Source organism: Streptomyces sp. NBC_01428 (assembly GCF_036231965.1).
Lineage (GTDB): Bacteria > Actinomycetota > Actinomycetes > Streptomycetales > Streptomycetaceae > Streptomyces.
Map to the genome: position 1 here is coordinate 4,574,300 of NZ_CP109499.1, position 56,524 is coordinate 4,630,823.

Consider the following 56,524-nt stretch of genomic DNA (forward strand, 5'->3'; position numbering starts at 1 on the left):
ATCTCGAAGCCGTTCTCCTCGTACAGCGCGATCGCCTCGTCCATCCGCGGACTGCCCTCGTAGAGCCGCAGCGCCGCGACCTCCGACTGCATCCCGACGAACTCCGCGACACGCTCCCCCGCACCCGCGAACACCTCCAGGTCGTACCCCTGGGTGTCCATCTTCAGGTAGGGGCGGGGGTCGGTGATCCCGTCGAGTGCCTTGTCCATCATCCCGTCGAGACGGCGTACCTCGATCTCCTCCGTGCGCGACCTGGCGAAGCGCTTGTAGCGGTCCTTGCCGTAGTCGCTGGGCGGGAGAAGGGAGTTCATGGACTTCCAGCCGACGTGGATGGACAGGCTCGTGTCCTCCCGCCCCAGGCCCATCTGGAAGACGAGCCAGTCGGGGTCGCCCTCGGCCGCCTTCCGGAGCCTGCCGAAGGTCTCGGTGGTCGGCTCGAAGGACACGATCCGCCCGGTGTAGCCGAGGCGGCGCAACTGGCGCGCGTACTGGCCGGAGTTGGCGCCCACGTCGAAGACGCAGTTCACGGCGTACCGGTCGAGCAGGGCGGTGACGTGCTGGCCGCACAGATAGGAGGCGGCCGCCAGCTGGAACCCGCGTTCGTCCGCCGCGGCCCTCTTCTCGTCGAGCAGGAGCCGTGCTCCGCTGTCCCCGAGGGGCACGTGCCGGTAGGCGGCGGTCCGCCCGCTCAGCACCAGATCGGCGCCCCGGCCGAGCGCGACGCGTCTGCGCACTCCGCGCCGGTAGACCAGCGCGGTACCCGATCCGAGGTCCAGCACCCGCACCCCGAGGCGGGGCAGCAGACCGAGCAGCTTTCGGTGAAGGGTCGCCATGTCCCCCACCCTGGCAGACTCCAACCCCTTTCCACCGGGCGTTCGTTGAACCCCGGCGGCCTCCGTGATAGAGGCAGGGGGTGACCTCTCCTGACACCGCGATCCCCGACCTCGCCGCCGCTCTCGGCATGCGGCCGCACCCGGAGGGCGGCTGGTTCGTCGAGACCTGGACGGCGCCGCAGGCCTTCCGGCCCGACGGCTACCCCGGCCCCCGCGCCGCCGCCACCGCCATCTACTTCCTCCTCACCCCGGGCGACACCTCCGCCTGGCACACCGTCCGCTCGGACGAACTCTGGCTCTGGCACCGCGGTGGCCCCCTGGACCTGCTGCTCGGCGGGGCGGGCTCCACCCCCGGCTCGCCGCCGAAGGTGGTCCGTCTCGGTCCCCGCGTCGAGGCGGGCGAACATCCCCAACTCCTGGTGCCGGGCGGCGTCTGGCAGTCGGCGCGTCCGGCCGGCGACGAGGAGGTGCTGGTCAGCTGCGTGGTCGCGCCGGGCTTCGACTACGAGGACTTCCGCCTGCTGGACTGACGACTTCGACGGCGGATCAGGTCGCCGACCCGGCACGTGAGGGTGCGGCGGCGGCCTCGGGACGCCTTTGTGACGTACGTCGTTGGTTGCGGATCATCCGGGTGGGGCATCACCCGTGGGCAGGACCGGCCGCGCACCGTTCGGCGCGGGGTCCCGGCCGACGGGGACGGAGCCGTCGGGCGGGTGCCGGATGTCCTGGGAGGGGGAAGAGAGGTGTCAGTCATGCGTGCGCACCAGCGCACCGTCAGGCCGACCGCCCGCGTGGAGTACACCCTGCCGCGTACGGCCGTCTCGGCGGGCAGGGCCCGCAAGCTGACGACGGCGTTCCTGACCCGGCCACGGCCACTTCTCGCGTCACCGACCGCCGACCAGGTGGACGACGCGACACTGATCGCCTCCGAGCTGGTCGCCAACGCCGTGCGGTACGGGCGTACGGGCTGCCGGCTGCGGCTCCAGCTGGGGCACGGTGTGGTGACGGTCGAGGTCCACGACGACAGTCCCGGGCGGCCGAAGGTCGGCGTCCTGGACACCGAATCGGAGAGCGGCCGGGGGCTGGCGATGGTCCAGCAGCTCGCTCACAGCCTGGAGGTCGTCAGCACGGGTCTCGGCGGGAAGACCGTCCGGGCCGTCCTCGCGATGTGACGACCGAACGCCACCGCCGGTGGCGTGCTCACGACGCGCTTCGATCGAACCGATCATCGGCGTTTGGCTTCACGGAAAACGGGAAGACGCCGCTGAAAATTTCGTCGGAATTTCATTCAGCGCTTGAGCGCAAATACAGAAGGCCGGGGCCCACACCTTGCGGTGCGGACCCCGGCCGACTGGTGTCCCAGACTAGGCGGGGACGATGTTCTCCGCCTGCGGGCCCTTCTGGCCCTGCGTGACGTCGAAGGTCACCTTCTGGCCTTCCTGGAGCTCACGGAAGCCAGAGGTGGCGATGTTCGAGTAGTGAGCGAAGACGTCGGCGCCGCCGCCATCCTGCTCGATGAAGCCGAAGCCCTTTTCCGCGTTGAACCACTTCACGGTGCCAGTAGCCATGTCAAATCTCCTTCGGGGCAAAGCTCGAAGGCCCACACTGTGTGGACCTGCGTCGCCGCAATGATTGCCCCAACCGGAATGCACCGGAAAAACTTTGGGAACCACAACTGCAACTGAAATCGACAGTAGCACGCCACGAGCCTCGAAGGGCGCGCACTATCTCACCCCGGCGTGGGGAATATCAAAACCTCGCGGGATCGCTGCCCAAATTCTGTAACGGCCGAAGCAGATATACCCGCCCGGTGAAGAAACGCTCACCGAGCGCGCCCAGTGGCCGCACGGCCTGTCCCGTCCCGCCGCCCTCACGCGTCCTGCCGGCTGGTGCCCCGCAGATCCGCGTTGATCCGCAGCGCCTCGTCGAGACTGTCCTCCAGCGAGACGATCCGGCAGGCGGCCTCGACCGGCGTGCCCTGGTCGACGAGGTCCCGGGCGCGGGCCGCGACACGGAGCTGGCTGCGGGAGTAGCGCCGGTGGCCGCCGTCGGACCGCAGCGGGGTGATCAGTCCGGCCTCCCCGACGGCCCGCAGGAAGGCAGGAGTGGCGCCGATCAGCTCGGCGGCACGGCCCATCGTGTAGGCGGGGTACTCGTCGTCGTCGAACCGGTCGTTGGCGTTCATGGTGCTTCCCTGGAGCGCGTGCATCACCTTCCACTCTGGCAGATCCGGGCCCGCCGCGGCCGGAATCCGCCAGGGAGGACGGAACGGGACGGCAGAGGCACCCGCTCACCCGGACGGCCCGGTGCGCTGGTGGGGGACGGTGGCCGGTGGTGGCGTGGGAGGACACACGCCCGACCTCGGGACCGTCCTCGGGAGGCCTCCGCATGAACCGTCCGTCCTGTCTCCTCGCGTCCGCCCTCACCGCGGGGATGCTGCTGTCGACGGCAGCCTGCTCCGGGGACGGCGGCGACGCCTCCGGCCGTACGGACCGCTCGGCGTCCCCCACCGCCGCCTCGGCCTCCCCCGTCTCCGCGTCGCCCGTGGCGGACGCGCCGCGCGCCGCGGCCTCCTCCAGCTCCGCCTCCGCCTCGCCGGCCGTCCGCGAGCTGACCAAGGACGAGGCGCGCACGGCACTGATCACCAACACGGACCTGGGCTCGCAGTGGACGACCTCGGAGGGGGCGGCGACCTGGCGCGACGCGCTGCTGAAGAGCAAGGTCGACGCGTCGCAGTTCGTCACGGACAAGGGGAACGCGGCCGACTGCCAGAAGCTGCTGGACGGCCTGTACGCCGAGGACCTGCTGGGCAAGCCGAAGGGCGAGAGCGCCGACACGGGCTTCGACGACAGCGACGACGAGGCGCAGATGCGCTACGAGGTCGCCGCCTACGGCAAACAGGCGCTGGACGACCGGTTCACGTGGCTCGACTCGCTGCCGGACAAGTGCGACCAGTTCACGGCTGTCAGCCCGAAGGGCGGGAAGCAGACGGTCCAGGTCATCCACACGGACCTGGACGACGCGGGGGACGCCCGCAAGGGGCTCCAGATCAAGATGACCGGCGACCTGGACGACAACCCCGACACCCTGACCCTCGACTTCGCCGCGGTCCGCGTCGGCGACAGCGCCCTCTCGCTCACGAATGGCGGCCTCTCCGGAGCCGAACACGACTCCACGACCCAGGCCACCGCGGCGGGCGCCGACCGCCTGAAGGACGTGCTGAACGGAAAGTCCCCGCAGCCCACCCAGGGCTGAGCGGCGGGCCTCCCCCTCCATCGCGCCGCCGTGCGGGGCCCACGGGAGGGCCCGCACGGCGGCGGGAGCAATCGGGACGATCCGATGCCGGTGGTCGAAGGCGGGGGATAGGGTGCCACCGATGCGCAGGGTGTGGGGCGCGTCACACATGGCAATGGGAAACAGGCCGCTGCGGCACGCTCGCGCGGCTGTGCATCTGGGGGGCCTCATGCACGAGATGATCAAGGGTGCCAACGTCGGTCTCACGTCGTTGAGCACGGACGTCGGCTCGGTGATGGTGAGTCTGGGCTGGAGCAGTCCGACGGGGGAGGGCGACGCGGACGTCTCCGTGCTGCTGCTCACCGCCGACGGCAGGGTCCGCAGCGACGCGGACTTCTACTTCTACAACAACCCCGTGGCACCGGACGGCAGCGTGCAGCTGCTGGGTAAGGCTCCGACGGCCGGCGGGAGCGAGGACCGGATCACCTTCGACCTGTCGGCGATCCCGTCGCAGGTCGAGCGGATCGTCGTCGCCGCGAGCCGTCACGAGGGCGCCGGGTTCGGGGAACTCGACGACCTGCGGGTGAGCGTCGCGGACGCCTCGGGAGAGGGGCTGCTGCGGTACTCCGTCGAGGAGGCGGGAGCGGTCGGCGCGCTGCTCTTCGGCGAGTTCTACCGGCGGTCCGGTGACTGGAAGTTCCGCGCGATCGGCCAGGGCTACGGGTCCGGGCTCGCCGGTCTGGCCACCGACTTCGGTGTGGACATCGACGACGCGGCGGAGGCCGAGCCGGAGGTGACCGTCGAGCAGGCGGTCGTCGAGGCGGCCGCGGCGGTGGTGGAGCGGGCGGCGGTGCCCGAACCGGCGGCGGTCGTGCCGCCCCGGGCCGAACCCCGTCCCCGTACGGCGAAGAAGAAGGTCACGCTGCCCAAGGTGGCGAAGAAGTCGCTCGCCGAGAACGACGCGTGGCGCACCGCCCGGCTCTTCCCCGCCTCGGCGCTGAAGAGCGACCGCGAACGGGAGACCCGGGCGACCTCGGTCCTGCTGTCCGTGATGACACAGGTGCCGGAGTTCGGCCGCCGCCTCACCGCCGGTTTCGGCGCACCGGCCGGCCGGATGGAGACGTTCACCGAGGTCACGCTGCCCAACGGGGACTCCCCGCGGCGTCCGGACGGGGTCGTGCGTGTCGAGCGGGCGGGGAAGCTGTGGACCGCCCTCGTCGAGACGAAGACGAACGGCAACGCGCTCCGGCAGGAGCAGGTGCAGGCGTACGTCGACATCGCGGCCCGGCGCGGGTACGAGGCCGTGATCACGCTGTCGAACGACGTCGAGCTGGACGGCAGTCCCCTGGTCGAGGTCAAGACGGACGGGCGGCGCAAGAACAAGGTGGCGCTGTGGCATCTGTCCTGGGCCGAGGTGACCCATCAGGCGCAGATGCTGATCCGCCACGAGGGCGTCGCCAACGGGGCGCACGCCTGGCTGCTCCAGGAGCTGCTGCACTACCTCCAGCACGAGAACTCGGGCTGTCACGGCTTCCAGAACATGGGACCGGCGTGGGTGCCCGTGCGCAAGGGGATCGACGACGAGACCCTGTGCCAGGGCGACACGCGCGCCGTGGACGTCGTGGAGAGCTGGGAGCGGCTCGTGCGGCAGGTGTGTCTGCGGCTCGGCGGCGAACTCGGGCAGAAGGTGCTGCCCGTCCAGCGGGCCAGGCGGGGAGCGGAGCCGCAGGCCCGGCGTGCCGAGCTGGCGGACCGGCTCTGCACCGACGGGAAGCTGGACGCGGAGCTGCGGATCGAGGGCACGCCGGGCGTCCTCGCGCTCTGCGCGGACCTGCGGACCGGCAAGCTGCGGACGTCCATCGAGATCCCGGCACCGGAGCAGGGGTATCCGCTCACGTGGGCCAAGCGGCTCGTGCGGCAGCTGGACGAGGCGCCGGCCGATCTGCACGTGGAGACGCTGGTCGACGGGGACCTGGGCGGGCCGCGGGGGACGCTGGAGCGGCTGCGGCCGGAACCGGCGGACATGCTGCCCAGGAACGGCGCTCAGATCACCGGGTTCCGGCTGTCGCTCTTCCGGGGCATGGGAAACACCCGGGGCAACGCCGAGTCGGGCTTCATCCGAAGCGTCGACGACTCCGTCGACCGCTTCCACACGTCTGTCGTGGAGAGCCTCGACAGGCGCGCACCGCGGCCCCGGCAGCCGGTGGTGGGGGCTGCCGCGGGCTGAGGTGGCGGGCGGGGCGTGGTGTCAGGGGATGTGCGTCAGAGCCGGTCCATCCGGGTGTAGGGACTCAGGACGCGGACCTGGCGAGCGCCGAAGTCGACGAGCATCGCAATGCCCTCTTCGACGCCGACGATCGTGCCCAGGCCGTACTGGTCGTGGGAGACACGGTCTCCGAGGCTGAACTCCTTGGCCACGGGGACGACCGGGGCGGCGAAGGGGCTGGTGGGCAGGTGGCGCCGGGGCGCGGAGGGTTTCGTCATCGTGTTGCCAGTATGGGCCCTATTCCGGCGCGCGGTAGGGCTTGATGGTCTCGATCCCGCTCCGACTCGGTGTCCCGGGGCGCCCCGGAACGCGGGTGGGCCGGGCGCGCGGACCGGCGTCCCGGCCGGTCCCGTCCCGCGTTCGCTGAGGTCAGCCGCGGGGGTCGGCCCCGGTGATCATCCTGGTGCGTGGACCGGTCCGCCGGGCGAGCACGCCGCGCACGAGAGGGAGATCTCCGTGGCGGGTCCGGGGCCGGGCGGACCCGGGATCGCGGGTGCGCGGCGGGGCGGGGCTCAGGGGGCGCACGCCCGCGCGTCGACCGGCGCGCCGGGTGCCGGCCGCGGCGGCCGCGGTGGTCCCGCAGGCCCGTGGCGCGGCCCGCTCCGGCCCCGCAGGGAACCGTCCGGTGGATCTCCGGCGACCGCCCGCCGGAGGCCGTCCTCGTCCCCGTCCGCGGCCGGGCGGGACGCCGGAACTGTCGCACTTGGATTCGAGGAAGCGGGCGGTCCCCCGCCGCGCGGACACCCGGAGATCCCGAGGACCGCCGGGGGCGGGCCGGGCGGCTCGCCGCGCCCGGTCCGGCGGGATCAGCCGCCGAGCAGCTCGCGGCGCAGGTCGCGCAGCTCCCCGGAGTCGATGTGCAGGCCCTTCCTCAGGTAGGAACCGAAGTCGCCGTACGTGGAGCTGACCTCGTCGAAGCCGGAGTTGAGGTACTCGGCGCGGACGTCCAGCAGCGGCTTGTAGACGGCCGCCTGCGCCGGGGGCATGGAGGCGAGCGTGGCGGCGTTGGCCGCGGCGCGGTAGGTGTTGCTGGCGAGGTAGTCGTTCATCACGGTGGCGCGCGGGACGCCGAGGGCGGTGAGCAGCGCGGCGCTGGACCAGCCGGTGCGGTCCTTGCCCGCGGTGCAGTGGTAGAGCACCCCGTCGCCGTGGGCGGCACCGGCGTACACGGTGCCGAACGCGGCCCGTGCGGAGTCGCCGTCGACCATGAACTTCTCGCCGTCCACCATTATCCTGACGGCCTCGGCCTCGGTGGTCGGCATCGCCGAGTAGGCCGGGGACCCGGCGAGGACGTCGGCGACCGTGTAGGTGGCGCCCGACGGCACGCGGTCCGGGGCGGACGAGCGCTCCGACTCCATCCGCAGGTCGTACACGGCGTGGATGCCGAGCCGCTTCAGCTTCGCGAGGTCGGCGGCGGTGAGCTTGTCCAGGGCGTCGGAGCGGTAGATCTCGCCCATCTTCACCCAGTGGCCGTCGCCGGTGCGGTAGCCGCCCGCGTCCCGGAAGTTGACCGCGCCGTCGAGCCTGATCAGGCGGTCGGCGAGGCGCAGGGAGCCGCCGCGCTCGGGGACCAGGTCGAACCACTGCCGGTCGGCCGCGGGCAGCCCGCGTACCGTGACGTCCCCCGTGGCGCCGCCGCGTGCGACGACCCGCCCGGCGGCCCGCACGACGACCTGGCGCACCCCGGGGGCCGTCCAGACGACGCGGTACGAACCGTCGTCTCCTGCGGTGACGGTCGCGCCGGTGAAGGGAATGCGCTGGGAGGCCGTGTGCTGGGCCGAGCCGTGCCGGACCGGCGCGTGGGCAGGAGCGGCGGAGGCGGCCGGGGCGGTCACGGCGACGGCCGTCAGGGCGAGCACGACACCGGTGAGGGAAGCGATCTTCATGTCCCGGATGGTTGGCCGTTGAAACAAACTCCGGGTGTACAGGGCAGGGAGTCACGAGGACCCGCAGATGTCGGACCGGCGAGCCGATCCGGCCAGGGGCCCCGGTGGCCGGATCCGGCCACCGGGGCTGTCGGCCGACGGCGCGCTGCCCCGGTGCGACGATCCGGGCCGTGGGCGCCTTCGCCGCCGGGACCGTGCTCGGCGCCGTGCCGGGGGTTGCCCGCTCCACGGCCGCCCGGGCGGTGTCGTGCGCCGTCCTCCCCTGTGGGACGGCGTACGACACCGTGGGCAGCCCGAGCAGTGCGGCGGTGGCGGCGGTGTACCGGGGGAAGAGGCGCCCTCCCCCGTCCGAACGTCGCGTACAACTCCGGTCACCCCGGGATCGGATGACACCGTCCGCGATCCCTTCCCCCGGGCGCCCTGTCAGTCGAGCGCGCTCGTCTCCCGCCACTGGTTCCAGGTCAGGTTCCAGTCGCCGTAGCCGTTGCCGACCGCGACCGTGTCGCGGGAGCCGACGACCTTGATGACGTCGCCGGGGACGACCTCGTCGTAGAAGCGCTTCGCGGTGCCGTCGGTGGCGAGTCCGACGCAGCCGTGGGTGACGTTCTGCCGGCCGCCGTGGAGGTTCGCCTTCGGGTTCTGGTGGAGGTAGGTGCCCGAGGCGGTGAGGTGGACGGCGTAGGCGTAGTAGCCCGCGTAGGCGTCGCCGTAGCCGACGCTGCGCGAGTCCATGAAGACGCGGGTCGCCTTGTCGGAGACGACCATCGTGCCGTTCCAGGTGTCCATGCCCGGCGCGCCCGCGGTGATCGGGACACGGCGCGACGCGCCGTCCTTCTCCACCGTCATGACATGGGTACGGACGTCCACCGTGGCGACGAGGGAGCGGCCGACGGTGAAGTGCCGGGTGATGTCCGCGCCGGCCCGGACGGTGACCGCCGTGCCGGGCTTCCAGTAGGCGCGGGGCCGGAAGTCGACGCGTTGTCCGTCGCGGAGGTTGCGGTCCCTCACCCAGCCCCAGGACCCCTCGACATCCGCCTTCACCTTCAACTGCCGTTCCACCCGCCCACGTTCGTCGACGGGGACCGGCCGGTCGAAGGTCACCGATATCGGCATGCCGACCCCCACGGTCTGCCCGTCGGTGATATTGATGTGCGCGCCGGGCAGTGAACCGAGCGGTGTGGCCGACGGTTTCGGGCGGCCGCCGCCCGTCGGGTCGACGGTCCCGGTGGCCGTCGCCGTCGGCCGCCCCTGCGCGCCGCTCCCGCCCCCGTCGGCCACCGCCCGCGCCGAGCATCCGGTGAGCGCGAGCGCGCACACGGCCGCCGCGCTCCAGGCGCGGGCGAACCGGCCCCGGCCGGGCCTGAGTTCCGTGATCATGGTGATCCCCCTGTGATGTGTTTCGATGAGCGACGTACGGGACCTGTACGCACGGCACCGACGGCCGGGTTGCACGCGGCCGGGAGGAATTCCGCACCATCCGGCGGGGGACATGACCGAGGAAGAGTTCGACGCGTTCTACGCGGCCGCGTTCCCCCGGCTGACCGGCCAGCTCTACGCGTTCACCGGGGACCACGGCGAGGCGCAGGACGTCGTCCAGGAGGCGTTCGTCCGCGCCTGGGACCGGCGGCGGGAGTTCCTCGCCGAGGGCGCGCCCGAGGCATGGATCCGGACGGTCGCGATACGGCTCGCGGTGAGCCGCTGGCGCCGTGCGCGCCGCTGGCTGGAGCTCGTACGGCGCACGCCGCCGCCCGAGCACACCCCGGGCCCGGGACCCGAACGGGCCGCGCTGGTCGCCGCGTTGCGCTCCCTGCCCGAGGCGCAGCGGATGGCGGTCGTTCTGCACCATCTGTGCGACCTCAGTGTCGAGCAGGTAGCCTCCGAGACCGGCGCCCCCGTCGGCACGGTCAAGGCCCGGTTGTCCCGGGGCCGGGCGGCGCTGGCACGGGCGCTCTCGGAGGATGTTGCCGACCCTGCCGGTTCCACGCTCCCGCCGCACGGCGCGGGGCCGTCGGACGAGGGCGAGAGGGAGGACGATCGTGTCCGATGAACTCACCTCCGGACTGCGGGAGTTGGCCGCCGAGGGCGAGACGTCCCCGTCACTGACCGGCGCGGAGATCCGCGGCCGGGCGGGACGCCGCCGACGCCGACGCCGTACCGCGCTGGCCGGTGCCGGCGCCTCCGCGGTGGGCGCGCTCGCCCTGGTCGTCGCGCTGGGCCTGGGCGGCGGGACGGACCACGGCACGCCCCCGGCGGCGAGCCCCACCGGCACACCGAGCGGGCCGGTGACGCCGAACGCCACGGTCGACCTGTCCCGGCGGGTGCTCGCGGCGTCCGGCCGCACCATGCCTCTCACCGCGGGGACCGCCAAGGCCCCGACGCCGACGGGCCGGATGACGGTCACCGGCAAGCAGACGGTCAGACGGATGATCTCCGAGGAGGTCGGCCTCGGGGAGAAGTACGACGTCAAGATCCCGTGGGTGATCGAGCTCACCGGATCCGACGGCGCGAAGAACTTCGTCGCGGCGCTGACGTACGACCCGAAGGCGCCGGGGAACTACGACCGGACCAACGGCTGGATCGGGCTGCGCCCGCACGACGCGCAGTGGCTCTACGGGCACCTCGACGTGGGCGCGGTGGTCGACGTCGAGGCGTCGGCCGGGTCGGCGGCGTCCACCCCCACGTCCACGAACCGGGCCGAGGGCGGGGCCACGCGCGGGCTCGGGGGAGCGGAAACGGCGGCTGCGGGAACCGGCAGGGGCAGCGGCTCGGGGGCCTCGGGCCACTGACGCCGGGCGCCGGGTCCCGTGCGGGCGGCACGATACGCCGCCCGCGCCCGACGGGGTCACGCGACGGACGCGCTCTTGTCGTCGGCGAGCGCGGCTAGATGGGCGTCGAGCGCGGCGAACGTCTCGGCGGGCCGCTCGATCTGCGGCAGGTGTCCTGCCTCGGCGACCGTCTCGAAACGGGCCCGCGCGAAGGCCGCCGCGAAGGCCCGCCCGTACGCCGGTGTGACGACGCGGTCGCTCTCGCCCCACAGCACGAGGGTGGGGATCCGCACCCGGCCCAGCCGGTTGAGCAGCTTCGGGTCGTGCATGTACGGGTCGCCGGCGAGGATCCGCATGGTGGCCATGTTGGCCCGCTGGGCGGCGATCCGCTCCTCGCCGAGGGCGGCGGGGTCCACGGCGAAGCGGGACGGGTCGTGGAACGAGTACGCGGCGAGTTCGTCCGGCCGGAGCCCGAAGACGTCACGGACCGGCTCCCCCGGGACGGCCACGCCCGCGGCGTTCACCAGCACGAGTGAGCCGATGACCGCGCCGTCGTCACGGAAGGCCATCTCGGCGCCGGTCCAGCCGCCGAGCGAGGAGCCGACGACGAGGACGTCACGGTGGCCCTCGTCCTTCAGCCAGTGCAGATACGCGATCGCCAGGTCGTCCACACCGGTGAACCAGTCGGGGCGATCCGTCCCGTTCCAGCCGGGGTGCGTGGGGACGACCGCGCGCAGGCCGTGCCGGCCGGCCAGGTGCGTGGCGATGCCCTGGACGGTGGCGGGGCCGCCACCGCCGTGCAGGACGAGCGCGAGCGGGCCGTCGGCGGGGCCGCTCTCGGTGAGGTTCAGGGGCAGGTCGGGGCGCGGGAAGACGGTTCGGGTGCGGGTCTGGATCTCTGTCTCGGTCATGCGCCCCACGGTATCTACGCATACGTATATACGCAAGCTTAGATACTGGATTAGGATGGGGTCATGACCGCGAACCATGAGGGAGCAGGGGCCGTGGACGCCGGGTCCCGTCACCGCCCCGTCGATCTCGAAGAGCTGGGCCGCGCCGTGAAGGAGGCGCAGTACCGGCACCACCGCGCGCTCGACACGCGACTCGCCGGGGTCGGCACGACGCTGGCCCAGTGGGACGCGCTCCGGGCGATCGCCCGGACGCCCGGCGCCTCCGCGCACGAGCTGGCGGTCGCCACCTTCCAGGGCGACCAGGCCTTCGGCACCCTGGCCTCACGGCTCGCGGCGCAGCAGCTCGTCGAGCGCCGTCCGGGCCACGGCCGACGGATCGAGCACCGTCTGACGGAGGCCGGCGAACGCGTGCTCGCCGCGGGCCGCACCGTCGCCCGCGACATCCTCGCCACGTCCTTCGGCCCGCTCACCGAGCCCGAACGGGCCACACTGCTCGCTCTGTTGCGCCGCGTGGGCACTGCGGTCGAGGCCCCCTAAGATCCATGACCATGGAGATATGGGGTCTTTTTCTCGCCGCCCTGATGATCGCGAGCTTCGCCGGTCTCGAAGCCCGACTCGGCCGCACCCACCGGAAGATCGAGCGTGTCGAGCGGCAACTCGACCTGATCCTCGGCCATCTCGGCATCCACGAGGAGCAGCCGTCGCTGCCGCGGGTCACCGAGCTGCTGCGGGACGGCAAGAAGATCGAGGCGATCAAGGCGTACCGGGAGGCCACGGGAGCGGGACTCCTGGAGGCGAAGCAGGCCGTGGAGCGCATGGACTGACGGCGGTCACCCGGTCGCCGGTCGCGGCCTTGTGCCCGGGCCGGCGTCCCGGCCGGCGGGACAGACCCGGTACCGGCCCGACGCGACGTCCGCTCGCACGCGCGGACGCCGCAGGCTCCGCGAACGCGGTCACCCCGCCGCCCGCCAGGCCGCTGGGGGCGGACACGTCACCGGGACGCCCGCCGCTCCCGGGTCTCGGCCCGTCGCCCGACATCCGTCGTCGTGTCCAGGACACCGGACACGACCCCGCCGGTCGTCGCCGTCAGAGCGGGGGCTGCGCCGGGGCCGGGCCCAGGGTCGTGGTGCCGGGGGCCGTGCGGTGGCCGAGGCCGGTGCGGTAGGCGTCCAGGGCCGCCTCCACGCGGCCGGTACGGCGCAGCAGGTCGCCCAGCAGCCGGCACAGGTCGGCCAGGTCGCCGGCCGCGCCCGCCCGTTCCAGGAGGCTCATCGCCCGGACGTAGTGCTCCTCCGCGGCCTCCGTGTCCCGGGCGTCCTCCGCGATGATGCCGAGCAGCCGGTGCGCGGCGGCGGAGTGGATGGCACCCCGCTCGGAACTCAGGTCCCCGAGCACCTGGCGCAGCAGCGTGCCCGCCTCGTCGGACTTGCCCCGGCGGTGCAGCACGTCGGCCAGCTCCACCGCGACCTGGCTGGTGTAGAGCGCGGCCCGCTTGGCCGAGAGCATGGCCTGCGCCTCGCGCAACTCCGTCTCCGCGCGCTCCAGTTCACCGTTCTGCGCGTACAGGTACCCGCGCATCCAGTGACAGTTGGCGAGTTCGGTGCGGATCTGGAGCTGCCGGTAGAGCTCGGCGGCCTTGCCGAGGGACACGTCGGCCTCGGCGATCCGCCCCTCGGCGATCATCGTCCGCGCCACCGACCGGTGCATGCGCGCCACCAGGGCCGGATCGCCGACCTGCGGCGCGAGGGCGAGGGCGAACTCGGCGGCCTGCGCGGCCCGGGCGTGCGCGCCCATGTCCATGTAGGGCGCTATGACGCCCGTGTAGAGGAGGAGGAGGGCGTCGGGGTCGTGCAGGCCGGTCCGGTTCAGCTCGTCGAGCGTGGACTCGAACAGGTAGCAGGCGTACCGGAGTTCACCGGCGAGATAGTGGGAGGTCGCCCGGCCGCGCACCGCCGGCACCCGCTGCGGCAGCGGGGCGTCGCCGAGCCGCTGCTCCGACTCCTCGAAGCGCCGGCGCGCCGTCTCCAGGTCCCCGGTGTCCAGGGCGCATTCGCCGAGCCCGAGCAGCGCCGCCGCCTCCTCGGCCGCCAGCCCGTGCGTGACCGCCTCCGCGAGCAGCGCGGTGTACGCCTCGGCGGCGACCTCGGCCTCTCCGGTGGCGAGCGTGCGCTGCGCGTCGGTCAGCCGCAGCCGCAGGTCGGTGGCGAGGTGGGCGGGGCGCCCGGTCGCCAGCTCCTCGTAGGCGATCCCGAGCCGCTCCGCGATGTGCCGCAGTGCCGGCTCGGAGGCGCGCACGCGTCCCGCCTCCAGGGTGGAGATGTACGCCGGGGTATAGGCGGGTTCCGCCAGCTGTTTCTGCGTCAGGCCGCGCTTCGTCCGCAACTGCTGCACCCTGCGCCCGATGATCTCCGGGCCGTCCCGCTCCGCCATGGGTTAAGCATGCCATTAAGCCGAGTTAAGTCGGCCCAGCTTTTGACTATTGTCCAACTCCCTTGGCCCCCTTGCGAGGTGAGCCCGGAAGCCTCTAGGTTAAGCGGCGGATTAAGCAAGCTTAATACGCCGCTGTTGTTGTGAGGTCACCATGCTCCGACGTATTTCCGCGCGCTACTCCAGAGGGTTTATCGCCGCGCTCCTCGCGGTCGCCGCGCTGGTGACGGTGGCGAACGTCGGCCCGGCGAGGGCGACCGTACCGACCGGTGCCGCGCACCCGTCCGAGCAGGGAGCCCTGCCCGCCGGACGGTGACCGGGCCCGCGCCGGACCCGTCGGCCCCCGCCGACCGGCTGCCGGACGGCGCCGTCCGCGCGTCCTCTCCCGCCCGGACGGCGCCCACCGCGCCGCTCCCTGCCCACGGCGGGGGGCGCGGCATACGCTGACCCGGTGACCTCAGCCGCAGCCCGCACCGCACTGGACCTCACCGCCGACCTCCCGGTCCCCGACCTGGAGGACTTCTACCGGGACCTGCACCGGCATCCCGAACTCTCGCTCCAGGAACACCGCACGGCCGCCGCCCTCACGCGGCGGCTCCGCGCGTCCGGGTACGAGACGACCGAGGGCGTGGGCGGCACGGGCGTGGTCGGCGTCCTGCGCAACGGGGACGGGCCCACCGTCCTGCTGCGCGCCGACATGGACGCGCTGCCCGTTCCCGAGCAGACCGCCCTGTCGTACTCCTCGGAGACCGACGGGGTCATGCACGCCTGCGGCCACGACCTGCACGTCACCTGGCTGGCCGGGGCCGCCGCCGCGCTCGCCGCCGGACGCGACACCTGGACCGGCACGCTCGTCCTGGTCGGACAGCCCGCCGAGGAGACGGGCGCGGGCGCGGCCCGGATGATCGGGGACGGTCTCCACGAACGCTTCCCGCGGCCGGACGTCCTGCTCGGCCAGCACGTGGCGCCCGGCCCCGCGGGCCTGTACGCGCACTCCCCGGGGCTGATCATGTCCGCCTCGACGGACATCGACATCGTGGTGCACGGCCGGGGCGGTCACGGCTCGCGCCCCGAGTCGACCGTCGACCCGGTGGTGACGGCCGCGTACATCGTGACGCGGCTCCAGACAGTCGTCAGCCGGGAGATCGCGGCCCGTGACTCCGCCGTGCTGACGGTCGGGCGGATCGAGGCGGGCACCCGGCACAACATCATCCCGTCCGAGGCCCGGATCTCCCTCAACCTGCGGACCCAGTCGCCGGCGGTACGGGAGCGGATGATCGCCGCCGTACGGCGGGTGGCGGCCGGCGAGTGCGCCGCGGCCGGCTGCCCGAGCGAGCCCGAGGTCACCGTCGGCAACGACTTCCCCGTGACGGTCAACGACGTCGAGACCGACCGGCGGATCGCCGCCGTGCACGGCGAGGTCTTCGGCGCCGGGACGATCCTCGACCCCGGTCCGGCGATGGGCAGCGAGGACTTCTCCCGCCTCGCGGCCGGCGGACTCCCCTACTCCTTCTGGTTCGTGACCGGCACCCCGGCCGACGTCTGGAACGCGGCCCCCGGCGGCGACGACCTCATGGCCCGGCTGGAGGCGGTGCCCAGCAACCACAGTCCGCACTTCGCCCCGGACCTCTCCACGGTCGCGCCGGGCGTACGGACCCTGGTGTCGGGGGCGCTGGCCTCGCTGTCCGCCTGAGCGGTCCGCCCGCGCCGTCCCCGCTGCGCCGTCGGCCCCTTCCTGGCGCCGGGCCGTCGCCCTCGTCCGCTCAGGCCTGCGTCTGCAACTGGCGCAACTGCTGCCGCACATGGTCGAGGGCGCCCTCCCGGCGTCCCGGCACCCGGAGCCTCAAGGCGGCGAGTTCCGAGCCGAGTTCGCGGGCCCGCGCCGGTGCGTCGACGCGGCCCCACTGATGGTGGGCGCGGTCCACGGCCGACTCCACCTCCGGTGCGTCCGGAGCCTGTCCCGCGTCCAGCCGGGCCACCGCGACCGCCAGCCAGGTACGGCAGCTGCGCTCCGGATCCCCCGCGAACATCGCCAGATCGGCCCGTACCTCCATCCAGTGCAGCACCTGCTCGGAGCCGGCCCCGTGCACACGGGCCGCCTCCTCCTCCCACGTCCCCGCCAGGGCGAGCGCCTCGTCGTGGCGGCCGGCCCGCACGGCGGTGGTGATCGTCTCGTGGGGATCGAGCGGAGCCGAACTCCGCTGCTGGGCCGCCTGGTTGGGGAGCGCCACAGAGGCGGCACCCGCAGGTCGCTCCGCCGGTGAGGTCGCTGAGGGCGCCGTGCCCGGCGCGGGTGTCCGCGGAGCCGCCTGCGCGGCCGGCGCCGTGGGCGGCTCGCCGCCGGGCGGCGCGAGGGGCATCGGCGGTGCGGAGGGAGGCGGCGCCGTGACGACGGACGGAGTCCGGCCGGTGTGGCCCGCCTCCGGGGGAGCGTACGGGGGCAGCGGCGTCACCGGCGTGAACTCCGGTGCCGGCGGCCAGGGTTGGCCGGCCCAGGACTGGCCGGGGGCGGGACGGAAGGCGGACGCCCCGGCCTCCGGGACCGTCGCGGCCGAAACCGTGGCGGCCGAAACTGTCGCGTCCGGAATCACCGTGGTCACGACCGGACCGCCCGAGGCCACAGGAGCGACAGAGGCGACGGAGTCAGCCGGAGCGACGGAACCGACCGGGCCCCGCTGCCCGGGTGCGAGCACGAGGTCCGCCGGTCCCGGCCTTCCCGTCTCCTCGCCCGACGTCCTCGTCAGGGCCTGCTGGTGCAGCTGGGACAGCGGCGGCCGGTGACCGCTGCGCAGCAGGGTGGCGACGGCCTTCATGTACGCCGGGTGAGCCACCGTACGCCGCGGGGGCGGCGGTGCGACCCTGCCGTACAGCGCGGTCGACGGACCCGCGGTGAGCGGGCGCCCGGAGAGCAGGGACCAGGCCTCCGCGTCGGCATGCAGATCGACGAAGATGCTGGTCAGGCCCGGTGGGCGCAGCCGCAGTTCCTCGGTGATCCAGTGCCAGGGGAACGCGGTGTAGCGGACCGTCGCCGGGGTGGTGCGGGCCAGCGCGAGATGGGGAAGCCGCTGCCGGCGGTCCAGCTGGAGCTGCCCGGTCACGAACATCGTCAGCGGTCCCGGCGCCGTCGCCGCGGCCCGCAGCCGGGTCAGCACGGCCTGCGGCTCCAACGGGTCGGCGAGTTCCACCACGTTCGCGGTCTCGGTGCCCGACAGCACCGCCGGGGCGACGGCCGCGAGCACGGGGAGCACGGACGCGGCGTCCACCAGACACCCCTTGCCCACCGGCGAGGCCGCGAGAAGCAGCACGGTTCCGGGCATCGGTTCCCTCCCCCATCGATCACGTACGTCAGCACCGTAACCGCTGCGCCTGCAAAGGGGGGACGTGACGGCCGGGAACCGTCACCCCGCCGCGCTCCGGGCCGGCCGGGATCCGCGCCCCGCCGCACGCTCCGAACGGCCCGCCCTAGGTGACGTCGTTCAGGTCCGCCGCGTAGCCGCGCGCCCGGCGTCGTACGGCGAAGATCGTCGTGTCGTCGGCGAGGCGGCCGGCCGAGTGCCTCAGGGTCCCGTCGCGGACGAGCTCGACGAGGAACGCCGGGTCGGCGGCTGCCGGGTCCCGGGTCACCGCGGCCGTGACCGCCTCGCGCAGCGGGAAGAACTCGCCCGACGCGTCACGGGCCTCGGTCACCCCGTCGGTGACCAGCAACAGCGTCTCCCCGGCGGCGAGCGGGACGCGGAGCACCGGCGGCGGCTCGGTCGCCAACTCGCTCAGGCCGAGCGGCAGTCCGTCGCCGGGCGGCAGACTCCGTACGCCCGCGGGCCCGACCACGAGGGGCGGTTCGTGGCCGAAGTTGATGACCTCGACGGTGGCCGGGGTGTCCTCGGGGAAGGCGACCAGGACCCCGGTCGCGAACCGGTCCCCCTCGTCACGGCCGAGCGCCGCGCAATAGCCGAGATGCCGCAGCATGCGCACCTCCAGGCGTCCGGCGACCGTCTCCAGGAACGGCTCGTGGTACGCCGTCTCGCGGAACGTGCCGAGCAGCGCGGCCGCCGCCTCCACCGCGCCGAGCCCCTTGCCCTGGACGTCGCCGAGCAGCAGCCGGGTGCCGTGCAGTCCCGGCTGGATGTCGTAGAAGTCGCCGCCGACGCGGGCCTCGCTGTCGGCGGTGAGGTAGACGGCCGCGTGGTCCAGGCCGCCCCAGCCCGGCGCCATCGGGCGCAGCACCGTGCGCCGGGTCGTCTCGGCGACGTCCTGCATGTGCAGCATGCGCCGCTCCCCGCGCACCCGCACCGAGCAGGCCAGCACCGCGAGCACCCCGCCGGCCAGCACGAGGATGAAGTCGGGCAGGCCGGTCTGGAGCTGGTGCGGCCAGGAGCTGTCGATGACGACGTAGGTGAGCAGGGACAGCACCGCGAGGGCGGCCGTGCCCCACACCCCGCAGAGCGCCGCGGCGATCGCGGGCACCAGGGCGACCCAGGAGATGATCCGGAACCGCCCGGAGGTGTTCGCGTCGAGCAGCGCGATGCCGATGAGCAGCAGGACCGGAGGCATCCAGGCGACACTGCGCCCCCGCAGCAGCAGTGGCTTCTGCCGCTGGACGGCGTCCCGCCGTCCAGCGCGCGGGAGTTGGTCGAGCAGGGATCTCCGGGCGGCCACCGTGCCGTACCGCCTCTTCCTCCAGGGCCGGGCGTCGCGGACCCGGGCTGATCCGGGCGACAGCCCCCGGCTCGCTCAGTACGCCACCGAGACCCGGGCGTGCGGGTGGACGGGCATCTCCAGCTGGTCGACGAACGCCATCGCGTAGTCCTCGGCGCTGATCCGGCTGTCGCCCTCCGCGTCGAAGAGCATGCGGTCGCCGCCGATCCGGAACTCCCCCGTCCGTTCGCCCGGGCCGATCTCCGCGGCGGGCGAGACGTACGTCCAGTCCAGGTCGTCGGCATCGCTCCGGTAGAAGGCGAGGGCGTCGCGGTGGGCGAGCGCCTCCGGAAGGTACGCGTCGGGGAAGTCGGGCTGCTCGCAGGCGGCCTGACCGGGCGCGACCTCCAGGGTGCCCGCGCCGCCGACGATCACCAGCCGCCGCACCCCGGCCGCCCGCACCCCGTCCACCAGGGACTGGTTGAGGGCGAGGAAGGGTTCGCGCGGGTCCGAACCGTCCCGGGGCGGCACACACGCCGACGCCACCGCGTCCGCGTCGGCCACCAGTTCGGCGACCTTCGCCGGGTCCGAGGCGTCGGCCGCCGTGGCGGCGATACCGGGCACGGGCGACTGCCCGGACCGGCTCACCGCGACGACCTGGTGTCCGCGCGCCGAGGCCTCCGTGGCGATACGGCTGCCGACCATGCCGGTGGCGCCGAAGAGTACGAGCTTCATGGACCTCAGCGAAGCACGCGGCCATGATCACCGCATCCCGGCATGCCGCCGGAAGGAGCACGGCCGCCCGCCCGGCAGGGCCGCCGCGGGAGGGGGGAGCGTCCCGCCGAAGGAGTGGTGCCGGGGCGCTCCCGTCCCGAGTTGCCGGGGGCTCGGACGGGGTGTGACCTGGAAGGCGGGGGCCAGCAGAGAGGAGTCCTCCCATGGCGCAAGCCGCACCCGTGTCAGGGACACCGCGCACCTCAGGACCGATCGACGTGTTCGGGCCCCGCGCCCACAGCGTCGGCAAGTGGGCGGTGCCCGTCGCCGGCGGTCTCGTCTACGGCTTCTGGGCCGCCAACATCAACCGGGACGCCGGCGCCTTCACGGGCTGGAACGTGCTGTTCGGCTTCGTGTCCGCGATCGTCTTCGCGGCCGCCTTCTACGCCGTCCTCATGCTGCCGAGGACGACCCATCCCGCTGTGCACGCCGTGGCCTGGACCGTCTTCGCGGGCTGTGCGTTCGGGTTCATCTACAGCCAGACGGACACGACGATCCTGCGGTCGGTCTTCATGTCCCTGGGAGTCTCCGTGGGCGTGTTCGCCACGACCTTCTACCACTACTACACGCACGAGGACGCGCAGGGACGGACGCGGTGACGGCGACGTCGTGACCGCCTCGACGGCGACGTCGTGACGCGTACGAAAAGGGAGGCCCCGGCCGACGGCCGGGGCCTCCCGCGTTCCCTCGCCTCACCCGCTCACCTGCCGCCCGGGACCCAGTCCCAGGAGCTCGGGGAGGAACCGGAACCAGAACCGGAGACGGTCCAGGTCCACGAACTGGAGACGCTGAAGCTCCAGGAGCCGTTGCCGTTCGAGCTCCAGCCCGGGTCCTGGCTCAGGTCCCGGTCGTTGTGGTCCCAGTGCGCGTTGTGCCACACACCGTCCTTCTCTCCGGGACACGGGTCCGAACAACTCGGCACCCAGTGGCCGCCGGTGTCGACGAAGGCGGCGCTCGCCCAGGCGTGCGCGCCCACGAGCCAGTACCAGGTCGTGTCGCCGAAGACGCTCTGCCCGCTCACCGCGCACTGGACGCGGTCCTGGCTGCCCGGTGAGAGCGCCGCGACGACCGGTGAGGTCGTGCTGGGCTGCAGCCGGACGTTCAGTTCTCCGCCGGAGACGACGGTTCCCCAGACGGGGCCGTCCGAGCCGCCACCGCCGCTGGCGGGCGCCGACGGGGCCGCCGCCATGGAGGTGCCGGCGGCCGCGACGGTGAGGACACCGCCGCTGAGCAGGGCCGCGGCCAAAGTCCGCAGGGCCGGGGTGGTGCGCATATCGGCCTCCTTCTCCCCAGTTTTCCCAGGTCCAGATAACACCCGTTCGAGTGAGGGCTCCACCGGAGCGCGCGGAGGCCTTGGGGCCACTGGGCCGCGCGGGGATCGGACCGGGCGCGGGCAGGCGTCCGAAGCCGGCCCGCCGGCCGAGGCGATCCGCCGACCCCGGATGCCGCGGGCCCCGTACGGCTGGTCGTCTGCGCCCATTTGCAGTCGACCCGCTCGCGTACGGCGGTGCGGAGGCCTTGCCTGGAGAGGTGTCCCCTCGTCTCCGGAGCGTCCTGTCGGCGGTGCTGATCGTCCTCGCCTGCCTCCTCGCGCCGCTCGGCGCGCTGTCGACGTGGGCGATGTACGGGCTCGGCGACTCCGGCCGCTACGAGGCCACCGTGGCGCCGCTCGCCGCCGACGCCGACGTGCGGGACGCGGTGGCCGCCGGTGTCACCGACGGCATCCTCCGCGAGGTCCACGTACGCCAGGGGCTCCAGGGACCCGTCAACCACTTCGTCCGCGACGCCGTCCGCTCGTTCACCGAGACCGAGGCGTACCGGACGGCGTGGGAGACCGCCAACATGGCCGCCCACGACGCGGTGATGCGGGCCCTGCGCGACGACCGCGAGGGCGCGGTGACCGTCGACCTCGCGCCCGTCACCGAGCGGGTCAAGCTCCGGCTCGCCGCCGACCACATGCCGCTGGCCGACCGGATCCCCGTCGAGCACACGGAGATCACCGTGCTCGGGGCCGAGGACCTGGCCCGGCTCCGGAAGGGGTTCCACGTGCTCGAAGTCGCCGGTTTCTGGCTGCCCGTGGCGTCGGTCGTCTTCGCGGCGACCGGGATCGTCCTAGCCCTCTGCCGTCGTCGCGCGGTCCTCGCGACGGGCATCGGCACCGCGCTCGGCGCCGCGCTGCTCGGCGTGGCGGTCGCCGTCGGCCGCGGCCTGACCCTCTCCGGCCTGCCGGACGGCGTGTCCCGCACGGCCGCCGGCGCGGTCTACGACGCCCTCACCGAGACCCTGCGGTTCGTCTCCTGGCTGCTCCTGGCCGCCGGCCTCACGGTCGCGCTGGGCGCCGCGCTCACCGGCGCGTACGTCCGTTACCGGCGGACGGCCGCGACACCCGCGCAGACTCCGGCGGAACAGTCCACGCGGGTCGGCGCCTGATCCGCTCCCCGTGCCGGACCCGGTCCACCGCTCGGGCGACCGGCACCGGACGGGGCACGCACCGGCGACACACCGACCGCGCACCGGCACCCGCCGAGGCGGGCCCCGCCCGCTGCGAGCGTCGGGGCACCACGCGCGCCCCGCGTCCCGCCACCCGGCGACCCTCCCCCCGCGCGCCCCGTCTTCGGGGGAGGATGCGGACATCCCACGCGGACGAGCGGAAGGCCGGAAGGTGGACACTGCGGCGGCTGACCGACGGGGCGCGGAGGAACCCGCGTACCGCGAGCGGAGGCGGCGGGGCGGCCGCACCGTCGCGGCGTGGCTCGCCGGACTGCTGCTCGCCGGGGTGAGCGTCGTCGCCGGATGCCGGGTCGCCGACATCGACGGGATCACGCCCGTCCCGCAGTTGCTCGCCTTCCTGCCGTGGCTGCTCGTGCCGGCCGGCCTCGCGGTGCTGCTGACCCTGCTCGCCCGATGGCGGACCGGCCTGGTCTGGGGAGTCGTCGTCCTCGGCCTCCTCGTCTGGTACATCGAGCCCTACGGCAGGACCGGCGAACCGGTCGGGCCGGCACTCGCCGAGCTGCGGGTGATGACGTCCAACGTGGAGTTCGGGCAGGGGACCGGCTCCCTCGTCGACACCGTCCGCCGGCGCAAGCCCGACATCCTGTTCGTGCAGGAGTGCGAGTACGGCTGCTCGCGAGCGCTGGAGGACGCCTTCGGAGGGAACGGCGGCACCTACCCGTACCGGGAGGCCGTCGAGGGCGCGGGGTCCGACGGATCGGTCGTGCTGAGCCGTTTCCCGCTGCGCGGCACCGACGGAGTGCGCGGCACCATGGGCATGCCCGGAGCCGTCGCCGACGTGCACGGCCACACCGTCGGGCTGCAGCTCGCCCATCCGATGCCCCCGCTCCCGGGGCAGGTCGGCGTCTGGCGGCGGGAACTCGGCGCGCTGCGCCACTACGCGGCGAACAGCCGCGGGCCGACGATCGTCGCCGGGGACTTCAACGCCACCCAGGACCATGCCGCCTTCCGCCGCGTCCTCGACACCGGGCTGCGCGACAGCGCGCGGCTGTCCGGGTCACCGCGGACACCGAGCTGGCCGGCCAGGACCACGCCGGAGTTCGGCGCGCAGATCGACCACGTCCTCGTCTCCGCCGACTTCTCCGCCCGACGGGCCGCGTTCCTGCGGATCCGCGACACGGACCACCGCGCCCTCGTCGTCGATCTCACGCTCCACCAGCGGGGATGAGGCCCCACCGACCCGGCCGAGCCGCGGGAAACCCTCATACTTGGGGCATGTCCCGCGCGTTCCCCGTCGGCCTCACCCCGCCCGACTGGCTGGTCAGGAACCTCACCCCGCAGCGGGCCCCCGTCAACCGGCCCGCCGTCGCCCGCGCCGCCGTCGCCATGGCGCTGCCGCTCGCCGTCGGCCTCGCCTGCGGACAACCCGCGTACGGCGCCCTCGCCTCCATGGGCGCGCTGTCCGGTGTCATCGGCGACACGGCCGACGCGTACCGCATGCGGATCTTCAACATCGCCGTGCCGCAGCTCTTCGGCGCGGTCGGCGTCACGATCGGCGCCCTCGTCTTCGGCCACGGCTGGATCGCCGTCGCCGCCGTCACCGGGGTCGCCCTCGTCTCCGGGATGATGTCCTCGATCGGCGCGGTCGCCTCCGTCGGCGGGCTGCTGCTCCTCCTCAACTGCGTGATCGGCGCCGGACTTCCGCTGCCCGGCTCCTGGTGGCTCGCCCCGGTCCTGCTGTCCGGCGGCGGCCTGCTCGTCCTCCTGCTGGCGCTGCTGGCCTGGCCACTGCGGTCGGGGGTGCCGGAACGGGCCGCCGTCGCCGACACCTACCGGAAGGTCGGGGACCTGCTCGCCGTGAGCGGCACCGACGCCTACGAGGACCTCCGCCTCACCGTCACCCGCTCCCTCAACGACTCCTACGACGCCGTCCTCGCCCGCCGCGTCTTCCACCACGGCCGCAGCCCCGACCTGGTGCGGCTGCTCGCCCAGCTGAACGCCGTCACCCCCGTCGTCGAGTCCGCCCCCGCCGCCCACCAGCGGGGCGAACGGCTGCCCGCCGCGATCCCCGCCGCCGTGCACCTGCTCGCCGAGGCCGTCGAGACCGGCTCCACCACCCCCGTCGAGCTGCGGCTGCCCGCGCCCGCCGACGAGACCGGCCGGTCCGTCGACCACGCCGTGCGGCACGCGGCGGGCGTCGTCAACGACGTGTCACCGGACCCCCTGGACGACCGTCTCGGCCGGCCCGCCACCCTCCGCGTGCGGACCGCGCGCGCCGCCCGCGGCGTCCTGATGTCCGCCGCCTCCTGGCGCTACGGCATCCGGCTCGCCCTGTGCATCGGCCTCGCCCAGATCCTGGTCTCGACGGTCGCCGTGCCGCGCTCCTACTGGGTCGCGCTCACCATCACCTTCGTCATGAAGCCCGACTTCGGGTCCGTGTTCTCCCGGGCGCTGCTGCGCGCGCTCGGCACGGTCGCCGGGCTCGTCGTCGCGGCGGCGGTGCTGACCGTGGTGCCGCGCGGCTGGGCCGACGTCGGCGTGATCCTGCTGCTCGCCCCGCTGATCCCGGCGCTGACACCGCGCGGCTACGGATACCAGACGGCCGCGATCACCCCGGTGATCCTCCTGCTGTCCGACATCCTCAACCACCAGGGCACCGGCCTGGTCGTCCCCCGCCTCGTCGACTCCCTCGTCGGCTGCGCGATCGCCCTGGTGGCGGGGTATCTGCTGTGGCCGGAGAGCTGGCACGCCCGGGTCGGCGACCGGCTCGCGGACGCGGTCGCGGACACCGCCGAGTACGTCGAGCTGGCCTTCGGCGGCCTCGCCGACCCTGCGGCCCGCGCGCGCTCCAGGCGCCGTCTGTACCGCGACCTGTCCTCCATCCGTACGGAGTTCCAGCGCGCCCTGACCGAACCGCCGCCCAACGGGCGCCGGGCCGCCGCCTGGATGCCCCTGGTCGTCGCCGTCGAACGGATCGTGGACGCGACGACCGCCGCCCGGGTCCGTGTCCGCGGGGGATCGGCCGAACCGTCCGCCGACGAGATCACCACGATCGCGCGCCAGTTGCGGGAGCTTTCGGACGGTCTGCGCGCATCGGACGTCCTCGTCGCCGTCCGCACCGATCTGAGCGGCCCGTCGGGCAGCGTGCTCGAACCGGTGCGCCAGGAGGTCGCGGCGGCCCGCACCATCGCGTCACCGCACTGAGGGCGAACGCGGAGTGAACGGGTCCGGCCCACAAGGGGGGTTGAGGTGCCTTCTGACCAGCGGGCCGCCCCTGCCGAAGATCACCTTCTGTGGCCGCTAACCTTACGTGTCCGTCCTGGCCAGGGATTGACGGGATCAACTCACGCGAAGGGTTGCGCACATGGGCATTCTCACTCTCCTGCGGAATGCGTTCGGCCGCTCACGCAAGGGTCGTGACGCCGACGCGGAGACCTCGCGAGAGGCGACGCCGACGGTTCCGGCTCCTTCCCAGGAGGCCGAACCGACTCCGGCCCCCGCTCCGGAGACCGACCCGGTCTCCACCCGGCTCCCTGACCCCGAGCCGAAGATCCCGTCCCAGTCGACCGAGCCGAACCCGTCCGTCGTCGACGACCTCGTCTCGGCGGCGTTCGACAACGTGACGGTCCCGAAGCAGACGTCCTCCCCCGAGGAGGAGTCCGCGTCGGCCCCGGAGCCGATCAAGCCCGACCCGACCGAGCCGATCCCGGCGGAGCCGGTCGCCGAGACCGAGAGCCCGGTCGCGGAGACCGAGCCGGTCGCCGACGCCGGACCGGTGGTCGAGGCCGAGCACGTCGTCGTCGCCGAGGCGGGCCCCGTCGCGGTGATCGAGCCCGAGCCGACGGCGACGCCGGACGCGGTGGTCGAACCGGTCGAGGTCACCGAGCCCGAGGCACCCATCGAGCCGGCGACGGTGATCGAGCCGGTGGCGGTCGAGCCCGAGCCGGTCGTCGACGCAGAGCCGGTGGTCGAGCCCGAGCCGGTCGTCGACGCGGAGCCGACGGTCGAGCCCGTGGTGGAACCCGCGGCGGTCGTGCCCGCGGTCGCCGACGGCGGGGAGGATCCACAGGATCGACCCGAGCCGGTCGTCGAAGGCAGCACGGGTGGTGCGGGTGGGAGCACTCCCGCCGAAGGCGAAACCGAGGCGGTCGAGCCGGTCACCGAGCCGGCCGAACCGGTCACGCCCGTCACCGAGGCGGAGCCGGAGACCCCGGTCGCGGCGGTCGCGCCGGTCGCCGAGGCCGAGCCGGAGACCCCGGTCACGCCGGTCGCGCCGGAGGTCGCCCCGGTGACCCAGGTGACCCAGGTGACCCCGGTGACCGCCGCGGCCCCGGCGGTCCCCCTGACCAGGGTCAAGTCGAAGGCTCCGGCGCTGGCAACGGCGTACAGGGAAGCGGGTACCGCGCTGAAGAAGCGGGACCTGACAGGCACCCGCGCCACGATCTACCTCGTGCTCGACCGCTCCTCGTCGATGCGCGCCTACTACAAGGACGGCTCCGCCCAGGCCCTGGGCGAGCAGGCCCTCGCCCTCGCCGCCCACGTGGACCCGGAGGCGACCGTCCACGTCGTCTTCTTCTCCACGGAGCTGGACGGCACCGGCACCCTCACCCTCACCGAGTTCGAGAACAAGGTCGACGACCTGCACGCCGGCCTCGGCCGCATGGGCCGTACGAGCTACCACGCGGCGGTCGAGGAAGTCGTCACGCACTACCAGAAGTCCGGCACCACGGACCCGGCCCTGGTGATCTTCCAGGTGGACGGCGCCCCCGACGCCAAGACCCCGGCCACCCAGTCCCTCGCGGACGCGGCCAAGGACCACCCCGGTGTCTTCTTCTCCTTCGTCGCGTTCGGCGAGCCGGAGAACAAGGCCTTCGACTACCTCCGCAGGCTGAAGACCGGGAACACGGCCTTCTTCCACGCGGGCCCGACCCCGCGCGAACTGACGGACGCCGAGGTCTACGACGGCCTGCTGGAGAACTGGCGCCCGTAGGTCACCGGAGACCCCGTATCGCAGCGCCCGGCCGCCCCCTTCCCACCCTGTAGAACGGGAAGCGGGCGGCCCGCGCGTGTCGGCTACGATTTCAAGGTTCACCGATGACGACGCGCCGGCCGGGGAACCGAGGCGGTCGTCACCCCACGTAGCGACTTGGGAGCAGCCCGCGATGGCTCGACACCTCATCACCAGCGCCCTTCCGTACATCAACGGGATCAAGCACCTGGGCAACATGGTGGGGTCCATGCTCCCGGCGGACGTGTACGCCCGGTACCTCCGCCAGCGCGGTCACGACGTCCTGTACATCTGCGCGACGGACGAGCACGGCACCCCCGCCGAACTGGCGGCCAAGGAGCGGGGTCTGCCCGTCGACGTGTTCTGCGCGCAGGCGCACGACGCGCAGAAGGCGGTGTACGACGGCTTCGAGCTGGCCTTCGACTACTTCGGCCGCAGCTCCAGCGCGCAGAACCGCGAGATCACGCAGCACTTCGCGCGCCGCCTGAACGAGAACGGCTTCATCGAGGAGCGCGCCATCCGTCAGGTGTACTCGCCGACGGACGGCCGGTTCCTCCCGGACCGTTACGTGGAGGGCACCTGCCCGCACTGCGGTTACGACAAGGCCCGCGGCGACCAGTGCGAGAACTGCACGCGCGTCCTCGACCCCACGGACCTGATCGACCCGCGTTCGGCGATCTCCGGCTCGACGGACCTGGAGGTCCGCGAGACGAAGCACCTCTTCCTCCTCCAGTCGAAGCTGCAGCACGAGGTCGAGGAGTGGGTGGCACGTCACGAGTCCGAGTGGCCGCAGCTCGCCTCCTCCATCGCCCGCAAGTGGCTGACCGAGGGCCTGCACGACCGCGCGATCACCCGTGACCTGGACTGGGGCGTCCCGGTCCCGGCCGACACCTGGCCCGAGCTGGCGGCCGAGGGCAAGGTCTTCTACGTCTGGTTCGACGCCCCGATCGAGTACATCGGCGCGACGAACGAGTGGGCCGACCAGCCCGTCCAGGATGCGGAGAACCGGGACTGGAAGTCCTGGTGGTACGACGCGGACTCCGGCGAGAACCCGGTCCGGTACACGCAGTTCATGGCGAAGGACAACGTGCCCTTCCACACCGTCATGTTCCCGGCCACCGAGCTGGGCGTGCGCGAGCCGTGGAAGAAGGTCGACTACGTCAAGGCCTTCAACTGGCTGACGTACTACGGCGGCAAGTTCTCCACGTCCCAGAAGCGCGGTGTCTTCACCGACCAGGCCCTGGACATCCTGCCCGCCGACTACTGGCGCTACTTCCTCATCGCGAACGCCCCCGAGTCGGACGACTCGTCGTTCACCTGGGAGCACTTCACGGCCACGGTGAACAAGGACCTGGCCGACACTCTCGGCAACTTCGTCAACCGGGTGCTGTCCTTCTCCAAGAAGCGCTTCGGCGAGGAGGTCCCGGCGGGCTCGGAGGCCGGGGAGGCCGAGACCCGGCTGGGCGAGGAGATCGCGGGCCTGCTCGCCGAGTACGAGACCCAGATGGAGGCCCTCCAGTTCCGCAAGGCGGCCGCCGCGCTGCGCGCCCTGTGGTCGGCCGGCAACTCCTACCTGGAGGAGAAGGCCCCCTGGCTGGAGATCAAGACGAATTCCGAGGGCGCGGCACTGACCCTCCGCACGGCGATGAACCTGATCCACCTGTACTCGGTGGTCTCCGAGCCCTTCATCCCGTCGTCCGCCCGTGCCATGCGCTCGGCCTTCGCCCTGGCCGAGGACACGGCGACGTGGGTGACGCAGGACGAGGTCCGCGCCCTGTCCTCGGTGCCCTCCGGCACCCCGTTCACGGTTCCCCCGGTCCTCTTCGCGAAGATCACCGACGAGGACCTGGAGTCCTACAAGGAGCGCTTCGGCGGCGCCCCCGAGTAGGCACCCGATTCAGGCCAAGGGGCCCCGCACCACGCGGTGGTGCGGGGCCCCTTCGGCACCCACCGTCCGTGGGGTGGCCCTGACTTCTGGCATGACCCCGATCACCCGTATGGTTTCCGCCATGGCAGTCCCCGAGGTCATTCCGATCGCCTACGAGCCGAAGCACCGCACCGAGACCATCGGCCGGTACGCGGACGGTCAGTTCCTGGCGTCGATCACGTACGCCTTCCCCGAAGGGTTCCGTCCCGACGACGGCTGGGAAGAGCACAAACGGCTCTACACCGTGCTCCACACCTTCGACTCCGAGGGGCGCTACCGCGACTCGGAGGTCTGGTGTGCCGGCACCTGGGCCGAGCAGCAGAGCGACCCGCACGGGGACACCTCCGTGCTCTCGCGCGCCCGCGTCCACCTGGCCAAGCTGCTGCGCAGCCTGCCCCGGCGCTCGTACACGGACATCGCGATCCGCCCCTTCCAACTGACGGTCGACGGCGTGCTGTTCGGTCTGCTGAGCGGAGTCGACGAGGGCGAGCCCTGGGCCGAGCTCTACCCCGACCGCCTCGGCTTCGCCGAACCGTGGGACGGCACGTACGACACCTGAGCGGGGCGACCGTCGGCTCCATCACCGGAGCGGGGGGCCGCGGAAGGGCCCGGCGGAGGGTCCACCGGACCCCGGCCGTCCGGTGGTCACGCCTCCGACGGGGACGCCGCCGGCTGGGCCGGTGGCGGGGAGTCCGTGGTGTCGTGGGTTTCCGCCGGGGTCACGCCCATCGTGAGGCGGGCGTGGACACCCCGGGCGATGCGCTTCCTGTCGTAGGCGAGGTACAGGAGGCCGCCCTCATGACCGTTGTCCGGGTAGATCCCGTCCTCGTCCAGCGTGGTCCGGGTGGTCGTGTTCGTGGAGTAGGGGGCGACCTCCGCCGACGCCAGGACCGCCTTCTCGGCGAAGAAGAGCTGGCCCGTGTGGCAGGTGTGGCCGCCCTCGTACCCCGCGTCGGTCCAGGTGCCGTCCACGTGCACCTTCACGTGGATGTGGACACAACGGCCCTGGTACCAGCCGGGGAAGACCGTCCTGAAGGTGACGTGGCCGTGCCGGTCCGTCCGCCACGTGCCGCGCAGATACCGCTCGTCGTCGGTGGGTTCGGCGTGGCCGCCTCCTCCGCCGCCCGGACCGCCGGGGCCACCGGTCGGTGGTTCGCCGGTCGGCGTGCCGGTCGGGGGTTCGCCCGTCGGGGGAGTTCCGCCGCCACCGCCGTTGCTCATGGACTCGTAGCCGGAGTACACGCCCAGCGCCGAGCAGTGCCAGATGTCCACCGCGGCGTTCCGCACCGGTCTGCAGGTCTCGGCGTCGATCACCGTGAGCGCGAGGGTGAGCGGGATGCCCTCCTCGTCCTCGGTGATGTCCTGGCGGATCTTGTCCGCGTCGATGTAGTAGGGGCCCTCGGTGGTCTCCGAGGTCAGCCGGTAACAGGTCTCCGCGCCTGATGCGGACGACGGCGTGCCGGCGGCGCGGTCGTCGGCGAACGCGGTCGCGGCGACACCGCTGCCCACGCCCACGGCCGCCACAGCCGCTCCGCCTGCGACGACGAACGTCCGCCGGGTCATGTTCCTTACGTGCGACGGTTCTTGAGGCTCAGTCATGCGGCGGAACGTAGGGATTCCACCTGTCAGCAGCATGGGTGCGGGCTGTGGATTCCCCAGGTACGCGAAAGTGGCCCGGAACCGTCGTCGGTTCCGGGCCACTTCACCGTGCCGGGCCCGCTGCCGGGCCGGCCCTGCCGCTGGGTCGCGCGCCTACTTGGGCTGCGGCTTGCGCACCGAGAGGTGCAGTTCGCGCAGACGGGTCTCGTCCAGCTCCGTCGGGGCGCCCATCATCAGGTCCTGGGCGTTGCCGTTCAGCGGGAACGCGATCGTCTCGCGGATGTTCGGCTCGTCCGCGAGCAGCATGACGATGCGGTCGACACCCGGGGCGATCCCGCCGTGCGGCGGGGCGCCGAAGCGGAACGCGCGCAGCATGCCCGCGAACTGCTCCTCGACGGTCTCCCGGTCGTAGCCCGCGATCTCGAAGGCCTTGAGCATGATCTCGGGCTCGTGGTTCCGGATCGCGCCGGAGGACAGCTCCACGCCGTTGCAGACGATGTCGTACTGCCAGCCGAGGATGTCCAGCGGGTCCTGGGTCTCCAGGGCCTCCAGACCGCCCTGCGGCATCGAGAACGGGTTGTGCGAGAAGTCGAGCTTCCCGGTCTCCTCGTCCTTCTCGTACATCGGGAAGTCGACGATCCAGCAGAACCGGAAGACGTTCTCCTCGAAGTTGCCCGAGCGCTTGGCGGCCTCGACCCGCACCGCGCCCATGATCTTCGAGACCTCGTCGAACTCGCCCGCGCCGAAGAACACCGCGTGGCCCGGCGCCAGGGAGAGGCGCTTGGTCAGCTCGGTGACGTTCGCCTCGGTGAGGAACTTGGCGATCGGACCGGACAGCGCGCCGTCCTCGCCGACGCGGACCCAGGCCAGGCCCTTGGCGCCCTGCTCGACCGCGTAGTCACCGAGGCCGTCGAAGAACTTGCGGGACTGACCGGACACGTCCGGCACCGGCAGGGCGCGCACGTGCTTGCCGGCGAACGCCTTGAACTCGGAGCCCTCGAAGACGTCGGTGATGTCGACGAGCTCCAGCTGGGCCCGCAGGTCCGGCTTGTCGGAGCCGTACTTCAGCATCGACTCGCGGAACGGGATGCGGGGGAACGGCGAGGTGACGTGACGGTCTCCGCCGAACTCCTCGAACAGCTCCGTCATGAGCTTCTCGATGGGCTGGAAGACGTCCTCCTGCTCGACGAAGGACATCTCGACGTCGAGCTGGTAGAACTCGCCCGGCGAACGGTCCGCGCGGGCGTCCTCGTCGCGGAAGCAGGGCGCGATCTGGAAGTACCGGTCGAAGCCGGAGATCATCAGCAGCTGCTTGAACTGCTGCGGCGCCTGCGGCAGCGCGTAGAACCGGCCCGGGTTCAGCCGGGAGGGGACCACGAAGTCGCGCGCGCCCTCGGGGGAGGTGGCGCTGAGGATCGGGGTCGCCATCTCGTTGAAGCCCAGCGCCGTCATCTTGTGACGGATCGCGGAGATCACGGCCGTGCGCAGCAGGATGTTGCGGTGCATGCGCTCACGGCGCAGGTCGAGGAAGCGGTACTCCAGGCGCCGCTCCTCGTTGACCCCGTCCTCGGCGTTGATCGTGAAGGGCAGCGGCTGGGCGGCGCCGAGCAGCTCGACCTCACCGACCTCGACCTCGATCTCGCCGGTCGGCAGCTCCGGGTTCACGTTCTCCGTGCCGCGGGAGACGACCTTGCCGTCGATACGGACGGTCGACTCCTTGGAGACCTTGTCGAGGGCCTCGTAGGCAGGCGTGCCGGGGCGCGCGACGAGCTGCGTGATGCCGTAGTGGTCGCGCAGATCGATGAAGAGGATGCCACCCAGGTCTCGGCGATTGTGCAGCCAGCCGCTCAGCCGGACGTCGCTGCCGACGTCAGAGGCGCGGAGCTCGCCGCAGGTGTGGGACCTGTACCGATGCATCGTCGTTTCATCCAGTCTTCGCGGATTGGGGGCGTGTTTCACGTGAAACAACCCCAGCGTACCGGGCAGCCCACGATCACCTCCCCACGAATTACAGCTCGACGCCCCGTCCGGCACGGGGACCCCCGGCAGGACGGCGCCGCGACCCGGCACCGGCCCGCGCCCCGGCCCCCTCGGCGCCCCGCGCAGCCCCCGTCCCGGACGGCTTCGGTGGCAGGCACCGATCACCTGTTCCTACAGTGGGCCCATGCGCACTGGTGAGCCCCTGCCCGCTGTGGGGGACGTCCTGGCCACTCTCGCGACCGGTCTGTGGCGCTGGGACAACGCCGCGGGCCTCGTCACCTTCGACGCGGAGGCAGCCCGCCTCATGGGCCTGCCCGCGGAGCGGACGACCCTCACCGAGGCAGGCGTGCGCTCCCACGTGCACCCCGTCGACTGGAACGAGATGGACGGGGTGGTCCAGCTCGCGGTGGCCGAGGGCACGCTCGCCGAGGCCCGGATGCGCATCATGGACGGGCACGGGCGGGTGCTGCGCACGGTCCGCAGCCGCTCCAGACCCACGGTGGACGCCGAGACGGGCCACTTCGAACTGGTCGGCACCCTCCAGGAGGTCACCGAGCAGCCTCCCGGGGCCGCCGCCCGCACGCCGGTCACCGGAGACTGGCGGCGCTCACGGGAGGCGTTCCTGCTGGACGCGGGGCGGGCCCTGGCCGAGGCCCGCTCCACCGCGGAGGTGCTGCGCGTCGCGGCCGGGCTGTCCATGCCCGGTTTCTCACCGGACGGACTCGCCGTCTTCGGCGCGGAGGGCGACCGGCTGACGATCATCGGCCACCACGGGCACCAGCCGGGCGACGAGGGCCCCTTCACCCACATGTCGCTGGCCACGGACTACCCGGCCGCCGAGGTGGTCCGCACCGGCCGGGCGGTCTATCTCTCCTCCCCGGAGGCCTACAAGGAGCGCTACCCGGCGTCCTGGCCGCTCGCCCAGCACTTCGGGCGGCAGTCCTGGGCGTTCCTGCCGCTCACCGTCGCCGGCAGCACCATGGGTGCCTGGATGGCGGCCTTCACGTATCCCGTCTCCTTCACGCCCGACGAACGCTCGGTCCTCACCACCGTGGCCCGCATGCTCGCCCAGGCCCTCTCGCGCGCCGGCGCGGCCGAGACCGAGCGGGAGCTGACCGACGGTCTGCAGCGCTCGATGATGCCGACGCTGGGCCCGCAGATGCCGGGCATGAGCGTCGCGGCGCGCTATGTCCCGACGGGCGGCGGCCTTCAGGTCGGCGGCGACTGGTACGACGTGATCCCCCTGCCGACCGGCCGTTTCGCGCTGGTCATCGGCGACGTCCAGGGCCACGACGTGCGGGCCGCGGGCCTGATGGGCCAGCTCCGGATCGCGCTGCGCGCGTACGCCTCCGAGGGCCACCGCCCGGACGCGGTGCTGTCCCGGGCCTCCCGCTTCCTCTACGGAGTCATGGACTCGGTGACGTACGGGTCGAGCGGCGGCGCCGACGACGGGGACGGCGAACCCGGCGACCTGCGCTTCGCGACCTGCCTCTACGTCGAGGTCGACCCGGCCACCGGCACGCTCGACATCGCCCGCGCCGGGCATCCCGACCCCGCGATACGCATGGCGGACGGGACGGTGCTGATGCGGTCCACCGCGGGCGGACTCCCGCTCGGCATCGACCCGGACGCCGACTACCCGACCACCCGGCTCGTCCTGGAGCCGGGCGAGACGATGCTCGTCTGCACCGACGGTCTCATCGAGACCGGCGGCCACGACCTCGACACCGGCTGGCGCCGGATCCGCCGGACCCTCGAATCCCACGACGGTGACATGGAGGCCCTCGCCGACGCGCTCGTCCAGGCGGTGCACGGACCCTCCTCGCACCACACCACCGGCCCGCTGGCGGACCGCCGCGAGGACGACATCGCCGTGCTGCTGCTGTCCCGGGAGGCGGAGCGCGGCTACGGCGGCGCGACACCGACCGTGCGGCCGACGGTGCGCCGCACGATGCTCACCGTCGCGCAGGCCGAGCCCGAGCGGATCGCGAGCGCCCGCCAGCAGCTGCGTGAGCTGCTGCACGACTGGTCCTCCGCCGACCAGCTCGACTCCGCGGTCCTCCTGGTCTCCGAGATGATCACCAACGTCCTCGTGCACACCGACGCCGACGCGCTGCTCGCGGCCGCGGTGACGGGTGAGCCGGGGAAGCGGCGGATGCGGATCGAGGTGACCGACGGCAGCGACGACCTGCCGCACCGGCGTGATCCCGGTGAGCTGGCCTCGTCCGGACGGGGACTGGTCCTCGTGGAACTGCTCGCCGACGCCTGGGGGGTGGATCCGCGCGGCGAGGGGAAGAGCATCTGGTTCGAGTTCTCCGAGGAGCAGGAGCCGGAGCCGGAGGCCGCCAGGACGGAGGCCTCCCGGGACGCGGCCATGCTGGAGGCCCTGGATGCGTTCGGCGACGCGGCGGACTTCGAGGACACGGCCGGCTTCGGGGAGGCCACGCGACTCGGCGGGCCCGGCGCTCCCGGCGACCCGGGGCGGTCGCCGGACCCCGCGGACGCGGGTGACCTCGGGAAGGCCGCGGAGGCCGGCCGGGAAGGGGCCGCCGGCTACGGCGCCTCCGAGGGCCCCGGTACGCCGGGCACTCCGGGCGTCTCCGGCCCGCCCGGCCCGTAGAGCGCCCGGAGTTCGTGCACCACCCCGAAGACCGCCGCGGTCAGCGGGACGGCGAGCAGCATGCCGAGGATCCCCGCGACGGACGCGCCCGCGGTGATCGCCAGGAGCACCACCGCGGGATGCATCTGCACCGTCCGGCTCTGGATCATCGGCTGGAGGACGTGCCCCTCCAGGACCTGCACGGCGAGGACCACCCCGAGCGCCCACAGCGCGATGACGAACCCGCGGTCCGCGAGGGCGACCAGGACGGCGACCGCGCCGGAGATGAACGCGCCGAGGTAGGGCAGGAACGCGCCGACGAAGACGAGCGCGCCGAGCCCCACGGCGCCCGGGACGCGCAGGATCAGCAGCCCGACGGTGATGCAGAGGGCGTCGATGAGCGCGATCAGGGTCGTTCCGCGCATGAACCCCTCGACGGCCCCGAAGGCCCGCCGGGCCATGGCCTCGACGAGGTCGGCGGTCCCCCGGGGCGCCAGCGTGCGCAGGGCACCGGCCACGCGGTCCGAGTCCCGCAGGAAGAAGAAGACGAGCAGCAGGGCGAGGACGGCCATGGCGAGGGTCTCGCCCACGACGCTGACCCCGCTGATGACGTTGGCCGCGGCCGTTCCGCCGAACTTGGCCAGCAGGTCCTTGGAATGGGCGGCGAGATCGTCGAGGGAGGTCCCCGCCGCACCGAAGTGCTCGGCGACGGAACGGGCCGCCTGGCGCAGCGAGGTGACGATCTGTCCGCCGGTGTGGATGAGCGCGGCGACGACGATGTAGACGGCGCCGCCGACCACCACGGCCACCGCGACGCAGGTGAGCGCGGCGGCCAGCGACTGGTTGACCCGCATCTTCAGCATCCGCCGGTACAGCGGCCCGAGCAGGGCGGTCCCGAGGAGGGCGAGCAGCACCGGCACCACCGCCGTACGGAACTCCCCGCAGAGCAGGATTCCGACCCATCCCACCCCGGCCGCGAGCAGGATCACGACGCACCAGGCCGCCAACCGCCGGGCGCCTTCGGGGAGTAGCTGCACCTCCCTACCTGACCATGCGTCAGCCCGGGCGGCGCTCCGGGACGACCGAACGGGGGAGGAGGCCCACCCGGCACACCGGGAAGCCCCGTCCGCGGTCGCGGACGGGGCTTCCCGTGTTCAACGCCCGTGAGCGGCGGCCCGGCCCGTGGGCCGCGCGCTCAGGAGGACCCGGCCTGGCTCAGAGGCCGCCCTCCGACATGCCGTGCACCGCGGGGACGGTCCCGAGGCGGCCCTTCTGGAAGTCCTCGAAGGCCTGCTGGAGCTCGTCGCGGGTGTTCATGACGAACGGGCCGTAGTGGGCCATCGGCTCGCGGATCGGCTGCCCGCCGAGGAGGACGACCTCCAGGTCCGGGGTGTTGGAGTCCTGCTTGTCGTCCGCGCGGACGGTCAGCGAGGAGCCCGCGCCGAAGACGGCGGTCTGGCCGGTGTGCACCGGCCGGCGGTCCGCTCCCACGCTGCCGCGTCCGGCGAGGACGTACGCGAGGCCGTTGAAGTCCTCGCGCCAGGGCAGGGTGATCTCGGCGCCCGGCCGCACCGTGGCGTGGACCATGGTGATCGGCGTGTGCGTGATGCCCGGGCCCTGGTGGCCGTCGAGCTCACCGGCGATGACGCGCAGCAGGGCGCCGCCGTCCGGGGTGCTCAGGAGCTGCACCGTGCCACCGCGGATGTCCTGGTAGCGCGGGGCCATCATCTTGTCCTTGGCGGGGAGGTTCACCCACAGCTGGAGGCCGTGGAAGAGACCGCCGGACATGACGAGGGACTCCGGGGGCGCCTCGATGTGCAGCAGGCCCGAGCCCGCCGTCATCCACTGGGTGTCACCGTTGGTGATGGTGCCGCCGCCGCCGTTGGAGTCCTGGTGGTCGAAGACGCCGTCGATGATGTAGGTCACGGTCTCGAAGCCGCGGTGGGGGTGCCAGGGGGTGCCCTTCGGCTCGCCCGGCGCGTACTCCACCTCGCCCATCTGGTCCATCATGATGAACGGGTCGAGGTGCTTGTAGTTGATCCCGGCGAACGCGCGGCGGACCGGGAAACCCTCGCCCTCGAAGCCACTGGGCGCGGTCGTCACGGTCAGCACGGGACGGTCCACGGCGTCGGCCGGCGCAGCCACTCGGGGCAGGGCCAGCGGGTTCTCGACGGTCACTGCAGGCATGTCGGTACCTCCTTGTGCTTCGAGTTTAGTTGAGCGTTGAACTTTCTGCCACCCGTAACGACGAAAGCCCGGAGGGCATTCCCTCCGGGCGTCCCTGTCGGGCGAGGCAGGTCGGACGAGCCGGGCACCGGCCCGGGGCCGGGCGCGCGGCGGCACGTGCGGCCGCCGGGCGGCCGCACGTCAGCGGTACGAGGGGCGCAGGTCAGCCGTACATACGGCGCATCGCGAAGTCCACCATCTGCTCCACGGCCTTCGCGTCGAAGACCATCCGGTGCTCGCCCTCCATGTCGATCACGAAGCCGTAGCCGGTGGGCAGCAGGTCGATGACCTCGGCGCCGGTGATCACGAAGTACTTGGACTCCTTGCCGGCGTAGCGGCGCAGTTCCTTGAGCGAGGTGAACATCGGGATGACCGGCTGCTGCGTGTTGTGCAGCGCCAGGAATCCGGGGTTGTCGCCGCGCGGGCAGTACACCTTGGACGTCGCGAAGACCTGCTGGAAGTCCTCGGCGGCCATCGAGCCCGTGGTGAACGCGCGGACCGCGTCCGCGAGGGACGGCGGGGACGGCTCGGGATACAGCGGCGGCTGCTGCCCGTACCCGCCGGGCATCTGCCCGCCCGGCATCTGCCCGGGCATCTGCTGCTGCGGCGGGACGTACCCCTGCTGGGCGCCTGCGCTCTGCTCGTAGCCGTACATGCGTCAAAGAGTAGTGGGCCACATATGGCCCATCCGGGGTTGCTTCTTATTACTGACGGGTAGCATCATCGTAGCTACTTGCTGGTACGTGAATCTAGGCGCGAGGAGTCAGTGCCTCGCCGATCCCTTAACGGAGCCGTCGCCATGGGGCACTACAAGTCGAATCTCCGCGACATCGAGTTCAACCTCTTCGAGGTGCTCGGACGCGACAAGCTGTACGGCACCGGCCCGTTCGCGGAGATGGACACGGACACCGCCAAGAGCATCCTGGAGGAGCTCACGCGCCTCTCGGAGAACGAGCTGGCCGAGTCCTTCGCGGACGCCGACCGCCACCCTCCCGTCTTCGACCCCGAGACCAACACCGCCCCGGTCCCGGCTTCCTTCAAGAAGTCGTACCAGGCGTTCATGGACTCCGAGTACTGGCGTCTGGGCCTGCCCGAGGAGATCGGCGGCTCCACCGCCCCCCGCTCCCTGATCTGGGCCTACGCGGAGCTGGTGCTCGGCGCCAACCCGGCCGTCTGGATGTACTCCTCGGGCCCGGCCTTCGCCGGCATCCTCTTCGAGGAGGGCAACGACGTCCAGAAGCACATCGCGAAGATCGCCGTCGACCGGCAGTGGGGCTCCACCATGGTCCTCACCGAGCCCGACGCGGGCTCGGACGTCGGCGCCGGCCGCACCAAGGCCGTCCAGCAGGACGACGGCTCCTGGCACATCGAGGGCGTGAAGCGCTTCATCACGTCCGGTGAGCACGACATGTCGGAGAACATCCTCCACTACGTGCTCGCCCGCCCCGAGGGCGCGGGCCCGGGCACCAAGGGCCTGTCCCTCTTCCTCGTCCCGAAGTACGAGTTCGACTTCGAGACCGGCGAGCTGGGCGCGCGCAACGGCGCGTACGCGACGAACGTCGAGCACAAGATGGGCCTCAAGGCGTCCAACACCTGCGAGATGACCTTCGGCGACCGCCACCCCGCCAAGGGCTGGCTGATCGGCGACAAGCACGACGGCATCCGCCAGATGTTCCGCATCATCGAGTTCGCCCGCATGATGGTCGGCACGAAGGCGATCTCCACCCTGTCGACGGGCTACCTGAACGCGCTGGAGTACGCCAAGGAGCGCGTCCAGGGCCCCGACCTGGCGAACTTCATGGACAAGACCGCCCCCAAGGTCACCATCACGCACCACCCCGACGTGCGCCGCTCGCTGATGACGCAGAAGGCCTACGCCGAGGGCATGCGCGCCTTGGTGCTGCACACCGCCGCGATCCAGGACGAGATCCAGGTCAAGGAGGCCTCCGGCGAGGACACCGCCGCCCTGGAGGCCCTCAACGACCTGCTCCTGCCGATCGTGAAGGGCTACGGCTCCGAGAAGGGCTACGAGCAGCTCGCCCAGTCGCTCCAGACGTTCGGCGGCTCCGGCTTCCTGCAGGAGTACCCGATCGAGCAGTACATCCGCGACGCCAAGATCGACACCCTGTACGAGGGCACCACCGCGATCCAGGGCCAGGACTTCTTCTTCCGCAAGATCGTCCGCAACCAGGGCTCCGCGCTGAACTCCCTCGCCGAGGACATCAAGAAGTTCCTGGCGCTCGGCACCGGCGGCGAGGACCTCTCCGCCGCCCGTGAGCAGCTCGCCAAGGCCGCCGTCGAGCTGGAGGCCATCGTCGGCCTCATGCTCACCGACCTCGCGGCCACCGAGCAGGACGTCAAGAACATCTACAAGGTGGGCCTGAACACGACCCGCCTGCTGCTCGCCTCCGGCGACGTCGTCGTCGGCTACCTGCTGCTGCGCGGTGCCGCCGTCGCCGCCGAGAAGCTGGAGACGGCCGCCGCCAAGGACAAGGCCTTCTACACCGGCAAGATCGCGGCCGCGAAGTTCTTCGCCGCCAACGTCCTGCCGGGCGTCACCGGCGCCCGCAAGCTCGCCGAGGGCGTCGAGCTGGACCTCATGGAGCTGGACGAGGCCGCCTTCTAGGAGCCGCCGGCCCCTCGGGCCCCGGGCGGCCCACCGAACCGGAACCTGTCCATCCAGTCAGGTGTCCCAAGGTGTCCGCCCTTCACATCCCCCTTACGAGGGCCCGCTCCCATCCCCGGGAGCGGGCCCTCGTGCGTCGTTAAGGTGAACCCATGAGTGCACCCTCCCGCTTCGACCGCGGCCACACCGACGACCTCATGTCCTTCCTCACGGCCGGCCCGACGCCGTACCACGCCGTGGCGACCGCCGCCGAGCGGCTCGAGAAGGCCGGATTCCGTCAGGTCGCCGAGACCGACGCGTGGGACGCCACCAGTGGCGGCAAGTACGTGCTCCGCGGCGGCGCGATCGTCGCCTGGTACGTGCCGGAGGGCGCCGAGCCCCACACGCCGTTCCGGATCGTGGGTGCGCACACCGACTCCCCCAACCTGCGCGTCAAGCCGCTGCCCGACACCGGCGCGCACGGCTGGCGCCAGGTCGCCGTCGAGATCTACGGCGGCCCCCTGCTGAACTCCTGGCTCGACCGCGACCTCGGCCTCGCCGGACGCCTCTCCCTGCGCGACGGCTCCACCCGCCTCGTCAACATCGACCGGCCCCTGCTGCGCGTACCGCAGCTCGCCATCCACCTCGACCGGTCGGTGAGCACCGACGGCCTCAAGCTCGACAAGCAGCGCCACCTCCAGCCGATCTGGGGCCTCGGCGACCCCCGCGAGGGCGACCTGATCGCCTTCCTGGAGGACGAGGCCGGACTGCCCGCGGGCGAGGTCACCGGCTGGGACCTGATGACCCACTCCGTCGAGAGACCCGCCTACCTCGGCCGCGACAAGGAACTGCTCGCGGGCCCCCGGATGGACAACCTGCTGTCCGTGCACGCCGGCACCGCCGCCCTGGCCGCCGTCGCCACCACCGACACCGGCCTGTCGTACATCCCCGTCCTCGCCGCCTTCGACCACGAGGAGAACGGCTCGCAGAGCGACACCGGCGCCGACGGACCGCTCCTCGGCGGCGTGCTCGAACGTTCGGTCTTCGCCCGCGGCGGCTCCTACGAGGACCGCGCCCGCGCCTTCGCCGGCACCGTCTGCCTGTCCTCCGACACCGGCCACGCCGTGCACCCCAACTACGCCGAGCGGCACGACCCGACGCACCACCCCCGCGTCAACGGCGGCCCCATCCTCAAGGTGAACGTCAACAACCGCTACGCCACCGACGGTTCGGGCCGCGCCCTGTTCGCCGCCGCCTGCGAGAAGGCCGGCGTCCCCTTCCAGTCCTTCGTGTCCAACAACTCCATGCCCTGCGGCACCACGATCGGCCCCATCACGGCCGCCCGGCACGGCATCAGGACGGTCGACATCGGCGTGGCCATCCTCTCCATGCACAGCGCCCGCGAACTCTGCGGCGCCGACGACCCGTTCCTCCTCACGAACGCGCTGGTGGCGTTCCTGGAGGGATAGCCCCCGCCCCATGTCACAGGCCGCCGCCCCGTGTCCGGGACCGGCGGCCTGTGACGTGAGCGTTCGCCTCCGCATGGCTCGCGGTGTCCCGGGTACCCGGAACACGCCCCGAATGACTCCGAGTTGCTACCTCAAGGAGGCGGACACCCATGGGCCTGGGCGGATGCATCATCCTGATCGCCGCAGGTGCGATCCTCACGTTCGCGACCGACTGGCACATGGCGGGGGTCAACCTCCACGTGGTCGGCGTGATCCTCATGATCGTCGGTCTGATCGGCGTGGCCACCTTCAGCAGCGTCGCCCGCCGGCGCCGCGTGGTCATGGAACCGACCACCACCGTGGTGGAAGAGCGTCACCACCGCGGCGACGGCTACCACGACGGCTACGGCGTCTGACCGGAACGGGACGCCTCCGGGCGTCCGACCCGGTCCGACACCCACGGTCGGCAGGTCCGAACCGGACGGCCACGCCATCCGCTCCGGCCCTGCCGACACGGCGTTCGCCGCCCCTCAGCCGTCCATTCCGGCGAGCACCAGAGGCAGGCGGTCCGCGCCGCCCTCGACGAGACGGACCGGGACACCCCAGTCCTGCTGGTGGACATGGCAGGCGGGGTACTCGTTCGCCGGGTCGTCGTCGCAGGACGCGGCCATCGCCGAGACGTGCAGCACCCCCTCCTCGACGGCCGGATTCAGCTCGACGGACCGCGCGAGATCCGTCCCCGCACCCTCACCGGCGAGCAGCAGCTCCGGCGGCGTCGCCGAGACGAGCAGCCGCGTGGACGGCCCGTACCGGGTGTCCAGCTTCTGCCCCGCCGGCGCCTGGAAGATCACGTCCAGCCGGACCGCGCCCGGGGTCACCTCGGTCGCCGCGCGCTGGGTGCGGTGGGCGACCGACTCCACCCGGACCGCCTCCTCGGGAAGCCGCAGCCGGGTCAGCCGGTGCCGGGCCGACTCCACCACCACGATGTCGTCCCCGACCAGCACCGCGTCGCTCGGCTCCCGCAGATCCGTGGCCAGCGTCGTCACCTCACCCGTCGCCGGGTCGTACCGGCGCAGCGCGTGGTTGTACGTGTCGCTGACCGCGACCGAACCGTCGGGCAGCGCGGTCACGCCCAGCGGATGCTGGAGCAGCGCCTGGTCCGCGGCACCGTCACGGTGACCGAAGTCGAAGAGACCGGTGCCGACCGCGGTGTGCACCGCCCCGTCCCGGTCGACCCAGCGCAGCGCCGACGTCTCGGAGTCCGCCAGCCACAGCCGCTCCTCGGTCGCGGCGAGCCCGGACGGCTGCGCGAACCACGCCTCCGGGCCCGGCCCGTCCACCAGACCCTCGTTCGTCGTGCCCGCGACGACCCCGACCGTCTCCGTGGCCGGGTCGTACGCCCACAGCTGGTGGACACCGGCCATGGCGATCCAGACCCTGCCGCCGAAGAGGGCGACGTCCCACGGCGAGGAGAGATCGACCTCGCGCGCGGGTCCCGAGGTCGGCGACCCCTGCCACCACTGGCGACCGGTACCAGCGAGCGTGCCGACCTCGCCGGAGGCCAGATCGACCCGGCGCAGCGCGTGGTTCACCGTGTCCGCGACGACGACCGTGCCCTCGTCGAGCAGCGCGAGACCCTGCGGCTCGCTGAACCCGGCCGTGTCCGCCGGACCGTCCACGAAGCCCCGGACGCCGGATCCGATCCGCCGGACCACCGTCTCGCCGTCCTCCGCCAGCTCCACCAGCTGATGCCGGGTGGTGTCGCTGACCAGCAGATTCCCGCTCGGCAGGGCCAGCGCCTTGCCGGGGAAGCGCAGCACGGTCGGTTCCGGCTCGGGCGCCACGTACGGCCCGTCACCGCGCCGCAGCGTGCCCTTCGCCCCGTGCTCGGCCTCCAGCTCCTCCACCAGCCGCTCGATCGCGTGGGCGTGCCCCTCACCGGCATGCTGCGCGACGACGTACCCCTCGGGGTCGATCACGACGAGCGTCGGCCAGGCCCGCACGGCGTACTGCTTCCACGTCGCGAGCTCCGGGTCGTCGAGCACCGGGTGCTCCACCCCGTACCGCTCCACGGCGTCGACGACGGCCTGGTGCTCCGCCTCGTGCACGAACTTCGGCGAGTGCACCCCGATGATCACCACGGTGTCCCGGTGCTTCTCCTCCAGCTCCCGCAGCTCGTCCAGGACGTGCAGGCAGTTGATGCAGCAGAAGGTCCAAAAATCGACGACAACGCACTTACCTCGTAGGTCGGCGAGCGTCAGATCGTTGCCGCCGGTATTGAGCCAGCCACCCTTGCCGATCAGCTCGGGAGCACGGACACGGGCACGGCGGGAGGTGGGCGTCGGGGCGGACGTCGGGGCGGAGTCGTTCATGGATCAAGGGTGCCACCTGCCACGGACACTCGGTCGAGCGCCCGTGTCCCGCGGGCTCCGACCTCGCGCTTCGTCCCCCGCGAGCCCCCGCTCCCACCCGCTCCCCTCAGCCCGTCGGCCTACCGACGGCGTTGCGTGGCGGTCGTCGGGGAACCGGTGAAGGCATGAGATACCTCGTGCGCGACCGGCTGCTCGGCTTCGGTGACGACTACTGGATCGAGGACGACCACGGCAACAAGGTCTTCCTCGTCGACGGCAAGGCGATGCGGCTGCGGGACACCTTCGAGCTGAAGGACACCCGCGGGCGCGTTCTGATCGACATCCACCAGAAGATGCTCGCGCTGCGCGACACGATGATCATCGAGCGGGACGGCGAACCGCTGGCGACCATCAAGCGCAAGCGTCTGTCCCTGCTCCGCAACCACTACCGGGTCGCCCTGGTCGACGGCACCGAACTCGACGTCAGCGGCAAGATCCTCGACCGCGAGTTCGCCATCGACTACGACAACGAGCTGCTGGCGCAGATCTCCCGTCGCTGGCTGCACCTCCGCGACACGTACGGCGTGGACGTCGTCCGGGAGGACGCCGACCAGGCGCTGCTGATCGCGGTGGCGGTGTGCGTGATCCACCTGGCGGAGAAGGAGCGGGGGGACGACTGACAGCGGGCGGCGGGCCGGCCCGGCCGCGGTTCAGCGGCGCGGCGGTTCCAGGCCCAGCATGCGGTCCTTGAGCGCCGGGAACTGTTCCCGGGTCGTCGCGACCTTCGCGGGGTCGAACTCCACCGTGAGGATCTCCTCGCCGGAGCCGGCCTCGGCGAGGACCTCTCCCCACGGGTCGACGACGATCGAGTGTCCGGCCTGGGGAACTCCCGCGTGCGTACCGGCCGTTCCACAGGCGAGGACGTACGACTGGTTCTCGACGGCGCGTGCCTGGGCGAGCAGGGTCCAGTGGGCGCGGCGCCGCTCGGGCCAGCCGGCCGGGACGACGAGGAGCTCCGCCCCCGCGTCGACCAGGCCGCGGAACAGCTCGGGGAAGCGGAGGTCGTAGCAGGTGGCGACGCCGATGACGGTCTGCGGGAGCGCGACCGTCACCAGTTCGTCGCCCGCCGCCATCAGGACGGCTTCGCCCTTGTCGAAGCCGAAGCGGTGGATCTTCCGGTAGGCGGCGACGCGTTCACCGGAGGGGGAGTAGACGAGGGAGGTGTTGTAGAGGGGGGTCTCGCCGGGGGAGCCGTCGGAGGGGGCCCGTTCGGGGATCGAGCCCGCGTGCAGCCAGACGCCCGCGTCGCTCGCCGCCTTGGCCATCGCCTCGTGCGTCGGGCCGTCGAGCGGTTCGGCCTCGGCCGCGAACTCCTCGTAGGCGAAGGCGCCCGTGGTCCACAACTCGGGGAGCACGACGAGATCGACTCCGGCCTGATCTCGTACCAGATCCGCCACACGGCGCCGGCGTGCGGCGACCGATTCGTCGTCGTTTACGTCGATCTGGAGGAGAGAGGCGCGCACACTACCACCGTCCTGGCATTCGAGCCGTCGATACGGGCCTACGATCGTCACACGAAAGCACTGCCGGGGTGCCTCACAGCAGCGTAACTTAGCGTCCCAAGACACCCGCTGCCTGTGCACTGCCCGCGTCCAACCGCCCGAGGGGTCCCGTTCCGTGAGTCTGCATCCCAGCCTTCAGTCCTACGCCGACGCCTGGACCCACTCGATCGACGCGATATCCGAGCTGGTGCAGCCGCTTGTGGAGGGTGAGTGGAACCGGCGGACTCCCTGCCCGGGATGGTCGGTCCGTGACATCGTCTCGCATGTCATCGGGCTGGACTGCGAGATGCTCGGCGACCCGCGGCCGATCCACACGCTCCCCCGCGACCTCTACCACGTGTCGAACGAGCACCAGCGGTACATGGAGATGCAGGTCGACGTGCGCCGTCACCACACGGCGCCGGAGATGACCTCCGAGCTGGAGTACACGGTCATCCGCCGCAACCGCCAGCTGCGGAACGAGACGCGGCAGCCCGACGCCAAGGTGCGCGGCCCGCTCGGTACCGAGGTCACTCTCGAACAGGCCATGCGCAACCGCGCGTTCGACGTGTGGGTGCACGAGCAGGATCTGCGCGTCACCCTGGGGCAGCCGGGGAATCTCGACTCCCCCGGTTCGCTGATCGTGCGGGACGACCTGCTGGCGGCCCTTCCGAAGGTGGTCGCCAAGGATGCCGGTGCGCCGGCGAACTCCGCGGTGGTCTTCGACGTGCACGGACCCGTGGAGTTCCTCCGTACGGTCCGGATCGACGCGGACGGGCGCGGTTCGATAGACGGTGCGCCCTCCCTCGGTCCCGCCGCGAGCCTCTCGCTGGACTGGGAGACCTACGTCCGTCTCGCCTGTGGCCGGGTGACCGCGGAAGCGGTGGCCGACCGGATCAAGACCGAGGGCGACCCCGAGCTGACGGCGGCGATCCTGCGCAACTTCACGGTCACGCCGTAGTCGTTCGGACCACGAGGCTGTCCGCCCGGAGGGGCGGACGGCGGGCGGGACGGTAGGCGGGTCAGTCGGGCAGGCCCCGTGCCGGGAGGCGGCACAGGGCCCCGAGGCGTCCCGCGTCCCGTGACTACGCCGGGACGTGCACCGTCTCCACCCGGCTCGCCACCAGCCGTTCCCGCTCGCGGCGGGCCGCCTGGCCGCGCAGCCGGAAGATCTGGCTGAGGCCGAGCGCCTGGAGGACGAACACCGCGGCGAAGGCGATGCGGTAGTTGTCGCCGGTGGCGTCGAGCAGCACGCCGACGGCCAGCAGGGTGGTCATCGAGGCGACGAAACCGCCCATGTTGGTGATTCCGGAGGCCGTTCCCTGACGCTCCGGCGGGTTCGCGGGGCGGGCGAAGTCGAAGCCGAGCATCGAGGCGGGTCCGCAGGCCCCGAGGACGGTGCACAGCACGATCAGGGTCCACATCGGCGCGTGTTCGCCGGGGTACACCAGCACGGTGGCCCACACGACCGCCGTCGCCGCGACGGTGCCGAGGGCCAGTGGCAGGCGCGCCTGGTGGTGCCGGGCGACGACCTGGCCGTAGACGAGTCCGACGACCATGTTGGACAGGACGACGAGGGTGAGCAGTTCGCCGGCGGTGGCCCGGGAGAGTCCCTGGGCCTGGACGAGGAACGGCAGGCCCCACAGCAGCAGGAACACCATCGCGGGGAACTGGGTGGTGAAGTGCACCCACATGCCGAGCCGGGTGCCGGGTTCCCGCCAGGACGCGGCGATCTGCCGGCGGACGTACGCGGCGCCGCGGTGCGGGAACGGCTCGGGCTCGTGGCCCTCGGGGTGGTCCTTCAGGAAGAGCAGCAGCAGGACGAGGACGACGACACCGGCCGCCGCGCTGCCGGCGAACGCCGCGGTCCAGCCCACGCCGTGGAGCAGGCGGGCGATGACGAGCGTCGACACGAGGTTGCCGGCCATGCCGACCAGGCCCGCGAGTTGGGCGACGAGGGGGCCTCGGCGGGCGGGGAACCACCGGGTGCCGAGCCGCAGCACGCTGATGAAGGTCATCGCGTCACCGCAGCCCAGCAGTGCGCGCGAGGCGAGCGCCATGCCGTACGAGGAGGAGAAGGCGAAACCCAGCTGTCCGGCCGTGAACAGCAGGACGCCGATGGTCAGCACCTTCTTGGTGCCGAGCCGGTCGACGAGGAGTCCGACCGGTATCTGCATGCCCGCGTAGACGAGGAGCTGGAGGATGGAGAAGGTGGACAGGGCGGAGGCGCCCACGTGGAAGCGGTCCGCCGCGTCGAGCCCGGCCACGCCGAGGGACGTGCGGAAGATGACGGCGACGAAGTAGACGGCGACGCCGATGCTCCAGACGGCGATGGCGCGCCGGCCGCCGGGCGGGTCGCCGGGCAGCGTGGCCGAGGAGCTCATCGGACCTCGCCCCGGGCGAGGTTGGAGAACCAGCTGACGTGTCCGTGGATCAGGCCGACGACCGCGTCGGCGTCGCCGGAGCGCAGTGCCTGGAGGATCTGCTCGTGCTCGGTGAGGGTCTTGGTGATCCGGTCGGGGTGGGCGTGCATCACGGCGACTCCCATCCTCAACTGGCGGTCGCGGAGCTGGTCGTAGAGCCGGGAGAGGATCTCGTTCCCGCCGCTGCGGACGATCTCGGCGTGGAAGCAGCGGTCGGTGACCGCGGCGGCGGCCAGGTCTCCGGCCGCGGCCTGCTCCTTCTGCTGGGCGAGCAGTTCTTCGAGGCGGGCGATGAGCCGCGGCGACGCCGGTACGGCCTTGCGGGCGGCGTGCTCCTCGACGAGCTGGCGGGTCTCGACCACGTCCGCGATCTCCTGGGCGGAGACGGGCAGGACGAGCGCGCCCTTCTTCGGGTAGAGCCTGATGAGGCCTTCGACCTCGAGGCGGAGCAGGGCCTCGCGGACCGGGGTGCGCGAGACGCCCACCGCGTCGGCGAGTTCGCCCTCGGTGAGCAGGGTGCCGCCCTCGTAACGGCGTTCCAGGACGCCCTGCTTGACGTGTGCGTAGACGCGGTCGGCGGCGGGCGGCTGCTTCACGGGCTGTCGCGCCGGGGCAGGTGGGGCTGAAGGCATGCGCACATCATAGATACAACACGTACGCATGCCGGTCGGAGTTCCAGCATGCGGACCCCGCCCGGTACTTGATGTAACGCAGGTCACATAAACTTCACCGTTTCGCCGTACATCCCTTTGCCGTTCTGGGGAGTCGGTACACCAGACGGCATTGTCATGTGCCGTTCTCCCAGGGGCATTTCGCGCATACGGAGCGTTCATTTTGATTACCGGCATTAAGGGCACGCGTTTCCGCAGGGCCGCCGCTGTGACCGTCACCACCGGCGCCGTTCTGGCCGCCGGAGCCTTCGGCGCCGCACCCGCCGGAGCCGTCGCCACGCCCACGATCGCCGCCAAGGGCGGCTACGTGATGAACAACGGCACCGGCTCGACCCTCTACACCAAGGCCGCGGACACCCGGCGTTCCACGGGCTCCACGACCAAGATCATGACCGCCAAGGTGGTGTTGGCCCAGTCGAACCTGAACCTGGACGCCAAGGTCACCATCCAGAAGGCCTACAGCGACTACGTCGTCGCCAACAACGCCTCGCAGGCGCACCTCATCGTCGGCGACAAGGTCACCGTCCGCCAGCTCCTCTACGGGCTGATGCTCCCGTCGGGCTGCGACGCCGCCTACGCGCTGGCCGACAAGTTCGGATCGGGTTCGACCCGTGCCGCCCGCGTGAAGTCGTTCATCGGCAAGATGAACTCCGCCGCGACGAGCCTGCACCTGACGAACACGCACTTCGACTCGTTCGACGGCATCGGCAACGGCTCCAACTACTCGACGCCGCGCGACCTGACGAAGATCGCCAGCAGCGCGATGAAGAGCTCCACGTTCAAGTCGATCGTGAAGACGAAGTCGTACTCCGCGAAGACCGTCACGAAGACCGGCACCACCCGCAACATGGCCGCGTGGACCAACACCAACGGTCTGCTCAGCAGCTACAGCGGCACCATCGGCGTGAAGACCGGCTCCGGCCCCGAGGCGAAGTACTGCCTCGTCTTCGCCGCCACCCGCAACGGCAAGACCGTCATCGGCACGGTCCTCGCCTCGACCTCCATCCCGGCTCGTGAGTCGGACGCGAAGAAGCTCATGAGCTACGCCTTCGCCAAGTAGTCACGCGTGCGGGGCCGATGGCCCCGCGCACGGGAAGGGGCCTGCCGCGCCATCGCGCGGCAGGCCCCTTCCGTTCGTCCTGCGGGCTACGCCCAGGTGATCAGCCGCTTGGGCTGCTCCAGGATCGCCGCCGTGTCGGCCAGCACCCGGGAGCCCAGCTCGCCGTCGACCAGACGGTGGTCGAACGAGAGTGCCAGCGTGGTGACCTGACGGGGCTTCACCTTGCCCTTGTGCACCCAGGGCTGCGGCTTGATCGCGCCGACCGCGAGGATCGCGGACTCGCCCGGGTTCAGGATCGGCGTGCCCGTGTCGACGCCGAACACGCCGACGTTGGTGATCGTCACGGTGCCGCCCTGCATCGCGGCGGGCGACGTCCTGCCCTCGCGGGCGGTCGCCACCAGGGCGCCCAGCTCCTCCGCCAACTGCGGCAGGGTCTTGTCGTGCGCGTCCTTGATGTTCGGCACGATCAGGCCGCGGGGCGTGGCGGCGGCGATGCCCAGGTTCACGTAGTGCTTCTGGACGATCTCCTGATGCGCCTCGTCCCAGGACGCGTTGATCCCGGGGTTGCGCTTGATCGCGACCAGCAGGGCCTTGGCGATGAGCAGCAGCGGGTTCACCCGCAGCCCCTGCATGTCCTTGTCCTGCTTGAGCTCCTCGACCAGGCGCATCGTGCGCGTCACGTCGAGCGTCACGAACTCGGTGACGTGCGGCGCGGTGAACGCCGAACCGACCATCGCGGCGGCCGTCGCCTTGCGGACGCCCTTGACCGGGACGCGGGTCTCCCGCGCGCCGTCGTACGACGCGGCCGGAGCCGGCGCCTGGACGCGGGCCGGGGCCTCCACGACGGCTTGGGGAGCCGGCACGGCGGCCGGAGCAGGTGCCTGCGCCGGGGCCACCGCCGCGTGCACGTCCTCCCGCGTGATGATGCCGTCCGGACCGGACGGGGTGATCGTCGCCAGATCGACCCCGAGGTCCTTGGCGAGCTTGCGGACCGGCGGCTTGGCCAGGGGGCGCTGCGCGGGGGCGGCGCCATGGCCGTTCAGCTCGGCCTGGAGGGCGGTGGCCGCGTAGAGCGTCTCGCCCTGCTGGGCCGGGACCTCGACGCCCTTGCGGGCGCGGCGCTTGGTGGAGGACTCCGCCACGCCGTACCCGACGAGGACGGGCTTGCGCCCCTCGGGCTTGGCCTCCTCGGCGGGAGCGGGCTGCGCGGACGGCGCGGCCACGGCTTCCGCGGCGGGCGCCGCGGGTGCGGCGGCTCCGCCGGACACGTCCACCGCGATGATCACCTGGCCGACGTCCACCGTCGTGCCCTCGGGGAAGTGCAGCGCGTGCACCACACCGTCGAAGGGGATCGGCAGCTCGACCGCCGCCTTCGCGGTCTCGACCTCGCAGACGACCTGGCCGTCGGTGACGGTGTCACCGGGCTGGACGTACCACTTGAGGATCTCCGCCTCGGTGAGTCCCTCGCCCACATCGGGCATCTTGAACTCGCGGAGTCCCGACGCGTTCTCAGTCATCGTCGTCACGACCCTCTCCTCAGTACGCCAGCGAGCGGTCGACGGCGTCGAGCACCCGGTCCAGGCCCGGAAGGTACTCCTCTTCCAGGCGTGCCGGCGGGTACGGGACGTGATAGCCGCCGACGCGCAGGACGGGCGCCTCCAAGTGGTAGAAGCACCGCTCGGTGATGCGGGCCGCGATCTCCGCGCCCGTGCCGAGGAACACCGGGGCCTCGTGCACCACGACCAGGTGCCGGGTCTTCTCGACCGAGGCCTGGACGGAGTCGAAGTCGATGGGGGACATCGAGCGCAGGTCCAGGACCTCGATCGACTTGCCCTCCTCCTGGGCGGCCGCGGCGGCCTCCAGGCAGACCTTCACCATCGGGCCGTAGGCGACGAGGGTCAGGTCGCTGCCCTCGCGCACCACGGTCGCCTTGTGGAGCGGTCCGGGGATGGCGTCGTCCGCGTCGGAGCCGCTGGTGGACCAGGTGACCTCGCCCTTGTCCCAGTAGCGCCGCTTCGGCTCGAAGAAGATCACCGGGTCGTCGCTCTGGATCGCCTGCTGCATCATCCAGAAGGCGTCCGAGGCGTTCGACGGCGAGACGACCTTGAGGCCGGCGACGTGCGCGAACAGTGCCTCGGGGGACTCCGAGTGGTGCTCGACGGCGCCGATGCCGCCGCCGTACGGGATGCGGACGACGACGGGGAGCTTGATCTTGCCCAGTGCGCGCGCGTGCATCTTGGCGAGCTGCGTGACGATCTGGTCGTAGGCCGGGAAGACGAAGCCGTCGAACTGGATCTCCACCACCGGGCGGTACCCGCGCAGGGCCAGGCCGATCGCGGTGCCGACGATGCCCGACTCGGCGAGCGGGGTGTCGATGACCCGCTCCTCGCCGAAGTCCTTCTGGAGCCCGTCGGTGACACGGAAGACGCCGCCGAGCTTGCCGACGTCCTCACCCATGATCAGGACCTTGGGGTCGGACTCCATGGCCCTGCGCAACGACTCGTTGATCGCCTTGGCGAGCGCAACCTTTTCCACGGCCATGTCAGTTACCCCCCTCGTCCACGAACGACGCCTGGTAGGCGGCGAACTGGGCTCGCTCCTCGTCGACGAGCGCGTGCCCGTCCGCGTACGCGTGCTCGAAGATGGCGAGGCTGTCCGGGTCCGGCATGGCCCGCACGGCGTCGCGTACTCGTTTGCCCAACGTCTCGCTCTCGGCTTCGAGTTCCGCGAAGAACGCCTCGTCCGCGTGGTTCGCGGCCTCCAGGTACGTGCGCAGGCGCAGGATCGGGTCCTTCGCCTCCCACGCCTCGCGCTCCTCGTCGGCCCGGTACTTGGTCGGGTCGTCGGAGGTGGTGTGCGCGCCCATCCGGTAGGTGAAGGCCTCGACGAGGGTGGGGCCCTCGCCCGAGCGGGCCCGCTCCAGCGCCCAGCGGGTCACGGCGAGGCTCGCGAGCACGTCGTTGCCGTCCACGCGCACGCCGGGGAAGCCGAAGCCCTGCGCGCGCTGGTAGAGCGGCACGCGCATCTGGCGTTCGGTCGGCTCGGAGATCGCCCACTGGTTGTTCTGGCAGAAGAACACGACGGGCGCGTTGTAGACCGCCCCGAAGTTGAACGCCTCCAGGACGTCGCCCTGGCTGGAGGCGCCGTCACCGAAGTACGCGATCACGGCCGAGTCCGCGCCGTCCTTGGCGACGCCCATCGCGTAGCCGGTGGCGTGCAGCGTCTGCGAGCCGATGACGATCGTGTACAGGTGGAAGTTGTTGCTGTTCGGGTCCCAGCCGCCGTTGTTCACGCCGCGGAACATGCCGAGCAGGTTCGTCGGGTCGACCCCGCGGCACCAGGCGACGCCGTGCTCGCGGTAGGTCGGGAAGACGTAGTCGTCGTCGCGGGTGGCGCGGCCCGAACCGATCTGGGCGGCCTCCTGGCCGAGCATCGAGGCCCACAGGCCCAGCTCGCCCTGACGCTGCAGGGACGTCGCCTCCGCGTCGAAGCGGCGGCTCAGGACCATGTCCCGGTACAGCCCGCGCAGGTCCTCGGAGGTGATGTCGGCGATGTACGGGTCGTACGTGGCGTCCTGGACGCGCTCGCCCTCCGGGGTCAGCAGCTGAACGAGCTCCGGCTCGCCGCCCGACGCCCCCGGGGACTTCTTGGCGGCCGCGCCGGTGCGCTTGCTCGCGGCGCTCTTGGTACCGGTCGTACTGGCGCTCGCGGCGCTCTTCGTACCGGCGCTGCGTCGCGGCTTGCGCGCGGCAGTGCTCTCCACGGTCACGTGTGCTCCTCCGTCGGTCCGGCCCCCGGGATTGCCGGAAGGCTGGGGTCCCCCTCGCCCGCTTTTTGGGCTCGGGGGATCGGCTCGCCTGTTCCGGCACCCGTGCACGGGGTGGGTGCCACTCGGCCGGGAACAGGCGTGACAGGTGCCCCGGCGAGCGCCCTGCACAAGTCACGTTACCCAGTGCTTCACAATTCTGTGAAACCTATCCTGACCTGCGATTTTGATAGGAAATCCAAGTACTTCGGAACGTGGATTTCCTAGTAAACCGCGCCGGTCGGGAACACTCGCTGGTCACAGCACTGGTCACAGCCTTGCAGGGGGCCGGAACACCGGCACGTTATCCCGGCCACCCCGGGCACGGGAAGAGTTCACCCGAGGGCAATGGCCATGATCGTGTGTGACACTGACACCGTGCCGGAAAACGGGAAAATCAGCGTATTTCTCCTCGATGATCATGAGGTGGTCCGCCGCGGGGTCCACGAACTGCTCTCGGTCGAGGACGACATCGAGGTGGTCGGCGAGGCGGGAACGGCGGCCGACGCGCTGGCCCGCATCCCGGCGACGCGCCCGGACGTGGCCGTCCTCGACGTCCGCCTTCCCGACGGCAGCGGCGTGGAGGTCTGCCGCGAGATCCGCTCCGCGCACGAGGACATCAAGTGTCTGATGCTGACCTCGTTCTCCGACGACGAGGCCCTGTTCGACGCGATCATGGCGGGTGCCTCGGGCTATGTCCTCAAGGACATCCGGGGCAACGAGCTGCTCACGGCCGTCCGGGACGTGGCGGCCGGAAAGTCCCTGCTCGACCCGGTGGCCACCGCGCGCGTCCTGCAGCGGCTGCGGGACGGCGGGGCCCCCAAGGGCGACGGAAAACTCGAGCGGCTCACGGACCAGGAACGCAGGATCCTCGACCTGATCGGTGAGGGGCTCACCAATCGCGTGATCGGGGAAAGACTGCACCTCGCCGAGAAAACGATCAAGAATTACGTGTCGAGCCTGCTGGCCAAGCTGGGAATGGAACGCCGGTCGCAGGCGGCCGCCTATGTCGCGCGTATGCAGGCGGAACAGCAGCAGCGCTGACCGGCGGGAAAGACGGCCTCTTCGGGACTTAAGGCCCCTCTTCGGAGGGCGGGTGCCCCTTTTCCCCGCCCCGCCGGTCCCGGACATTGGGGTCATGCCCACCGACGAACGTCCGGACCGCCGACGGCCCGCCGACGAGCGGTTCGCCGTGGAACTGATCGCCCGCACCGACTACGGCCGGGTGGCCACCAGCATGCGCGCGATGCCCTTCCTCGCGTTCGCCCGCCACATCGTCGTGGACGGCCGCGTCCTGCTGCGCATGCCTCTGAACTGCGGCTATCACCTCGCGTGCGCCGGCAGTGTCGTCGCGTACGGCACCGACAACCTGAGCTGCGCACGGCGCGGCGAGGGTCTGTGGTCCGTGCAGATCGTGGGCCGGTGCGAGCCGGTCGAGCCGACCGCCGCCGAACTGGAGCTGTTCGGCTCCGCGCCGCCGCTCGTGGACGGCGCCCCCTACGAGCCGGTCTACCTCTGCATCGAGCCGCAGTTCGCGAGCGTCAACTCGACGGACGGCGATGCGGGAGGGCACCTGAGCCCCGTCCTGTGACGGCCGGCCCGCCCCTGTGGCCCCGTGCGCCCCGGTGACACAGACACGCGCGCGTGGGAGCCCTTCCCGGGCTCCACGCGCGCGTGATGTCGTCTCAGGACCGTCCGGACACCGTCCGGACGTCGCCGGCCGGCTCGGCTCAGAGCCCGGCGGCTCCGCTCGTGAGACCTCCGTCGCCGTCGCCGCCCGGGTCCTCCGACTCCGCCGGCGGAGTCGGAGTGGGCGACGGCGGGTCTTCGGACGGCTCCTCCGTGGCGCTGTGCGTCGGCTTCGTCGGCTTGTCCGTGGGCTTGTCGGTCGGCTTGTCGGTCGGCTGGTCGGTCTCCGACGGCGTGTCCGAGGGCGTGTAGTCCGGGGTGTCGCCCGTGCCCGTCGAGTTGTCGCCCGAGGTGTCGTCCGTCGACTGGTCCGTCGTGTCGTCGCTGGGCGTCTGGTCGGAGTCCTTGTCCTTGGTGGAGTGCGTGCTGGTCGGCTTCTCCGACGTGCCCGTCCCTCCGCCTCCCCCACCACCGGTGTTGTTGAGCGCCAGCGCGACACCCGCCGCGATCGCGATCACGGCGAACACCGCGAGGATCCACAGCTTTCCGCGGCCGCCGCCCCTGTTGCCGCGCCCCTCGAAGCCGCCGTCGTCACCGCCGCCGTAGGGCGGGATCATCGGCGCCGGGATCTGCGCGGTCCCGGAGTCGCCGGGGTGCGGCAGCGCGGCCGTCCCCGCGAAGCCGGCCGCGGGAGTGTTCAGGCCGTCGTGCACGGTGACCGGGCCGGTGTTCCAGGTGCCGGTGTGGCTGCCCTGGTCGTACAGCATCTGGAGCCCGTACTGGACGAGACCGCGCATCTCCTCAGCGGTCTGGAACCGGTCGTCCGGCTCCTTCGCGAGGGCACGCATGACGAGCCCGTCGAGCTCCGGCGGCGCCGCGTTCGACACCTGGGACGGCGGCACCGGGGTGTCCTGGACGTGCTGGTAGACCACCGAGAGCGGCGTCTCGCCGGTGAACGGGGGCCGCAACGCGAGGAGTTCGTACAGCAGGCAGCCGGTCGCGTACAGGTCGGAGCGGTGGTCGACGGCCTTGCCGAGCGCCTGCTCCGGGGAGAGGTACTGCGGGGTACCCATGACCATGCCGGTCTGGGTCATCGTCGACTGCGCGCCGTGCAGGGCGCGCGCGATGCCGAAGTCCATCACCTTGACCGCGCCGGTCTCCGTGATGATCACGTTCGCGGGCTTGATGTCGCGGTGCACGATGCCGTGCTGGTGCGAGTAGGCGAGCGCCTCCAGGACACCGGACACGATGATCAGCGCCTGCTCGGGCCCGGGGGCCTCGGCGTTGATCAGCAGGTCGCGGATCGTGTGACCCTCGACGATCTCCATCACGATGTACGGGACGACGCCGTGGCCGACCACGTCCTCGCCGGAGTCGTACACGGCGACGACGGCGTGGTGGTTGAGCCCCGCGACCGACTGGGCCTCGCGCGTGAAGCGCGCCTTGGACACGGGGTCCTCGGCCAGATCG

At 72.1% G+C, this 56,524-nt stretch carries 50 protein-coding genes (2 of these 50 cut by a window edge); 25 read left to right on the forward strand and 25 right to left on the reverse strand.

What is annotated here, in order from left to right:
* A protein-coding gene (locus OG406_RS19820; protein WP_329186955.1) for an FkbM family methyltransferase crosses the window boundary here: on the reverse strand, nt 1-833 show its 5' portion. Its footprint begins 103 nt before the window's first position; the window shows 833 of its 936 coding nt (coding positions 1-833); the start codon lies at nt 831-833; its stop codon lies off the left edge, out of view.
* A gap of 80 nt (nt 834-913) precedes the next feature.
* Here OG406_RS19820 and OG406_RS19825 point away from each other — a divergent pair, with 80 nt between their 5' ends.
* Nucleotides 914-1,363 (forward strand): cupin domain-containing protein, encoded by a 450-nt coding sequence (locus OG406_RS19825; RefSeq protein WP_267051386.1) that lies wholly within the window; start codon nt 914-916, stop codon nt 1,361-1,363.
* Nucleotides 1,364-1,585: 222 nt separating this feature from the next.
* Nucleotides 1,586-2,005, forward strand: a complete 420-nt coding sequence (locus OG406_RS19830; RefSeq protein ID WP_203660490.1) for an ATP-binding protein — start codon at nt 1,586-1,588, stop codon at nt 2,003-2,005.
* A 192-nt stretch (nt 2,006-2,197) separates the two neighbouring features.
* On the opposite strand, the gene OG406_RS19835 is transcribed toward OG406_RS19830, so the two are convergent.
* Both OG406_RS19835 and OG406_RS19840 read right to left on the reverse strand, forming a co-directional pair.
* Nucleotides 2,198-2,401, reverse strand: coding sequence for a cold-shock protein (locus OG406_RS19835; RefSeq protein ID WP_020871138.1), 204 nt, complete (start codon nt 2,399-2,401; stop codon nt 2,198-2,200).
* A gap of 302 nt (nt 2,402-2,703) precedes the next feature.
* A complete protein-coding gene (locus OG406_RS19840) occupies nt 2,704-3,018 on the reverse strand; it encodes a MerR family transcriptional regulator (RefSeq protein ID WP_164372787.1) in 315 nt (104 codons plus the stop codon).
* A 203-nt stretch (nt 3,019-3,221) separates the two neighbouring features.
* Here OG406_RS19840 and OG406_RS19845 point away from each other — a divergent pair, with 203 nt between their 5' ends.
* Nucleotides 3,222-4,088, forward strand: a complete 867-nt coding sequence (locus tag OG406_RS19845; protein ID WP_164372786.1) for a hypothetical protein — start codon at nt 3,222-3,224, stop codon at nt 4,086-4,088.
* A 208-nt stretch (nt 4,089-4,296) separates the two neighbouring features.
* The gene (locus OG406_RS19850) at nt 4,297-6,294 is read left to right on the forward strand and encodes a TerD family protein (RefSeq protein WP_329186959.1); all 1,998 of its coding nucleotides are present in this window, start codon (nt 4,297-4,299) and stop codon (nt 6,292-6,294) included.
* Nucleotides 6,295-6,329: 35 nt separating this feature from the next.
* Here OG406_RS19850 and OG406_RS19855 read toward each other — a convergent pair whose 3' ends face one another.
* From OG406_RS19855 to OG406_RS19865, 3 genes are all read right to left on the reverse strand, one after another.
* Nucleotides 6,330-6,551 (reverse strand): hypothetical protein, encoded by a 222-nt coding sequence (locus OG406_RS19855; protein ID WP_081218430.1) that lies wholly within the window; start codon nt 6,549-6,551, stop codon nt 6,330-6,332.
* A 588-nt stretch (nt 6,552-7,139) separates the two neighbouring features.
* Entirely contained in the window at nt 7,140-8,219 is a 1,080-nt protein-coding gene (locus OG406_RS19860) for a tyrosine-protein phosphatase (RefSeq protein ID WP_329186963.1), read from the reverse strand.
* A 423-nt stretch (nt 8,220-8,642) separates the two neighbouring features.
* On the reverse strand, nt 8,643-9,596 hold the full coding sequence (locus OG406_RS19865) for a L,D-transpeptidase (RefSeq protein ID WP_329186965.1): 954 nt from the start codon (nt 9,594-9,596) through the stop codon (nt 8,643-8,645).
* A 112-nt stretch (nt 9,597-9,708) separates the two neighbouring features.
* On the opposite strand from OG406_RS19865, the gene OG406_RS19870 reads away from it, so the two are divergent.
* Complete coding sequence (locus OG406_RS19870; protein ID WP_267051381.1) at nt 9,709-10,266, forward strand: SigE family RNA polymerase sigma factor; 558 nt, start codon at nt 9,709-9,711, stop codon at nt 10,264-10,266.
* Complete coding sequence (locus OG406_RS19875; RefSeq protein ID WP_329186967.1) at nt 10,256-11,005, forward strand: L,D-transpeptidase; 750 nt, start codon at nt 10,256-10,258, stop codon at nt 11,003-11,005. Before OG406_RS19870 ends, OG406_RS19875 begins: the two co-directional genes overlap by 11 nt.
* 56 nt (nt 11,006-11,061) lie before the next feature.
* On the opposite strand, the gene OG406_RS19880 is transcribed toward OG406_RS19875, so the two are convergent.
* Nucleotides 11,062-11,895, reverse strand: coding sequence for an alpha/beta fold hydrolase (locus tag OG406_RS19880; protein ID WP_267051379.1), 834 nt, complete (start codon nt 11,893-11,895; stop codon nt 11,062-11,064).
* 63 nt (nt 11,896-11,958) lie between these two features.
* Here OG406_RS19880 and OG406_RS19885 point away from each other — a divergent pair, with 63 nt between their 5' ends.
* Both OG406_RS19885 and OG406_RS19890 read left to right on the forward strand, forming a co-directional pair.
* Nucleotides 11,959-12,432 (forward strand): MarR family winged helix-turn-helix transcriptional regulator, encoded by a 474-nt coding sequence (locus OG406_RS19885; protein ID WP_164372780.1) that lies wholly within the window; start codon nt 11,959-11,961, stop codon nt 12,430-12,432.
* A gap of 5 nt (nt 12,433-12,437) precedes the next feature.
* Entirely contained in the window at nt 12,438-12,719 is a 282-nt protein-coding gene (locus tag OG406_RS19890; RefSeq protein WP_329186971.1) for a ribosomal protein L7/L12, read from the forward strand.
* Nucleotides 12,720-12,981: 262 nt separating this feature from the next.
* On the opposite strand, the gene OG406_RS19895 is transcribed toward OG406_RS19890, so the two are convergent.
* On the reverse strand, nt 12,982-14,325 hold the full coding sequence (locus OG406_RS19895) for a helix-turn-helix domain-containing protein (protein WP_081218423.1): 1,344 nt from the start codon (nt 14,323-14,325) through the stop codon (nt 12,982-12,984).
* 448 nt (nt 14,326-14,773) lie between these two features.
* On the opposite strand from OG406_RS19895, the gene OG406_RS19900 reads away from it, so the two are divergent.
* Entirely contained in the window at nt 14,774-16,015 is a 1,242-nt protein-coding gene (locus OG406_RS19900) for an amidohydrolase (protein WP_329186972.1), read from the forward strand.
* Between the two features lie 70 nt (nt 16,016-16,085).
* Here the strand turns inward: OG406_RS19900 and OG406_RS19905 are convergent, their stop codons facing one another.
* The 3 genes from OG406_RS19905 to OG406_RS19915 all read right to left on the reverse strand — a co-directional run bounded on the left by OG406_RS19905 (nt 16,086) and on the right by OG406_RS19915 (nt 19,692).
* Nucleotides 16,086-17,639: a hypothetical protein gene (locus OG406_RS19905; RefSeq protein ID WP_329186974.1), complete on the reverse strand. Its 1,554-nt coding sequence runs from the start codon at nt 17,637-17,639 to the stop codon at nt 16,086-16,088.
* 145 nt (nt 17,640-17,784) lie between these two features.
* A complete protein-coding gene (locus tag OG406_RS19910) occupies nt 17,785-18,978 on the reverse strand; it encodes a PP2C family protein-serine/threonine phosphatase (RefSeq protein ID WP_267051376.1) in 1,194 nt (397 codons plus the stop codon).
* Nucleotides 18,979-19,053: 75 nt separating this feature from the next.
* Nucleotides 19,054-19,692 carry an NAD(P)-dependent oxidoreductase gene (locus OG406_RS19915; protein ID WP_081218420.1) on the reverse strand — a complete coding sequence of 213 codons (639 nt, stop codon included), beginning with the start codon at nt 19,690-19,692 and terminating at the stop codon, nt 19,054-19,056.
* 203 nt (nt 19,693-19,895) lie between these two features.
* Between OG406_RS19915 and OG406_RS19920 the strand changes: the two genes are divergently transcribed.
* Nucleotides 19,896-20,330 (forward strand): hypothetical protein, encoded by a 435-nt coding sequence (locus tag OG406_RS19920; protein WP_164372776.1) that lies wholly within the window; start codon nt 19,896-19,898, stop codon nt 20,328-20,330.
* Nucleotides 20,331-20,431: 101 nt separating this feature from the next.
* Here OG406_RS19920 and OG406_RS19925 read toward each other — a convergent pair whose 3' ends face one another.
* Nucleotides 20,432-21,004 (reverse strand): SH3 domain-containing protein, encoded by a 573-nt coding sequence (locus tag OG406_RS19925; RefSeq protein WP_326842746.1) that lies wholly within the window; start codon nt 21,002-21,004, stop codon nt 20,432-20,434.
* Between the two features lie 257 nt (nt 21,005-21,261).
* Here OG406_RS19925 and OG406_RS19930 point away from each other — a divergent pair, with 257 nt between their 5' ends.
* From OG406_RS19930 to OG406_RS19955, 6 genes are all read left to right on the forward strand, one after another.
* Complete coding sequence (locus OG406_RS19930; RefSeq protein WP_329186977.1) at nt 21,262-22,161, forward strand: hypothetical protein; 900 nt, start codon at nt 21,262-21,264, stop codon at nt 22,159-22,161.
* Between the two features lie 232 nt (nt 22,162-22,393).
* Nucleotides 22,394-23,410 (forward strand): endonuclease/exonuclease/phosphatase family protein, encoded by a 1,017-nt coding sequence (locus tag OG406_RS19935; protein ID WP_267051374.1) that lies wholly within the window; start codon nt 22,394-22,396, stop codon nt 23,408-23,410.
* Nucleotides 23,411-23,457: 47 nt separating this feature from the next.
* Nucleotides 23,458-25,386 (forward strand): FUSC family protein, encoded by a 1,929-nt coding sequence (locus OG406_RS19940; protein ID WP_329186978.1) that lies wholly within the window; start codon nt 23,458-23,460, stop codon nt 25,384-25,386.
* A 160-nt stretch (nt 25,387-25,546) separates the two neighbouring features.
* Nucleotides 25,547-27,172: a VWA domain-containing protein gene (locus tag OG406_RS19945; RefSeq protein WP_329186980.1), complete on the forward strand. Its 1,626-nt coding sequence runs from the start codon at nt 25,547-25,549 to the stop codon at nt 27,170-27,172.
* Nucleotides 27,173-27,344: 172 nt separating this feature from the next.
* Nucleotides 27,345-29,078: a methionine--tRNA ligase gene (gene metG / locus OG406_RS19950; protein ID WP_329186981.1), complete on the forward strand. Its 1,734-nt coding sequence runs from the start codon at nt 27,345-27,347 to the stop codon at nt 29,076-29,078.
* Between the two features lie 121 nt (nt 29,079-29,199).
* Nucleotides 29,200-29,676: a hypothetical protein gene (locus OG406_RS19955; protein WP_266847688.1), complete on the forward strand. Its 477-nt coding sequence runs from the start codon at nt 29,200-29,202 to the stop codon at nt 29,674-29,676.
* An 86-nt stretch (nt 29,677-29,762) separates the two neighbouring features.
* On the opposite strand, the gene OG406_RS19960 is transcribed toward OG406_RS19955, so the two are convergent.
* Both OG406_RS19960 and aspS read right to left on the reverse strand, forming a co-directional pair.
* Nucleotides 29,763-30,716 carry an intradiol ring-cleavage dioxygenase gene (locus tag OG406_RS19960; protein ID WP_329186984.1) on the reverse strand — a complete coding sequence of 318 codons (954 nt, stop codon included), beginning with the start codon at nt 30,714-30,716 and terminating at the stop codon, nt 29,763-29,765.
* A gap of 153 nt (nt 30,717-30,869) precedes the next feature.
* Nucleotides 30,870-32,633, reverse strand: coding sequence for an aspartate--tRNA ligase (gene aspS / locus OG406_RS19965; protein ID WP_329186986.1), 1,764 nt, complete (start codon nt 32,631-32,633; stop codon nt 30,870-30,872).
* Between the two features lie 247 nt (nt 32,634-32,880).
* Here aspS and OG406_RS19970 point away from each other — a divergent pair, with 247 nt between their 5' ends.
* Nucleotides 32,881-35,316: a SpoIIE family protein phosphatase gene (locus OG406_RS19970; protein WP_329186987.1), complete on the forward strand. Its 2,436-nt coding sequence runs from the start codon at nt 32,881-32,883 to the stop codon at nt 35,314-35,316.
* On the opposite strand, the gene OG406_RS19975 is transcribed toward OG406_RS19970, so the two are convergent.
* The 3 genes from OG406_RS19975 to OG406_RS19985 form a co-directional block, all read right to left on the reverse strand.
* Nucleotides 35,250-36,332, reverse strand: a complete 1,083-nt coding sequence (locus tag OG406_RS19975) for an AI-2E family transporter (RefSeq protein WP_329186988.1) — start codon at nt 36,330-36,332, stop codon at nt 35,250-35,252. The two genes, OG406_RS19970 and OG406_RS19975, sit on opposite strands and share 67 nt — an antisense overlap.
* Before the next feature lie 178 nt (nt 36,333-36,510).
* Nucleotides 36,511-37,482 (reverse strand): pirin family protein, encoded by a 972-nt coding sequence (locus OG406_RS19980; RefSeq protein WP_164372766.1) that lies wholly within the window; start codon nt 37,480-37,482, stop codon nt 36,511-36,513.
* Nucleotides 37,483-37,684: 202 nt separating this feature from the next.
* The gene (locus tag OG406_RS19985; protein ID WP_081218408.1) at nt 37,685-38,176 is read right to left on the reverse strand and encodes an SseB family protein; all 492 of its coding nucleotides are present in this window, start codon (nt 38,174-38,176) and stop codon (nt 37,685-37,687) included.
* Nucleotides 38,177-38,320: 144 nt separating this feature from the next.
* Between OG406_RS19985 and OG406_RS19990 the strand changes: the two genes are divergently transcribed.
* From OG406_RS19990 to OG406_RS20000, 3 genes are all read left to right on the forward strand, one after another.
* On the forward strand, nt 38,321-40,147 hold the full coding sequence (locus tag OG406_RS19990) for an acyl-CoA dehydrogenase (protein WP_329186989.1): 1,827 nt from the start codon (nt 38,321-38,323) through the stop codon (nt 40,145-40,147).
* Nucleotides 40,148-40,299: 152 nt separating this feature from the next.
* On the forward strand, nt 40,300-41,595 hold the full coding sequence (locus tag OG406_RS19995; protein WP_267051368.1) for a M18 family aminopeptidase: 1,296 nt from the start codon (nt 40,300-40,302) through the stop codon (nt 41,593-41,595).
* A gap of 149 nt (nt 41,596-41,744) precedes the next feature.
* Complete coding sequence (locus tag OG406_RS20000; protein ID WP_266847692.1) at nt 41,745-41,990, forward strand: DUF6458 family protein; 246 nt, start codon at nt 41,745-41,747, stop codon at nt 41,988-41,990.
* A 114-nt stretch (nt 41,991-42,104) separates the two neighbouring features.
* Here the strand turns inward: OG406_RS20000 and OG406_RS20005 are convergent, their stop codons facing one another.
* A complete protein-coding gene (locus tag OG406_RS20005) occupies nt 42,105-43,946 on the reverse strand; it encodes an NHL domain-containing thioredoxin family protein (protein ID WP_329186992.1) in 1,842 nt (613 codons plus the stop codon).
* A gap of 164 nt (nt 43,947-44,110) precedes the next feature.
* Here OG406_RS20005 and OG406_RS20010 point away from each other — a divergent pair, with 164 nt between their 5' ends.
* Nucleotides 44,111-44,605, forward strand: a complete 495-nt coding sequence (locus tag OG406_RS20010; protein ID WP_081218403.1) for an LURP-one-related/scramblase family protein — start codon at nt 44,111-44,113, stop codon at nt 44,603-44,605.
* Between the two features lie 30 nt (nt 44,606-44,635).
* Here OG406_RS20010 and OG406_RS20015 read toward each other — a convergent pair whose 3' ends face one another.
* Complete coding sequence (locus tag OG406_RS20015) at nt 44,636-45,448, reverse strand: carbon-nitrogen family hydrolase (RefSeq protein WP_164372760.1); 813 nt, start codon at nt 45,446-45,448, stop codon at nt 44,636-44,638.
* Between the two features lie 154 nt (nt 45,449-45,602).
* Here OG406_RS20015 and OG406_RS20020 point away from each other — a divergent pair, with 154 nt between their 5' ends.
* The gene (locus OG406_RS20020) at nt 45,603-46,427 is read left to right on the forward strand and encodes a maleylpyruvate isomerase family mycothiol-dependent enzyme (protein WP_164372759.1); all 825 of its coding nucleotides are present in this window, start codon (nt 45,603-45,605) and stop codon (nt 46,425-46,427) included.
* Between the two features lie 124 nt (nt 46,428-46,551).
* Here the strand turns inward: OG406_RS20020 and OG406_RS20025 are convergent, their stop codons facing one another.
* Both OG406_RS20025 and OG406_RS20030 read right to left on the reverse strand, forming a co-directional pair.
* A complete protein-coding gene (locus OG406_RS20025) occupies nt 46,552-47,850 on the reverse strand; it encodes an MFS transporter (protein ID WP_326842756.1) in 1,299 nt (432 codons plus the stop codon).
* Entirely contained in the window at nt 47,847-48,521 is a 675-nt protein-coding gene (locus tag OG406_RS20030; protein ID WP_081218399.1) for a GntR family transcriptional regulator, read from the reverse strand. Before OG406_RS20030 ends, OG406_RS20025 begins: the two co-directional genes overlap by 4 nt.
* Nucleotides 48,522-48,723: 202 nt before the next feature.
* On the opposite strand from OG406_RS20030, the gene OG406_RS20035 reads away from it, so the two are divergent.
* On the forward strand, nt 48,724-49,620 hold the full coding sequence (locus OG406_RS20035; protein WP_164372757.1) for a D-alanyl-D-alanine carboxypeptidase family protein: 897 nt from the start codon (nt 48,724-48,726) through the stop codon (nt 49,618-49,620).
* An 86-nt stretch (nt 49,621-49,706) separates the two neighbouring features.
* Here the strand turns inward: OG406_RS20035 and OG406_RS20040 are convergent, their stop codons facing one another.
* Genes OG406_RS20040 through pdhA form a run of 3 tightly spaced genes read right to left on the reverse strand, consistent with a single transcriptional unit; the run spans nt 49,707 to nt 53,389 of the window.
* Nucleotides 49,707-51,146, reverse strand: coding sequence for a dihydrolipoamide acetyltransferase family protein (locus OG406_RS20040; RefSeq protein ID WP_329186996.1), 1,440 nt, complete (start codon nt 51,144-51,146; stop codon nt 49,707-49,709).
* 10 nt (nt 51,147-51,156) lie between these two features.
* Complete coding sequence (locus tag OG406_RS20045; RefSeq protein ID WP_081218396.1) at nt 51,157-52,161, reverse strand: alpha-ketoacid dehydrogenase subunit beta; 1,005 nt, start codon at nt 52,159-52,161, stop codon at nt 51,157-51,159.
* A gap of 1 nt (nt 52,162) precedes the next feature.
* On the reverse strand, nt 52,163-53,389 hold the full coding sequence (gene pdhA, locus OG406_RS20050) for a pyruvate dehydrogenase (acetyl-transferring) E1 component subunit alpha (protein ID WP_329187000.1): 1,227 nt from the start codon (nt 53,387-53,389) through the stop codon (nt 52,163-52,165).
* Between the two features lie 414 nt (nt 53,390-53,803).
* Between pdhA and OG406_RS20055 the strand changes: the two genes are divergently transcribed.
* Nucleotides 53,804-54,469, forward strand: coding sequence for a response regulator transcription factor (locus OG406_RS20055; protein WP_329187001.1), 666 nt, complete (start codon nt 53,804-53,806; stop codon nt 54,467-54,469).
* 94 nt (nt 54,470-54,563) lie between these two features.
* Nucleotides 54,564-55,016, forward strand: coding sequence for a pyridoxamine 5'-phosphate oxidase family protein (locus OG406_RS20060; RefSeq protein WP_329187003.1), 453 nt, complete (start codon nt 54,564-54,566; stop codon nt 55,014-55,016).
* Between the two features lie 139 nt (nt 55,017-55,155).
* On the opposite strand, the gene OG406_RS20065 is transcribed toward OG406_RS20060, so the two are convergent.
* On the reverse strand, nt 55,156-56,524 hold the 3' portion of the coding sequence (locus tag OG406_RS20065) for a protein kinase domain-containing protein (protein ID WP_081218393.1). The gene runs 212 nt beyond the window's last position; only the last 1,369 of its 1,581 coding nucleotides appear in the window; its start codon lies beyond the right edge, outside the window; it ends in the stop codon at nt 55,156-55,158.

Coding starts and splice junctions, on each gene's coding strand:
- OG406_RS19925 (WP_326842746.1), bottom strand. CDS start 21,004: ATGCGCACCACCCCGGCCCTGCGGACTTTGGCCGCGGCCCTGCTCAGC.
- OG406_RS20060 (WP_329187003.1), top strand. CDS start 54,564: ATGCCCACCGACGAACGTCCGGACCGCCGACGGCCCGCCGACGAGCGG.
- metG (WP_329186981.1), top strand. CDS start 27,345: ATGGCTCGACACCTCATCACCAGCGCCCTTCCGTACATCAACGGGATC.
- OG406_RS19885 (WP_164372780.1), top strand. CDS start 11,959: ATGACCGCGAACCATGAGGGAGCAGGGGCCGTGGACGCCGGGTCCCGT.
- OG406_RS19915 (WP_081218420.1), bottom strand. CDS start 19,692: ATGAAGCTCGTACTCTTCGGCGCCACCGGCATGGTCGGCAGCCGTATC.
- OG406_RS19940 (WP_329186978.1), top strand. CDS start 23,458: ATGTCCCGCGCGTTCCCCGTCGGCCTCACCCCGCCCGACTGGCTGGTC.
- OG406_RS19895 (WP_081218423.1), bottom strand. CDS start 14,325: ATGGCGGAGCGGGACGGCCCGGAGATCATCGGGCGCAGGGTGCAGCAG.
- OG406_RS20000 (WP_266847692.1), top strand. CDS start 41,745: ATGGGCCTGGGCGGATGCATCATCCTGATCGCCGCAGGTGCGATCCTC.
- OG406_RS20010 (WP_081218403.1), top strand. CDS start 44,111: ATGAGATACCTCGTGCGCGACCGGCTGCTCGGCTTCGGTGACGACTAC.
- aspS (WP_329186986.1), bottom strand. CDS start 32,633: ATGCATCGGTACAGGTCCCACACCTGCGGCGAGCTCCGCGCCTCTGAC.
- OG406_RS19990 (WP_329186989.1), top strand. CDS start 38,321: ATGGGGCACTACAAGTCGAATCTCCGCGACATCGAGTTCAACCTCTTC.
- OG406_RS19845 (WP_164372786.1), top strand. CDS start 3,222: ATGAACCGTCCGTCCTGTCTCCTCGCGTCCGCCCTCACCGCGGGGATG.
- OG406_RS20030 (WP_081218399.1), bottom strand. CDS start 48,521: ATGCCTTCAGCCCCACCTGCCCCGGCGCGACAGCCCGTGAAGCAGCCG.
- OG406_RS19835 (WP_020871138.1), bottom strand. CDS start 2,401: ATGGCTACTGGCACCGTGAAGTGGTTCAACGCGGAAAAGGGCTTCGGC.
- OG406_RS19850 (WP_329186959.1), top strand. CDS start 4,297: ATGCACGAGATGATCAAGGGTGCCAACGTCGGTCTCACGTCGTTGAGC.
- OG406_RS19840 (WP_164372787.1), bottom strand. CDS start 3,018: ATGAACGCCAACGACCGGTTCGACGACGACGAGTACCCCGCCTACACG.
- OG406_RS19905 (WP_329186974.1), bottom strand. CDS start 17,639: ATGCCCGGAACCGTGCTGCTTCTCGCGGCCTCGCCGGTGGGCAAGGGG.
- OG406_RS19860 (WP_329186963.1), bottom strand. CDS start 8,219: ATGAAGATCGCTTCCCTCACCGGTGTCGTGCTCGCCCTGACGGCCGTC.
- OG406_RS19920 (WP_164372776.1), top strand. CDS start 19,896: ATGGCGCAAGCCGCACCCGTGTCAGGGACACCGCGCACCTCAGGACCG.
- OG406_RS19995 (WP_267051368.1), top strand. CDS start 40,300: ATGAGTGCACCCTCCCGCTTCGACCGCGGCCACACCGACGACCTCATG.
- OG406_RS19960 (WP_329186984.1), bottom strand. CDS start 30,716: ATGACTGAGCCTCAAGAACCGTCGCACGTAAGGAACATGACCCGGCGG.
- OG406_RS19855 (WP_081218430.1), bottom strand. CDS start 6,551: ATGACGAAACCCTCCGCGCCCCGGCGCCACCTGCCCACCAGCCCCTTC.
- OG406_RS19955 (WP_266847688.1), top strand. CDS start 29,200: ATGGCAGTCCCCGAGGTCATTCCGATCGCCTACGAGCCGAAGCACCGC.
- OG406_RS20025 (WP_326842756.1), bottom strand. CDS start 47,850: ATGAGCTCCTCGGCCACGCTGCCCGGCGACCCGCCCGGCGGCCGGCGC.
- OG406_RS19985 (WP_081218408.1), bottom strand. CDS start 38,176: ATGTACGGCTACGAGCAGAGCGCAGGCGCCCAGCAGGGGTACGTCCCG.
- OG406_RS19980 (WP_164372766.1), bottom strand. CDS start 37,482: ATGCCTGCAGTGACCGTCGAGAACCCGCTGGCCCTGCCCCGAGTGGCT.
- OG406_RS20045 (WP_081218396.1), bottom strand. CDS start 52,161: ATGGCCGTGGAAAAGGTTGCGCTCGCCAAGGCGATCAACGAGTCGTTG.
- OG406_RS19870 (WP_267051381.1), top strand. CDS start 9,709: ATGACCGAGGAAGAGTTCGACGCGTTCTACGCGGCCGCGTTCCCCCGG.
- OG406_RS19890 (WP_329186971.1), top strand. CDS start 12,438: ATGACCATGGAGATATGGGGTCTTTTTCTCGCCGCCCTGATGATCGCG.
- OG406_RS20005 (WP_329186992.1), bottom strand. CDS start 43,946: ATGAACGACTCCGCCCCGACGTCCGCCCCGACGCCCACCTCCCGCCGT.
- OG406_RS19945 (WP_329186980.1), top strand. CDS start 25,547: ATGGGCATTCTCACTCTCCTGCGGAATGCGTTCGGCCGCTCACGCAAG.
- OG406_RS19970 (WP_329186987.1), top strand. CDS start 32,881: ATGCGCACTGGTGAGCCCCTGCCCGCTGTGGGGGACGTCCTGGCCACT.
- OG406_RS19865 (WP_329186965.1), bottom strand. CDS start 9,596: ATGATCACGGAACTCAGGCCCGGCCGGGGCCGGTTCGCCCGCGCCTGG.
- OG406_RS19830 (WP_203660490.1), top strand. CDS start 1,586: ATGCGTGCGCACCAGCGCACCGTCAGGCCGACCGCCCGCGTGGAGTAC.
- OG406_RS19880 (WP_267051379.1), bottom strand. CDS start 11,895: ATGACCGAGACAGAGATCCAGACCCGCACCCGAACCGTCTTCCCGCGC.